The sequence below is a fragment of the Chitinispirillales bacterium genome (genome assembly GCA_031254455.1).
Classification (GTDB): Bacteria; Fibrobacterota; Chitinivibrionia; order Chitinivibrionales; family Chitinivibrionaceae; genus WRFX01.
In genome coordinates, this window is record JAIRUI010000129.1 from 1 (window position 1) to 45,277 (window position 45,277).

Here is a 45,277-nt window from a genome sequence, read left to right on the forward strand (position 1 = left end):
TACCTAAAAAACAAACGAAAAAGAACCCTTTAACGTCTGCGGAAAAAGAACATAAAACGAACACGCTATCGGTTTTATCAAAAGATTTAAGATTATATCTGAAAAATACAGAAACAGAATAAAAAGATTTAAACTAAGGTTTAATTTAATAGCGGGGATATGCAATTATGAAAATAACTATTGATTTCGCAAGAGGTCTATAGTTATGATAAATATGAGGGAAAGTTTGAAAGAGTAAAAAATAAGAACAAAAAAACAGATATCGTAAATTTCACTTTACCCATTTTGAGAATAATTCCCAGAAATCCCATCTGTCGTTGGGTTTAAGAACGCTTGTAGCGATAATCGGGGTTTCATCGGAAATTTGGTAAATTTGTTTTATTGATTTTAAGTTTTTTGTTCTCTCGTTTTTTGTCAATTTATCGCTTTTTGTTAGGACGACAAATATAGGAATTTGTAAATCAGATAAAAAAAACGCCGCTTCTTTATCGGCGTCCGTCCCGCTTTCTCGTCTATAATCTAAAAGCCAAATTACGCCCGATAAATTTTCACGTTTTTTGCAGTAATTTTTTATGATTTCGGACAAACACGCTTGTTTAGTTTTGGAGACTTTTGCATAACCGTACCCCGGTAAATCCACAAAACACAGACTTTCGTTTAGTGAAAAAAAATTCATAAGCCGCGTTTTTCCGGGAGTTTGTGAAACCTTTGCAAGCGTTTTTTCGCCGAGAATCAAATTAATAAAAGACGATTTTCCAACATTTGAGCGCCCAAAAAGCGCAAATTCCGAAGCGTCGTTTTGCGGACATTGCGATAAAAATTCAGCGGATTTCACAAATTTAACGTCAGCGTTTTCAAAATAATCCGATAACTTTTTTTCACTCATTTCTGCCTTGTAATTATAGCGGTAATTGAATTTATATCGCTTTCAAGTTTTTTGTTTGTTTTCAGATTTTCAGTGATGTTTTTACATGTAATACATACGGTTGAATGGTCGCGTCCCAAAATATTTCCTATAGCCTGTTCAGAATTTTCGGTGATTGTCCGCACTAAATACATCGCTATTGAGCGCGGATAAGAAATTTCTTTTTTTCGTGACGAAGAACGAATTTCCTGCGCCGTGATTCCGAAATATTCGCAAACTCGGTCGATAATAATATCGGCCGTAATTCTTCGTGAATCTTTTATATAATTACTCAAAATCACTTTTACCGAGTTTATATCCAAATCCGCATTACAAAATACCGAAGCGGCGATAAGGCGATTGTATAATCCTTCCAATTCACGGACGCTTGTTGTAGAAATTTCTGCGAGATAAGACAAAACATCGTCGGATAGCGCTATTTCACCGTGTAATTTTTTACTTATAATTTTAACCTTTTCGCTTTTGGTCGGAACAAGAATTTCGGCCGTAACACAGTTGTTCAAGCGCATTTTCAGCGACTCATAAATACCTGAGATACCGCTTGGCGGACAATCCGATGTTATTACGATCTGGCGGCTGTTATCGTATAAATAGTTCAGAATATCAAAAAACGCCTTTTGCGACCCGTCTCCTCTAAACAGATGTACATCGTCTATCAGAAGTAAATCTACGTCGTTGAAAGATTGGTAAAATTCTGTTAAACCACCTTTTTCTTTTGTAGCGTTTACGTATTGTGAAACGAAATCTAACGCACTAAAATAAAATATTTTTTTTGCGGTTTTTTCTTGAGAAGCGTAATGACCTATCGCCTGCAGTAAGTGAGTTTTTCCCAAACCGCTTTTCCCATATATCGCTAAAATTCTGTAAGACGATTCTTTACCGGGCATTTCGGCGACAGTCAAAGACAAATCGAACGCTTTTTTGTTCGTATTGCACACAACGAACGAATCAAATACATAATTTTTGTAAAAAGCGCCTTTTATAATCGACTCTTCCGGTATAGGTGCAATATATGTTTGATAAATATTTTCTTTTGTCGCTTTTTCTAACTGCTCCCGTTCGATTTTCGCTTCTTCTTCAATAACGACTTCAAAGGAAATCTTTGTTATTTCGGGATATTTTTTTCGCAGGATTTCAATTATCGTCGGCGCGTCTTTTTCTATAAATTCGCCGTGAAATTCGCTTGGAACAGACAAAACCGCTTCATTCCCGCTGATTCTTAAAAGATTTGTACGTCCGATCGTCGCAGAAAACCAATCTTTATTTTCCACGTCTTTTATAGCGGATGAAAGTGTCTCAGTCCATATACGAGATAAAAAACTTTCTTCGTTTTCAAAAAAATTCAATATTGTAGCCGTCGAAGCCATTCGGACTGCCCTTTCCGATGTCGTAAATTTGCCGTAGAACAATAAAATAAAAATACGTTTACAAAATAATTAAATTGACGGGATAAAAGAGAAAAAATTTTGTTATTATTTAAAATTCAGCAATTACTTTTTATCATTGTGTATATATTTATGATTTTGGATAACAGAAAAACATTTTCACTTTTTTTAGTTTGATTAAATCGGGCTTTTGGTCAAACAATGTATATAATTCCCTTGCTAAAACTTAACGAAATATACTATTTTTAAACAAAAAAGGGAGGAATGATTTTGAAAAAAGAAAAAAAGCGTAATGCCGTAATAATCGCAATAATTATAATTATATTATTATTGCTTGTTTTGGTGAAATTATACTTTGAATTTAGGACGGAAAGAGCGAATTTTGAAACGATTAAAAAAGAAAACGTTGAGCGTATTGAAAAATTGAATATGCGTTCGCTGATCGATTCTTTGTGTAATTTGTATTCGGACGCCTGCAGTGAGTTTGAAAAATTCGCCAACATCGGTTCTCTTATGATTTATGCGGATTCTTTGCACAACAGACAAGAATTTATTTCTTTGATTGATTCTTTATGTCAAATTGATAGTGTAAATTGTGAAAAATATAAACGATTTTCAAACTTTAATGAATTAAAAAGTTTTATGATGCAAAATGATCCCTCTAAAGAAAATGTCATTGACGATCCTGTTGAAAGAGAGAATCTGGAAAAACGACGTAAAAAAGAATCTATCGACAGCATAAGCGGAATCGCATTAAAAAAAAAATTCTTGACACGCTTGAAAACAATGGTTTTACAGACCGGCGCGAAAAAGAATTTGCAGACAATGCGAGCGGCGAAAAACTATATGTCGATTCTCTTAACATAACAAAAGAAAGAATTTGTAAAGATACGATAGCGCCCTGGGTTTATCCCGAACCGACGGGCGGAGTCTATTTTGAGCCGATAAAAATTTCGTTTGTTGTTTCAAAACAATGCAGTATTTTTTATAAACGTTCAAAAGACGCCGAATATAAACTCTACGCCGACGAAATGATTTATTTTTCTCAAAACGGCGATTTGTATTATTATGCGATAGACAGTTGCGGAAATTTATTTGAAGAACAAAAAAAAGTTTATGACTTTAGACAAAAACAAACGGAAAACGTTTGTTCGGAGGCAATGGTTCTAATAGAATCTTCGCGCGGGAATTTTTGCATAGATCAATATGCTTGGGAAAATAAAAAAGGAGTGCGGCCGCGTAACAATATTTCTTGGCAAGACGCCCGCGATTCGTGTCTGTCGCTTGGAAAGCGGCTTTGCTCTTCGGAAGAATGGACCGTCGCATGTAAAGGTCCATATAACTGGAAATATCCGTACGGCGAAAAATATATACGTCAAGCATGCGTAACTCAAGACTCGACTTACCAAAAAAACGGTTCGGCGGGTGAATGCCGCGGCTGGTATGCGATTTATGATATGGTCGGGAATTTATCGGAATGGACAAACACCCGTTCTAAAGAGAACAATCGGTTTTTTATCGTTAAAGGCGGTTTTTACAACAGCGGGAATGTCGCTGACTGCGACATGTCTCGATATAGTTACTATCCGCAAAACCGGCACAATCAAGTCGGTTTCCGTTGTTGCAAAGATGTGGAAGATGTGACGCTGCAACAGTAAAACAGAACAGATTGTTAAGCAGCCGAGAAAAATTTATATAATTCCGTAAAACATAAAACAAGGAACATGTTTTGAGAATATTGTCGCTGATTTATTTAATCTTTATAGAAATAAGAAATTTATATTACGAACTTCTACCGCCGAAAAATCTTGATTTTCCCGTAATAAGCGTTGGCGGAATACGAGCGGGCGGAAGCGGAAAAACGCCGCTTGCGGACTGGGTTATAGGCAGAATTGAAGAGATCGGGAAAACCCCTGTCCTTTTTTCAAGAGGTTACGGACGAAAATCGTCGCAAACGGAAATCATTGCGCCGGACGACGAATGTTCTTGGGAGCAAGTCGGAGACGAGCCGTTGCTTCTGAAAAGGCATCATCCGAATCTTTGGCTTGTAATTGACGGCAAGCGAAAACGCGGTGAAAAAAAATTGCGAAGTTTTAATCTGAAAAACATTGTCGGCGTTATGGACGACGGGTTTCAGCACAGGAAATTTCCGCGAAATTTAGACATTGTTATAATCTCTGACGACGATTTGAAAGACAAAATGTTACCGTCGGGACGTTTGCGTGAACCCCAGAAGTCGCTAAATCGCGCAGATGTTATAGTTGCGCCGGAAAAACTTGACGGCAAAAAAAACGTAAAAGCCGAGTTTTGCGTTTATAAATTTGTAAATGCCGTTTCAGGAGAAAAAGAAGTAATTTTTGACTCCGAAATATTGTGCTTTTGCGGAATCGCCCGCCCTGAAAGGTTTTTGAACAGTGTGAATAATTTAACGAAAAAATCGAATGATTTTATATTTTTTGCCGATCATCATAAATATTCAGAAGACGATTATAAAATGTTAAATGCCGCTTCCCAAGCGGTATTTATAACGACAGAAAAAGATTTTGTTAGGTTAGACACAAAAAAAATGGAAAAAGCGGATAAATTGTGGTATCTTTCTTATGGAGTAGAGGTTAATGGCTATGATTGTGAATTTTTAAAAAATAAAATATTTGAAGTTTGTGGAGAGGAAAATGAGTAAAGCGTTTATCAAAGTTGTAGTTGTAATGGTTTTTGCGGTAATTTTTGCTTTCGGTCAAAGTGAAAAAAAACGTTATGCGGCAATAAAACAGGCTGGCGGAGTTGTTGTTCGAGCCGACGTTGAGCCTGGAGCAAACATGGTAATGATGGCTCGCGAAGGACAAAAATTTGAAGTTTTGGGTGAGCCGGGTAAATTGTGGCTTAAGATAAAGACCGAAAACGGAGATGGGTACATTCCGATTTCAAGCTGCGATATAAAGGACGGTTTGAAATCAAATTATGCAGGAAGCATAATTCTTCTTATAGTTTTGCTTGGTGCGATTGGCGGCGGTGCGTATTATTATGTATTTTACTTCAAAAAAGGTATTATCCGCAAAGAAGACAGCAATATTTTGTAGATGAAATTTCTTTGCATTGATTACGGTAAACGCAGGGTTGGGATTGCTCTCAGCGATCCGTCCGCTGTGCTTGCAAGAGCGAAAACGACGATTGACAGAAAAACAACCGATAATTATTTATCAGAAATAGTTTTATTAATAAAGGAAGAAAACCCCGATGAATTGGTCGTTGGATTGCCGCTTGACGTTGATGATAACGAAACCGAATTTTGTAAAGAAATCAGGGATTTTTGCAGTAAATTAAAAAGCTCTCTTTTGAAAGAAATCCCGATAAATTTTCAAGACGAAAGTTTTAGTTCCCACAAATCAAATCTTATTTTACGTAAAACGAGTTCAAGAAAAAAACGCGCGCGAAAAGAAAAAGTAGATAGTGTCGCCGCGTGTATTATTTTGCAGGAATTTCTTGACAATCGTTCCAATTCGCATAGCCGGTTTATTTTGGAGGACTAATGTTGTATATCGTTCCTACTCCTATCGGAAATCTTGAAGATATTACCGTGAGAGCAAAAAAAATTTTGTGTGAAGTTGATTTAATTATCGCCGAAGATACGCGAAACAGCGGAATTTTATTAAAACGTATCGGCAGTGAAGTAAAAATGAAATCTTATCACGACCACAATGAAACCAAAGTCAGTGAAAGTTTTATAGAAATTATGAAAAGCGGTAAATCGGTAGCGCTGATTACGGACGCCGGCACCCCCGGTATTGCAGATCCGGCGTTTTATATAGTCCGTGAAGCGATAAAAAACGATATAAAAACCGTTTCGCTTCCGGGGCCTACGGCTTTTACGACAGCGCTTGTTGCAAGCGGGCTTCCAAGCGAAAGATTTATTTTTGAGAACTTTTTACCGCCCAAATCGGCAAAAAGAATTAAAATTTTTCAAAATTTTATAGGTGAAAAAAGAACGGTAATTTTTTATGAATCTCCACATCGAATACTTAAGGTTTTGGATGAAATGGCAGATGTTTTCGGTGAAATCCCCGTTGTTGTCGCAAGAGAACTTACAAAAATTTTTGAAGAATTTATTCGCGGAACGCCTAAGGAAGTATTGCAATCATTCAAAAATCGCTCTCCAAAAGGAGAGTTTGTCGTACTATTCAATGCCGGAGGGATTGCTGCGGACGAATTAGGATTTAACAAAACGGACAAAAAATGATATTATGGCTTATCGTTGCGATTTTGGCGTTGTTGTTTTCGGCTTTTTTTTCAGCATCGGAAACCGCGGTTTTTTCGATTCCTAGAGAGAAGATAAACCTGCTTAAAAACGAAGGGAAAAGCGGCTTAAAAATTTATCAGGTTCTTGTTCAAAGCGATTTGTTTTTAGTACTTATACTGCTTGGCAATAATTTTGTAAATATTGTTGCCATTTCAAGTTTGGGAAAGGTTTTTGGAATTTTTTTTAATAACAGTTTGACGATAATCTTTGTTCTGACGACTGTATTGCTTTTGGTTTTCGGCGAAATAATGCCGAAAACAATTGCCGTAAAAAATTCCATGCTTATTTCAAGAACAGTTGCCGGAATATATGTTTTGGCGTTAGAAAAATTAGGCGGCTTCCTAAAAAAAATAAACTCGTTAAACCTCAAACTTTTGCGAATGAATTATCGTTATCTTTTGCAAACCCCCGACCCTTTTGTAACGAATGAGGAATATGCGGTTGCTATCAAAGAAGCGGTAAGCAATAAAAAATTTTCCGAAAGTACGGGCAAAATGATAACCGGTTTTATAGATTTGACGGGGCACGGCATTTCAAATATCGCGCGAAATAGAAATTCTTTAAAAGTTCTAAAAAGTACGGATGAAAAAGCATTGCTTTCAGAAGACGAAATCGGAATTCTTTATATTAACAATGAAGTAAAGAAGGTTTTTTATCGTTCTTTTGACGGCGCGGCTATAGAAATTGAGCCGGCATGGTTTCCATGTACGAAAACGGTAGGCGATTTGCATGACTATTTTTTGAAAAACGATACCGTCTGCGTTCTTTTGGTTGACGAATACGGTGGATTTGACGGCGCCGCCAGCAGATATGACATATATAAATATTGGAAAGTTTACTGCAGTGCAAGTAAAAATGTTTTTGGAGAAATTATTGTGCGCGGAGAAGAATCGGCTATAAAGTATCGAGATTGGATTGCGCAAGACATGCTTGAAAAACATTCGGAAATAAAAACTGTTAACGGGGTTTTGTGCGCTGAATTCGGGGGAATTCCGCAAACCGGTCAAACGTTTAGCGAAAACGGCTTTGTTTATCACATAATAAATGCCGATAAAACTAAAATTAACAAAATAAAAATCCAAAAAACGTATTTTTGTAAATAGATTTGACAAATTGCGGTGACAATAAGTATTTTGACGAGAACTATGGTTATTGATGTTGGAAAAATACCGGAAGGCGAGCGGATTTGGGATTTTGTTTTATCTCTTGACAGTCGCCTTGTGAAAAATTTTATGTTGAACGAAAATATTCCCGTAACGCTCAAAACGGAAAGACGCCGTTCAAAAATTTCTTGTTTTGCAAAGTACAAAACAGAAGTTACTTGTGAATGTTCAAGGTGTTTGGAAGAGTTTAAATACGAAATAGAAAACGAAGTTCGTTTTTTTGTAATTCACGAAAGCGAAACTTGTAATTATGACGATGAGTTTGATTTTTATTATTACAAAAGCGGTAACGAAAAAATTTATTTTGCACATACGATTTATGACGATATTGTTACAAAGATTCCAATGAAGCCGTTGTGTAAAGATAACTGCGAAGGGATTACGCGATTTGTTCGAAAAAATGAAAACGAAAAAAACGAGCAATGGAATGTTCTTAAAAAATTGATAAAATAAAATTTTACAAAATAGGAGTTAAAAAATGGCAGTTCCAAAGAGAAGAGTTTCAAGTTCACGTAGAGACATGCGTCGTTCCCACCATGCACTTAACGCTGTTGCTCCGGGTGTTTGTTCTCATTGTAAGCAGCCGAAGTTATCTCACCGTATTTGTCCGAGTTGCGGATATTACAACGGAAAAGAAGCGCTTTCTATAAAAGAAGACTAAAATATGTCAAAAGTTCGTATTGCCGTTGATATGTACGGCGGCGATAACGGAATTTCCGCCGTCGTTTGCGCCGTTTTGTCCGCAAGCGAAAAACTTGGCAATGAAGTAGGTTTTGTATTGTGCGGAGAACAGGACCGAATAATTGCGGAATTTTTGAAAATTCGTCCTGATTTTTCATTCGAGTCCGGCCGTTTTTCAATATGTAATTCACAGCCCGTTTCCGATATAAAAACAAACATTAGCAGAATTTGGCGGACACAGCCCGATTCTTCGATAGTTAAGTGTGTTTTATTGCAAAAAAACAAAGAGGCGTCAATATCCCTTTCCGCGGGAGACACCGGCGTACTTTATTCCGCAGCGTTGTTTTTGCTTGGGCGGGATCCGGGAATTGACAGGGCGGCTTTGGCGGTTGCAATCCCGACTGTTCGCGATAAATCGACGGTTTTGCTTGATGTAGGCGCAAACGCGGAATGTTCGGCGAAACATTTGTTTCAATTTGCTGTTTTGGGAGAAAAGTATTACAAGAAAATAGCCGAAGAAAACAAAAAACCGAAAATTGGACTTTTGAACATAGGCAACGAAACGTACAAAGGGACAATTACGGTAAAATATTCGGCGAAAATGATAAAAAAAAAATACGGGAAACAATTTATCGGTTTCGTTGAAGGCGGCGAAATATTTGAAGGTAAAGCCGACGTTATCGTTTGCGACGGATTTTGCGGAAACGCAATACTCAAAACGAGCGAGAGCTTGTATTACTTTATTCATAAGAAAATCGGCAATTTACTTCAGCCTGAAGCGATAGAAGAAATGCAGCTGTTCAACAAATCTACTTATGGCTGCGCGCCTATCTTAGGACTTAGAGGGAACGTTTTTAAGGCGCACGGAAATTCTTCCGCAGACGCGCTGTCTTGCGCAATTATAAAAGCAGTGGAATCGTCGGTAAACTATGAAACCGATAATTTATGATTACAATCTTGATGAAATAATGCAAAAAGTCGTTAATTTCGGCGAGAAAAAATATCGTGCGAAACAGATTTTTGACGCACTTTTTCCTTGCGGCTTAAGTTCAATTTATGATGTTAAAAACATTCCGAGAAATTTGCAGGAAAAATTTGAAAAAGAGTTTGAATACGTACCTGCCGAAACCATAGAAACAAAAGTTTCGTCAGTTGATAATTCAGTGAAATTCGTTCTTAAATTACTCGACGACTCAGTAATAGAATGCGTAATTCTGTCGGCGAAAGACAGAAAAACACTTTGTCTGTCAAGTCAAGCAGGGTGCGCTTTGGGCTGTGTTTTTTGCGAAACGGGGAAAATGGGTTTCAAACGAAATTTGTCGTCCGGCGAGATATTGTATCAAGCGATTGTTGCGAACAATTATTTGCGGAAATTCGGTAAAAAAATCACAAATATTGTGTTCATGGGGATGGGTGAGGCGCTTAGTAATTTTGAGAATTTTGAGAAAGCGTACAACGTGATTGTCGATAAAAAAACGTTTGGAATCGGTACGAGAAAAATAACGGTCTCGACGGCGGGAGTAATCCCTAACATAAAAAAACTTATTGAAAAAAAGATCTCGATAGATTTGGCGATTTCACTCAATGCGTCGAACGATTCGGAGCGAAACGAAATCATGCCGATAAACAAAAAATATCCTGTAACGTCTCTTATTGAGATTGCAAAAGAATACGCAAAAGACGGTAGTAGAGTCGTTATGTTTGAATATATTATGATTTCAAAGAAAAATGACGGCGATGAAAACGCGAAACAACTTGCGGCATTGCTGAAAAATGTTCCATGCAAAGTAAATGTAATTCCGCTTAACGATTGTACTAATGATTTTGTTTGTTCTTCTGACGAGCGTATCGAGGAGTTTACAAAAATTCTTCATGAAGCCGGAATAAGAGTAACGGTTCGCCGAAGCGGCGGACGAGATATCGACGGAGCGTGCGGACAATTGGCGGGAAAACACTAAACCTTTTATTTTGGATGTTGGTTTTCCACAATTTTTTACCCTTAATGAAATATCATTTCTCCCTTTGGTTTTTTTGGAAAATCACCTCGTATTTTTTTGAAACGGAGAATTTTAACTACAAGTTTTTAAAACGATGTCAATAAATTATTTGACCGCAATATGTAGTGGTTCTAATAATTAGAACTCTTGCCGGAATTTTAAAGGAAAAACAAATTCTTTAAAATTTTATTAACAAGTTTTGAACATTTTTGTTGATAATTTCCGTGTTTTAAATTTACAAAACAAGATACAGCATATTGTGTTTATGTTTTTATGCTATCCTATATTTTGTATTTTAATGTATAACTTTAAGGAATAAATCCTATCTCCGCTTAGGAAGCAAGATTTGAAAAAAAATGATAAAATTAGACAAGAAATTTTGGTTTTTTATCTAATTTTATAGTATATTTGCTAATGTGGTTGTAACTAAATATTGTGTTTATAGGGAGGAAAAATGATTCGAACAGTTCGCAGAAGAGACGGGACTTTTGTCGCGTACGACAGACAGAAGATAGCGAACGCAATTTGGGGGGCGCTTCAAGCGACCGGCGGCGCAGACTTGCAATTGGCGCAGATTCTTGCAGAAAAAGCAGAAAAGGAAATCGGCGAAAAATTCAGCGAGAATTTAATTCCCGCAGTTGAGGACATTCAGGATATTGTAGAAGATGTTTTAATGAATAACGGCTACAATCACGTCGCCAGAGCTTATATTTCATACAGAAACCAACACATGAAGCGGCGTAACGCGAAAAAACTAACCCTTGATATAAAAGAAACGTTTGACGGTTATCTAAAGAATACGAATTGGCGCGTAAAAGAAAATTCAAACGTCAATTATTCTATCGGCGGATTGATTCTTCATATTTCAGGAGAAATGACGACAAACTATTGGCTTGACGAAATTTACACGGATAAAATTGCAAAATATCACAGAGAAGGCAGGTTTCATATTCACGATTTGCAAATGTTTTCCGGTTATTGCGCGGGATGGTCTCTTCGTGATTTGATTCGTGAAGGCTTAGGCGGAGTCGAAGGAAAAATTGCGTCTGCGCCGGCGAAACACCTCTATACTATCGTTCAGCAAATGGTTAATTTTTTGGGATGCCTGCAAAACGAATGGGCGGGGGCGCAGGCGTTTTCCAGCGTCGATACGTTTTTGGCTCCATTCGTTTGGGTCGATAATTTGTCATACGAGCAAGTGAAGCAGGCGATACAATCGTTTGTATTTGACGTTAATATTCCGTCACGCTGGGGCTCGCAAGCGCCTTTCACAAACGTTACGTTCGATTGGGTCTGTCCAAACGACCTGAAAGACAGGGCGGCTGAAGTGGGAGGAAAAGCGCTTGAAAAGAAATACGGAGATTTCCAAAAAGAGATGGATATGATAAATCGTGCGTTTTTGGAAGTATTTCTTGAAGGCGATGCCAATAAACGCGGGTTTATGTATCCTATTCCTACTTATAACATAACAAAAGAGTTTAACTGGAACAGCGATAACGCAAAACTTCTTTGGGAAATGACGGGAAAATATGGAACGCCGTACTTTCAGAATTTCATTAATTCGTCGCTTAAACCGGAAGACGTCCGTTCTATGTGCTGTAGATTACAACTGAGTTTGAAAGAACTTAACAAACGCGGCGGCGGACAGTTTGGAAGCGCTGAAATGACCGGTTCCGTAGGCGTAGTAACAATTAATCTGCCAAAAATAGGTTATTTGACCCAAGGAAATAAAAAAGCGTTTTTCAATTCGTTAGACGAGTGTATGGACGTTGCTAAGGAATCTTTGGAAATTAAGCGCGGTACGGTTTTGCAACTTATCAACGAAGGTTTTTTCCCATATACAAAAAGATATTTGAGAGACCTGAAAGGCAGAGAAATAACGAACAAAGAAACCGGTAAGAAAATAAAGTTAAACGAACTGAGCAATCACTTTTCTACCATCGGAATTGTTGGAATGAACGAGGCGTGCACAAACTTTATGGGTAAAAATATTCTTAATGAAGAAGCGCGCGAGTTTGCAAAAGAAGTTCTTAATCATATGAGAGATCGTTTGGTAATTTATCAGGAAGAGACAGGGAATTTTTATAATTTGGAAGCGACTCCGTGTGAAGGAACTTCTCATCGTCTTGCGGGAATCGACAGAGAATTATATCTTGAAATGGAGATCCCGGGCGGCGAAAATCCCTATTACACAAATTCTACGCAATTGCCTGTTGAGGCGACCGATGATATTTTTGAGGCTCTGAATATGCAGGATGAATTGCAAACGCTCTATACCGGAGGAACAGTGATTCACGGATTTATCGGAGAAGCGATTGAAGATACTTCGGCGGTAAGCGGTTTGGTGAAAAAAATTGCAAGCCGTTACAAACTTCCGTATTTTACAATTTCACCTACTTACTCGGTTTGCAGCACTCACGGGTATTTAACGGGCGAACAGACGAAATGTCATTGCGGAAAAGATACGGAGGTCTATTCGCGAATCGTAGGTTATTATCGTCCCGTTAAAAATTGGAATAAAGGCAAAAGAGCGGAATACGACAACCGCAAGTTGTACAAATCGAAAACGGCGAATTTTTCATTGCCGGAGTGTAAAGAAGCGGTTCAAATGGAGACGGTTTTGGCGTGAGTTCGGTTTTCAACGGAATTTGCGGCTTAAACAAATTTTCAGGCAACGATTTTCCGGGGGCGGTTTCGGCTGTCCTTTTTTATTCGGATTGCAATTTACGATGTCCGTATTGCCAAAATCCCGATATAGTTTTGGGGAATATAAAGCCGATTGATTATGACGAATTAGACGATTTTTTGAGAAAACGCCGTCATGATATTGACGGAATTGTGATAACCGGCGGCGAGCCGACTATAAACAAGAATCTTCCGCCGCTTATAGATTACATAAGAACGTTCGGTTACAAGATTAAACTTGACACTAACGGCTTGAATCCGGCGATTCTAAAAAACTGCGCCCCGGATTATTTGGCTTTGGACATAAAAACGACAGCAAAAAAATATGAGTATATTTTGGGTTCGGATTTGAGTGAAAGCCAAATTAAAGAAAACTTGCAAAGAACCGTTTCGTTCATCAAAAAACACAACGGTGAACTGCGAATTACCGTCGCGCCCAAAGTCATAGAAATAAACGATTTTGAAGAAATTGCCGAATATTGTTCGGGAATGAATGTTTTTTTGCAAAAATTTCGGACAAAATTTGAGATATTGAATAAGAATTTTTTTGAAGGTAAAACTTGCGACGACAGTTTTTTACACGAATTAAAAAATTATTTGGAAAAATCGGCAAAAAGCGTTAAAATAAGAAATTACGGCGAAAATTCAAAAGTCAGCGATAAAAAGCACGGTTAAAATGTAAACAGGCTTTTTGGCTTGCGGTCTGTTATACTATTGAAACACGCGGAAGATGTACTTTAACGATAAAATGATACCTTAAAGCTGAAAAAACTTTTATAATATTATTTTTGCTTCAAGATAAGTTAAGCATTTATTATTTTTATGCTGAAAATCTAAAAAAACGGAGTAAATTATGCCGAAAATTATCGAAGGAATGTTAGGCGGAAGCGGAAAAAAATTTGCAATAGCGGTAAGCAGATTCAACGAATTAATTACGAAGAAACTGCTTGACGGAACGCTTGACGGGCTTGTCCGGCATGGAGTAAATTCCGACGATATAACGGTTGTCTGGACGCCGGGAGCGTTTGAAATTCCGTTTGTTGCAAAAAAATTGGCGCTTTCTAAAAAATATGACGCCGTTATCGCCGTCGCCGCGGTTATCCGCGGAAGTACGCCGCATTTTGATTTTGTATCTGCGGAAATTTCCAAAGGAATCGCCGCAGTTTCGCTTGAATCGCAGATTCCTGTAATTTTTGGAGTTCTTACTACGGACTCTATAGAGCAGGCGATTGAAAGAGCGGGAACGAAAGCGGGCAACAAAGGTTTTGACGCCGCAATGACCGCGATTGAAATGGCTGATTTGTCGACGAAATTGTAAAAAAGGAATTTTATGCGCCCCTCTATGAGCAAAACCGAAAGAAGACAATCGAGAATTTTGGCTTTGCAAGTGTTTTTTTGTTATGAACAGCAGGGCTTTGAAAGCTCTATAGAAGATGTTTTTGAACGAGTCGTTTCGCTTTCGGACGTGGAAAAAACTACAGAAGAATACATACAAGAACAAGAAAACGGAGAAATTAAAAAAATTCTTCAAACTGCGGCGGACAGTCCGTCAACGCTTAATGAAAACGTTAAAAATTATGCTCTTGAGATTGTAAAATTTGCGGCTCAAAATCTAAGAGCGACAGACGTAATACTTTCAAAATACGCACATAGCTGGTCGTTTGAACGTATGAGTGCGATGGATAGAAACTTGCTTAGAATCGCCGTTGCCGAATTAGACGAAAAATTTGCCGTTCCGCCGCCGGTTGTAATAAACGAGGCGATAGAAATAGCAAAAATTTTTGGAACGGACGATTCCGCAAAATTTGTAAATGCGATTTTAGACAAAATTAAATATGAAATTTTAACCAAAAATAAATAGGAGTTTTTATGGTAAAGCAGGCAAAACTTATTGAAAATCTTGTTGGAGCGCTGGTTTTTCTTATAGCGTTGGCGACGTTTTTTTTCACGATTGCGCCGACGGTTTCGTTTTGGGACTGTGGAGAATACATAGCGGCGAGTTATACTTTGGGTATTCCGCATCCGCCCGGCAATCCGCTTTACATTTTGGTCGCACGTATTTTCACGATAATATTTTTCTGGACGCAGCAGGTCGCGTTTAGAATAAATTTACTTTCGGTCGTAACGGCGGCGGTTACGGCGTTTTTTCTCTATAAAATTATTGTATTTTCTATGAAAGACTGGTTCGGCGAACTTGACGAGCGATGGAAAATCGCGACTGTCAGTATTTCCGGATTTGTCGGCGCGCTTTTTGGGGTTTTCAATTACACTTTTTGGTTTTCGGCTGTGGAAAGTTCGGTTTATATTCCAGCGATTTTGACGATAGTTCTTAACGTTTATATAGTTCTTATTTGGTCAAAATCCAAAGAAGAAAACCGTGACAGATATTTGATTCTATTCGCGTATTTGGCGTTTTTGGGTATCGGACTTCACATGATGGCGATGTTTGCGCTGATGCCGATATTTTTGTATATTTTGCTTGTCGATAAAACAAAACTTACCGATTGGCGTTTGTGGGGCGTCGCGTTACTGCTCGGTTCAATAGTTTATAGTATGGCGGCGTTTTTCTTTGTAGTTCCGGTACTTTTGGTTATGTCGGCGATTTACGGTTTCGTTCCGCAAAAAGAGGCGAAAATCATTTCTCCGTTCGTGGGCGCGATAACGCTTTTTGTGATGTTTAAACTTCTTGTCACCCCCGAAAATTCCGACGATATCGGGATGATAACGCTTGTTTCGATTACGCTTATAATATTTTCGGTCGTAAACGCCGCGTCTAACGACAGGGATTGCGAAAAAAAATGGAAATTTGCGTTTTTAATCGTGCTGTTTTCTCTTCTTGGATTTTCCGTTCACGCATATATCCCTATTCGCTCGTCTCTTGAACCGATTATCGATGAAAATCATCCTGTCGTTGAGATGAAAAACGGTAAATTGGAATGGGACGCTTTCAGAGGATTTTTGGAAAGAAAACAATACGGCAGCGAGTCTATGATAACCAGAATGTTTCATCGAAGAGGCGCGCTTGGAACGCAGTTCGGCGTTGATTCTCATATGGGTTACGGCGGATTTCACATAACGCAGTTTTTCCATTTTGGCGAAAGTATCGTAAGCGATAGAACCGCCGACGACAGAAATTCGATTTTGGGTGAAAATAATTTTTTTAAAAGGTCGTGGATTTTGCTTATATATTTAATCCCGACATTTTTTATGCTTTGGGGTTGGAAATACTGGTTTGAAAAAGATCGTAATAAGGCGATTTTGTTTGTGTCTTTGTTTTTGATTACAACGGTTGCGATGGTGCTTTATATGAATTTTTCCGACGGGAAACACTCGGAAAAAGCCGAATATGAACATTGGGTCAATGCGGGCAAACCCGGTCCGATGCCGACGGTTCATCGGGAAGTACGCGAGCGGGATTACTTTTTTACGCCCGGATTTATGTTTTTTGGGCTTTGGATAGGGCTTGCGGCAGGTGCGCTTTTGCATAGAAGTTTTACTTCAAAGAACAAAATAGATAGAAAATTTGCGCAGGTTTTAGCGGTTTTGTTTTGTGCGTCGCCGGCGTTGCCTTTTGTGCAAAATTACAAGGAAAACAATCGCGCAAACGACTGGATTCCATACGATTACGCCTATAATCTGTTAATGTCTTGTGAAAAAGACGGCATAATTTTCACCAACGGCGACAACGACACTTTCCCGCTTTGGTTTTTGCAAGAGGCGGAAGGAATTCGCAAAGACGTCAGAGTCGTAAATTTGAGCTTAGCGAACACATCCTGGTATATTAAACAGCTTAAACGGCTTGAACCGAAAGCGCCGATAAGTTATTCTGAAAGCGACATAGAAACCGGAAGAGTGGCGCATCAAAGAAATCCGCTCAAAAATCCGACAAAATATTCGCTTCCAGAGGCAAAAATCGACATCATTCTTCCATCGCCGGACGAACTTCCTATTTGGCGTATTCAGGATTTGCTGGTCGTAAATATTATTGACGCGAATGCGTGGAAAAAACCGATTTATTTTTCATCGACCGTCAGCGACGATAACATGATGGGATTTTCACCGTATCTCAAATTTGAAGGAATGGTAAGCCGTGTGATGAATACCCCAGTAGAGTCAAGCGATTACATAAATTTTGACAGGACGAAACTTCTTTTGGACGAAATTTACCAGTTTAGAAGTTTGGGCGACAATTCGACGCCTATGAGTGAAACTGCGCGCAGAATGATGTATAATTATTCGGCGGTATTTATTCAGTATTCGCACGGGCTTCGCTCAAAACTTGCTAGGATAAAGCGCCAAATTAATAATATTGACAATCAAATTACTTCGGCTGATATTGCAAAAGCGGACTTTACGGGAATAAAACAAACGTTTGAGACGCAAAAGGATTCGCTTGTTTCTGCTCATAAAGAGGTTTTAGAAGAAATAATAAACAAATTGGACAAATGTGTCGCGTTGATGCCGTGGGACGAACGTCCAAGAGGTTTTCGTCACGAATTTTTGATGGAACAAGAATTATACGATTTGGCGGGAAAACGCCTTGACGAGGCGCTGAAAATAGAGCCGAACAACCGCTATTATCTTCGCTGGAAAGAGGATTTGGATAGGAGAGGATAATATTAATTTAAAGTGTCCAATTCCGAGAATAACAAAAGAATAGTGAAAAATACGTCGGCATTATTTTTTTTCAAAAACAATAGTAATAAAAATGTCGTTTTTTATTTTTGAATATATTATTTTGAGTAGAAATTACAAGCATATTGAGTAGAAATTACAAGCATATTGAGTAAAAGTTACAAGAGAAGGATGTGATGAGCGAAAATTCAAGGTATTTGCTTAAACAGATTTTGAGCAGGATAGAAGAAAAGAGACACTTAATTCAAGTGATAACAGGTCCCAGACAAGTTGGAAAAACTACCTTGTGCAAGCAAATTTTATCTCAAATCAAAATGATTTCGCAGTATCATACGGCAGATTCTATAGTAAGCGTGAATGGAGAATGGATAGACAATATTTGGGAATCGCTACGTAAAATAATGAAACTGAATCAAGCAAATGAGGCGTTATTGATTATAGACGAAATCCAAAAGATAGATAATTGGAGCGAATTTGTCAAAAAAAACTGGGACAGCGATACTTTCAACGACATTAATATAAAGGTAATAATTCTCGGCTCTTCAAGGGTTCTTATTAAACAAGGGTTGTCGGAATCGCTTTTGGGGCGTTTTGAGATGAACGTTCTCGGACATTGGTCATATTGTGAAATGCGCGATACTTTCGGTTTTACTCCCGAACAATACGCTTATTTCGGCGCATATCCCGGAGCGGTTAAACTTATAGGAAACGAAAAAAGGTTTAAGGAATATATACGCGATTCGATAATTGAGGCGGTTGTCAGTAAAGATATTTTGCAACTCACTAGAGTAAATAAACCCGCATTGCTTCGACAGTTGGCGAATGTCGGAATTTCTTACAGTTCGCAAATTGTTTCTTACAACAAACTTTTGAGCGGTTTTAGCGATTCTGGAAATACGACGACGCTCGCACATTATATTCAGCTTCTTGACGAAGCCGGTATAGTTTGCGGATTACAAAAATATTCACAAAAAAACATTATTCAGAAACAATCAATCCCAAAATTTCAAGTACACAATCAATCGTTGTTTTGTACGCTTCAACCGTTTTTATACCCAAAAATTACAACGGATTACGCCTTGTGGGGAAGATTTGTGGAAAGCGCGGTAGGGACGCATTTGATTGCGGAAAAATCGCGGCTGAACGGCGGAAAAATTTGGTATTGGAGAGAGACGCAAGGGCGAAACGCCTATGAGGTGGATTTTGTTTTTGAATACAACGGAAAAATACTAGGAATAGAAGTGAAAAGCGGAAGCGGGCAAGTTAAGAGTTTCGGCAAGTTTAAGGAATGTTTTCCTGACGCTATGACTTTAATTGTCGGCAGAGACGGTATTTTGTGGCGGGAGTTTATTGCCGGAAAAATTGAACATTTATTTTAATCAAGATTTATATTCTTTTGACTAGGCAAATCATATTTTCTATTTGAAATAATCAAATCCTAAAGGAATTGCAAAAAATATGTACGTTATTGATGTCGATTCAAAAATCATTGAAATCAATGGAACAAAAGTTTTAGTGGACAGCGATGTCGCTTCATTGTATGGAGTTGAAACAAAACGAATAAATGAGTCGGTAAAAAATAATCCCGATAAGTTTCCCGAAGGATATATAATTGCTATCGGTAAAGATGAAAAAAGCGAACTGGTCGAAAATTTCGACCGGTTCAATTCGCTAAAGCATTCATCCGTTCCGATTAAAGCGTTTACCGAAAAAGGTCTTTATATGCTTGCCACGATACTCAAAAGTCCGCAAGCGACACAGACGACTTTGGCGATAATTGAGACATTTACAAAAATTTGAGAATTGACGAGAACGGTTGGTGAATTGGCTAATAAAACGACAAAAGAAGAGAAAGAACCTCTTATGCAAAAAAGCGGAGAAATTATTTCGGATATTTTAGGCGACGCTTTAAATGTTTCCGAAACAGAAACGACGTTTGAGATAAATTTGGCTGTGATGAATTTGAAACACACTGTTCGACGTAAATAAAAAACGAACTGTTGCCAACTGAATATTATTTAATATTCGCCGGAAAGAAGATTTAAACAAAAGAGGGGATAATATTTATTTAGGATGTCAAATTCCGAAAATAACAAAAGAATAATAAAAAATACTCTGGCATTGTATTTTCGTCAGATAATAACGATGGGTGTGTCGTTATTTACTTCAAGAATCGTTTTGCAGACGCTTGGCATTACCGATTACGGAATAAATAACGTTGTCGGCGGCGTGGTGGCGATGTTTGGGTTTCTGAGCAATTCCATTTCTGCCGGAATGGGACGTTTTTTTGCATTTGAAATCGGTAAAAACAACTATGATAAATTAAATAAAATATTTAGCCTGATGATAATTTTATTTTTATTCACAGCGATAATATCGGTTATTGCTGCGGAAAAACTGGGATTGTGGTGGGTAATTCATAAACTGGTAATTCCACCGCAGCGCATAGAGGCTGCGATATGGGTATTTCATTGTTCTGTGTTCTGTTTTTTTATTTCGCTGATGTTATCTCCTTATATTTCATTAATAATTGCACGTGAAAAGATGTCTTTTTTTGCTAAAATGAGCATTGTAGATGTAGCTTTGAAACTTTTAGCAGTATTTTTGTTAGCATTTTTACCGCACGATAAGCTTAAAACGCTTGCAACATTTTTTTGTTTTACAAGCGTTATTAATTTTTCTATTTATTATTGCTATTGCAGGAAAAACTTTCCTGAAAGTAAATTTAAATATTGTTTGGAGAAATCGCTTTTTTATGACATTGCAAAGTATGTTGGGCTTATGATGACCAGCTCTATTGCAATTATTTTAAGAGATCAGGGCGTAAATATTTTAATGAACATGTTTTATGGGCCGGCAATAAACGCCGCACGAGGAATTGCATATCAGATAAATACGGCTGTATCATCTTTTATGGGTAATACTCAAACAGCAATTAAACCGCAAATCATCAAATCTTATTCTTCCGGGAATTACGAGTATATGCAAAATTTGGTAATTAGATTTACCAGAATCTTTTATTTTATTATGTTGTTTTTATGTGTTCCCATAATATTCAATATTGACTTTATATTAAAAATGTGGCTTGGAATTGTGCCGCAATATTCATCCGAATTTACTGTAATAGTTTTATTAACAGCTGCATCTTTGTGCTTTACGACACCGTTAACGGAAATAATAAACGCTACCGGAAAAATAAAAAGAAAGCAGATCGGGTACACATTTTTTATACTGTCTGTATTTCCAATTTCATATATTTTATGCTGGAACGGGTTCTCGCCCGTAATTGTTTTATGCCCCATATTTTTCATTGAAATTTTTATTTACATTTGGGGAATTTTTTGTTTAAAAAGACTATTGTCTTTTCCGTTCAGGAAATACGCTTTTGAAATCTTCCCAAAAATATTTATAACAACTATAATAACATTGACCCTCCCAATTCTTTTAAATTTAATTTTTGAAAAAACTGTCATTTGCTCAATAATACTGCTTCTTATCTGTTTTTTATGGACGGCGTTTATTATTTTTATTGTCGGATTGACAAAAAATGAAAGAAATATTGCAATTAAGCAGATTAAAAGCAAGTTACATTCATGGAGCAAAAATGGGAAATCTGGTCAGCATAATAACTCCGTCATATAATTGTGGGCAGTATATTAACAAATTATTAGACTCTGTTTTAAGTCAAACATATAAAAATATAGAAATGTTTGTTATTGATGACGGCTCGAAAGACGATACGAAAGAAGTCGTTGAGCAGTATATAGAAAAATTTAAAAAAAACGATAAAAAATTACAATATATATATCAAGAAAACACCGGGCTGCGAAATATTAACGGCAAGTATCTTGTGTGGCCTGATGCGGATGATTGGTATGAGACAGATACTGCGATAGCTGATTTAGTTGATGTTTTTGAGAACTCACCGGACAATGTAGGTATAGTGAGAGGGATGCAATATATCAGGGACGAGAAAACATTTGAGATAGTTGGCAAAAATGGAGATGAAACAAGAAATTATCCGAAGAATTTGTCAGAACAGTGTTTATTTGGCGGTTGGGATTGGTGGTTTTCTCCGGGAAGCAATATGATAAAAACCGAACACTTATTTTATTACTACCCAAATAAAGAAATTTATTGGAAAAATTTTTTCGGACAGAACATACAATTACAGTTCCCTATTTTGTTCAACTATGATTGTATTACAATGAACAAATATATTTACAATGTAAGGCAGAATTTGAATAGTGATTCGCGGAAAAAAATACCTTATGAAAAACAGATTTTAAGATTTACCGAACTTAAAAATATGCAAATAACACTTTTCGATGTTGTAAAAAATATTCCAATAGCGGAAAAAAATAATCTTTTGAATAAAATTAACTTGAATTTTGATATTAATTGTATAAATGCCGCTTTTAATAATAAAAATAAAAAAGATGTTAAATATTTTTATTATGACTTATTAATTAATAATCCAAAAAATGCAAATATTTATAAATGGGAATATTGGGTTTCCCAATTACCTTTCGGTTTTTTCATTTATAAAATTATTGTTTTCATAATTAATCAACCGAAACGAATAATCCGTAAAATTCTTGGTCAAAAATTGACCGCAAAAATCAAAAGTGTCTTGAATAAATAGTATTTTGGGTTATGGAAATTCTTAAATCAAAAAATCTTTGCAACGGCTGTCATGCGTGTTTCAATGTTTGCCCAAAAAATTGTATTATTATGCAGGCGGACGACGAGGGCTTTTTGCAGCCGAAAATAGACGAAGAAAAATGCGTTGGTTGCGGAGTTTGCAAAAAAACCTGTCCGATGAATAAAACGCAGGCGCAGCGAACCGGAGAAGCAAAAGAAGTCATAGCGTTTGCCGTTATAAATAAAAACGAAGAAATCCGCATGAACAGTTCGAGCGGCGGTGTTTTTACACTTCTTGCAGAAAAAATCATTTCAGAAAACGGTGTCGTATTCGGCGCAAAATTCAACGACGATTTTTCTGTAAGTCATAACTTTTGCGAAACAATCGACAAAATTACGGATTTTCGCGGAAGCAAATATGTTCAAAGCGAAATAGGGGATTCATATAAAAAATGTAAGGAGTTTTTGAACGCTGATCGACTTGTGTTGTTTAGCGGAACTCCCTGCCAAATCGGCGGATTAAAATCATATCTGCAAAGGGACTACGAAAATTTAATTTGTGTAGATATTATTTGCCACGGCGTTCCTTCGCCTAAAATCTGGAAAAAATATGTTGAATTTCGCGAAAAATTCGGCAAAGCCGAAAGCCGGAAAATTGCATTCAGGCGCAAGAATTGCGGCTGGATGCAATATTCCGTCTCATTCGCTTTCGCAAATGAGACGGAATATTTGGAAACGCTTGGAAACGACTTATTTATGCGAGCGTTTCTCAGCGATTTGTGTCTGCGAAAATCATGCCATAATTGCGGGTTTAAGGCAATAAACAGAATTTCAGATATAACGATTGCAGATTTTTGGGGCGTTCAAAATGTTTTGCCGGAAATGTTTGACGACAAAGGAACTTCGTTGGTTTTATTGCAATCTGCAAAAGGACAAAAAATTTTTGACGAAGTAAAATCCGCTACAGATTTCGTACAAGTTAATTGTGAAAAATCGGCGCAGTTTAATCCGGCTGCATTTCGTTCGTGCGTTGAGCCGAAAAACCGGAACAATTTCATGAAAAACATTGATAAAATTGCCTTTGACAAACTTGTGATAAAATATACGAAAACTTCCTTTTACAAAAAAATATTTTCTTTAATTCGTAGAATTTTAGGAAAAATTAAAAGATTTGCCGTGATAATTGCTGGGGGGGGGGGGGTAAAATCATTGTATTATAATTTTTTCAACCCAAATATTGAAATAGTCGGAAAATCTTGGCTGGTTTTGCAGAATAGAGTTTGTTTGGCAATTGAAAAAAAAGGAAAGATAAAAATTAATGGAAAACTTACTTTCGGCAAACTGCGAAAGAAATTCCCTAACAATTTAACCAGAGTATATGTGCACAACGGTGGGAAATTGGATGTTGACGGCAGTTTTCAATTTTTGGGGAACAATACTATTTTAGTTTATGAAAACGCCGAACTTTCTTTTTCGGACGGATATATGAACGAGGAGGCGACCGTTAGCTGTTCAAAAAAGATTTCGATCGGAAAAGGAACTATTATAGGAAGATACGTAATTATTAGAGATTGGGATTCGCACGAAATAATTTACGAAAACGGAGAGACGTCAAAACCTTCTCCTGTCAAAATTGGAAATAACGTTTGGATCGGCGAGCGGGCGACGATTCTAAAAGGCGTGAATATCGGCGACGGGGCGATAATTGCGGCGGGAGCGGTAGTTGTAAAAGATATTCCTGCACGTTGTATTGCGGCGGGCGTTCCTGCGAGAGTAATTAAAGAAAATGTGAGATGGAAATGAAAATCGGGATAATGACATTTTGGTGGTCAAAAGACAATTATGGACAACTTTTACAATGCTATGCTTTGCAAAAATATTTGCAGGATATGGGGCACGATGCATATTTGATACGATATCTTACCGATTATGACAATATTATGAAAAAAACGCCTTTTGCACCTGTACCGTACATAAAAAAAATGTTAAAGGCACTTAATCCCATCAAGCTATATAATTATTTATGTTATAAAATAAAATCAATGGCTGTAGTGCGAGAAAACAGAATAAACGATAAACGGAAATTTGAAGATTTTCGAAAAAAATACATTAAACAATCGGAAAAAATATACTATTCTTATGATGAATTAAAAAGAAATCCGCCACAAGCAGATGTATATATTGTTGGCTCCGACCAAATATGGAATCCTGATGCTTTCCTTTCAAAAGAAAAACCGATGAGAGCGTATTTTCTTGATTTTGGCAGTCCTCTGACAAAGCGAATTTCGTATGCGCCAAGTTTTTGTCAAGAAAAATTGAGTGATGAAATAATAAATATGATAACACCGTTATTACAGAAATTTAGCTATGTGTCGGTAAGAGAAAAACCAGGTATAAATATATGCAAATCATGCGGTATTGACAATGTCGAATGGGTTCCTGACCCGACCATGCTGTTAAATGCGGATGCGTACCGCGCATTATATAGAAACGAAGTATTGGAAAAAACAAATAAACGTTATTGCTTTTTTTATTATTTAAACAATTGTTGTGATTTTTCATTTAAAACCATATATGATTGGGCAAAAAAGAAAAATCTTGAAATTGTATATGTTTCTGCAAATTTAAAAATTGACAAGTATAAAAAAACTTATGCAACAATTCCGGAATGGATTTATTTGTTGGAACATGCAGAATATGTTATAACAAACTCTTATCATTGTGCGGTTTTTTCTTTGCTGTTTGAAAAAAAATTTGGAATTATTTCTCTTTCGGGAGAACTTGTACGTCTGAACGACAGATTAAATTCATTGTTTGAGCAATTTCAATTGGAAAAAAGGTTTTTAGATTCTAATTTTTCCGTTTTGGACAAAGAAATAAATTGGCAGTTTATTTCTGAAAAATTTCAAATTTTACGAGACAGCTGCAGGCTAGCCGATTTTATTTGAATAATATAATTTAGGGGAAATAAAATGAAAATACTCATAATTAACACATTAGACATTTACGGCGGAGCTGCAATAGCGGCGTTTCGTCTTCATGAAGCATTATTACAAAACGGCGTTGATTCGACAATGTTAGTCCGTGAAAAAAAAAGCGATGTAAATACGATTATTACTTTGCAGAACAAAAATTTGCGGGAAAAAATTATCGGTAAGTTAAGCAAAATTATAGGAATAACTTTAGAAGGATTGTTTCTTATTAAATACAGAAAAACTATTACGAAAAATTTTGGTTCGTTTTCGCAACAAATTGTCTCAAACAGAAATCTAGTTAAAACAATAAATGCTATAAACCCCGACATTGTTCATTTACATTGGATTTGCTACGGATTTTTATCAATAGAAGATATTGCGAAGATTAAATCGCCAATAGTTTGGTCTCTTCACGATATGTGGGCTTTTACCGGGGGATGTCACGTTGTTGCAGAACAAGTTCCGCAACATAGTGACAAAGGGATGTCACGTTGTTGCTACGACATAGACAAAATGTGCAATAAGTATGTTGAAAATTGCGGTAATTGCGGCGTGTTAAGAAGCGTTAAGAAAAAGGATTTAAGTTTCAGAATCTTGCAGAGAAAAAAGAGAGTTTTTGCAAGAATAAAATCAATGACAATAGTAGGAGTCAGCAAATGGATGACAGATTGTGCAAAAAAAAGTGCGGTGTTTTCAAATAGAAGAGTTGTTTGTTTGCCAAATCCTATAAACACAAACGTTTTTAAGCAGATGGATAAAATTCAAGCGCGAAAATTGTGGAATTTGCCGATAGGCAAAAAATTGATATTATTCGGAGCGGTTTCGGCAACTTCTACGCCGTATAAAGGTTATGATTTGTTGATAGAGGCGTTGAATAAAATTTCTTCACCCGATATTGAATTTGTTGTTTTCGGTTCAAGTGAGCCGAAAGATTCGCCAAAATTACCTCACAAAATTTATTATTTGGGACATCTTAACGATGCGGAAAGTTTAGTCGCTTTATATAGCGCTTGCGATGTAATGGTACATCCGAGTATGCGTGAAGCGTTTGGGCAGACAGCGTCGGAATCTTTGTCTTGCGGGACGCCTGTTGTCGCTTTTGGACATAGTGGGTTGTTAGATGTTATTGAGCATAAGGAAAACGGCTATTTGGCGCAGCCGTTTGACACATCCGATCTCGCAAAAGGTATTGATTGGGCGTTGAATGCTGAAAATTATGACGACCTTTGCAAAAACGCCCGCGAAAAAGTATTGCGTGAGTTTAACTACGGAGTTGTTGCAAAAAAATATATTGAGTTGTATAAAGAGGTGTTGAAAGAATAGGTTTTTATGGTTTTACCGTTAGATAAATAGTATTTTCTCCTTTGTATATATTAGGGAGATAATATTGTTTGAAAATTCTCAGAATCTTTTGAATCAAATAAAACTCGGAGAAGACGCTACTCTTGAATTTAAGTGTTTGGAATTTTCGGGCGCTTCGGTTTGTGCCCCGCATCGCAATTCAATGTCAGACGAATTAGCGGCGATGGCAAACACAAAAGGCGGCGTATTTATTATTCTTATAGACGATAAAACGCGCAGAATAATCGGCATCCCCACAGAAAAATTAGATATTGCCGAAGAGTGGCTGCGAAATATCGCAAACGATTTGATAAATCCTCCGCTTGCCCGTTTGCCTGTGAATGTCGAACTCGTTGACGGTAAAAGAGGTTTCATTATGGATAAACGAGGAGACGGCGTGCCGATAATATATTCCGAAAGCGTTCGTGTTTCCGGCAGAAAGCCGATATATGAATTGATTGACGATACCGAATTAAAACTTACTGTTTTTGCCGGAAAACCGAATGTATAGACTACGTGATAATAATGGAGTCTTTAAACGATATTGACAAACCTTGTTAGGATAGCGAAAACAGTTTTTGAGCAGCCATATAAAAATATTGAATATATCATAATCAATAAGGGGAGTTCTGATGGAACGATTGGATTTATTAAAGATAATTAGAAATCGCTTGCAAAAAATGTTGAATTTGATTTTGCCGCGTACAATTGATAGTCATATTACTTTTTTCAAAAAAGAGAACTTATGCGAAAATAAAAAGAACATGACTATATCCATAGTCACACCTTGCTATAATTCAGGGAAATATTTGGAAGAGACTATATTATCGGTTTTACAGCAGAATTATCCAAATTTAGAATACATTATCATAGATGGCGGAAGTACAGACAATTCTTTGGATATAATAAAAAAATACCAAGACAAGTTGACGTATTGGGTATCGGAAAAAGATAACGGAATGTATGATGCTATCCAAAAAGGATTTGAAAAATCAACAGGTGAAATAATGGCTTGGATAAATGCCGATGATATGTACCATAAAAATTCGTTCTATATCGTTTCAGAGATTTTTTCCAAATATCAAAATGTCGATTGGTTAGTTGGGGCTATGGTAACTTTTGACGAATGTAGTAGAGGGGTGGGCGTAACCCGTTCTAAAAAATTTACAAAATATGATTTTTTGTCGGGTGATTTTAAGTGGATTCAACAAGAATCATGCTTCTTTCGTAGATGTCTGTGGAAAAAAGCGGGAGGGTATGTCGACTGTTCATTGCGCTATGCCGGGGATTTTGAACTGTGGTTACGGTTTTTTAGACATGGACGCTTATATGTTGTTGATGCGTTGCTTGGCGGTTTTAGAATGAGGACTTCAAACCAACTTTCATTAGAGGGTATGCTAAAATATTTGGAGGAAGCGACAAATGCCATTAAAAAAGAGCGAGGCCGGAGGATTGTGATTTTTAAAATAGCAAGGTACAAAATTATATTTGGAATTTTAAGCACGTTGTCTAAATTATTTATGAAAATTGCAGAAAAATATAGACAACTAGAATTCAACACATCCGAAAACATAGTGTTTAATAGAAATACGCAGACATTTGAAATAAAGTGAAACCTTGAAAAAAAATTAAAAAAAGAGATTTAAAATGAAAAAAGAAGAAACACGGTTTTTAATATATACGACGCCGAAAGAAAATGTAAAAGTTGACGTGATCGTAAAAGACGAAACGATTTGGCTGACGCAAGCGCAAATTGCGCAGTTATTTGATGTGGAAATACCGGCGATAAGTAAACATCTAAAAAATATTCTTGATGAAGGTGAATTAGAAGAAAAAGCAGTTATTTCCAAAATGGAAACAACTGCTTCCGACGGTAAAAACTATCTCGTTAAGTATTACAACCTTGACGCTATCATATCTGTCGGTTATCGTGTAAATTCTTCAAAAGCGACGCAATTTAGAATTTGGGCGACTAAAACGCTGAAAGAATTTGTTGTTAAAGGTTTTGTATTAGACGATGAGCGTTTGAAGCAAGGCGAGACCGCTTTCGGGAAAGATTATTTTAGAGAACTTTTGGAGCGGGTTCGTTCCATTCGGGTAAGCGAACGCCGTATTTGGCAGAAAATCACAGATATTTTTGCGGAATGCAGCGTTGATTATAACAAAAATTCGCAGATAACTCACGATTTTTATGTAATGGTACAAAATAAATTCCATTATGCTATTACAGGACATACGGCGGCCGAAATTATACACTCAAAAGCGAATAGAAATGAAAAGAATATGGGACTTCAAACGTGGAAAAACGCTCCTGACGGTCGTATTTTGAACCTTGATGTGAAAATTGCAAAAAATTATTTGTTTGAAAACGATATAAAGCGGTTGGAGAGAACGATCAGCGGTTATTTTGATTACGTAGAAGACCTTATTGAGCAAAGAAAAACTTTTACGATGGAAGAATTTGCAGAAAGCATAGACAAGTTTTTGTTATTCAGAGAATACAAAATTTTATCGGGTAAAGGCAAGATTTCAAAAGTGCAAGCTGAACAAAAAGCAAACGAAGAATACGACGAGTTTAATAAAACACAAAAAATAATTTCAGATTTTGATAAAAGAGTAAAAAAATTAAAAAGGGATAATTAAAATGATTCCTAAACTTTCAATAATAACGGTAAATCTAAACAACAAGAACGGGCTTATCGACACAGCCAAAAGCGTAGTCGCTCAAACTTGGACCGATTACGAATGGATAATAATTGACGGCGGCTCGACGGACGGAAGCGTCGAAGTAATAAAAGAATACGCCGATAAAACCGATAAATTGGTCTATTGGTGCAGTGAACCTGACGGAGGAATTTATCAAGGAATGAACAAGGGAATTGAAAAAGCGAGCGGAGAATATTGCTGGTTTTTAAATTCCGGCGATTATGCTTACAAAAATACTACTCTTGCAGAAATTTTCGCTAATGAGTTTGATGAGGATATTGTGTATGGGGATGTTGAAATAAAAAGAATGGATGGCAGTTTTTTACTTCACAGACAAAAAGGAAAATTAACTTTGCCTCTTTTTGTATATGCAGGACCAGCACATCAGGGAATCTTGACAAAGCGAAAATTGTTAAACAGAATGGGACGATATAGCGAAAACTATAAAATAAGTGCTGATTGGGGATTTTATTTAAAATCAATACATAAAAATAACGCTTTGTGCAAAAAAATCCCGATTGTTTATTCGGTTGTTGTCAGCGGTGGTATAAGTAATTCGGAAAATTTTGAAAAAGAACATAAAAATGAAAGAAAACAGTTATTCAAAGAAATATTTCCGAATAATTATTTTTTCATTTATTTTTTTTGTTTTTTTAGCGAATTTTCATTTAGAAATAAATCATATTTGTTTAGAAAATTTTTTGCAAAGAAATTTTTTCATCGGAGCATTGATTAGTTATGCCTAAAATATCGGCTGTTATTCCTGTGTACAAAGTGGAAAGTTATCTTGCTCGCTGTATAGACAGTGTTCTTTCACAATCATTTGTTGATTTTGAGTGCATTTTGGTTGATGATGGGTCACCCGATAATTGTGGAAAAATCTGTGACGAATATGCCAAAAAAGACAAAAGAATAAAAGTAATTCATAAAGAAAACGGCGGAGTTTCTTTAGCTAGGAATATAGGTATAGACGTTTCGGAAGGTGAATGGGTTTGTTTTATAGACAGCGATGATTGGATTGAAAAAAACACATTAGAGATTATAGAGAAATATACAAATAACGACATATACGATGTTATTTGTTATGGGCTCAAACAATTTTTCGAAAAAACAAATAAAATTAAGAATATAAAATTAAAAAAGACAAATACATTTAAACAGTTTGCTGATTGTCCGTTGTATATGAATAGTCCGTCTAATAAACTTTTTAGAAAAAGTTTATTAGACGGACTTCAATTTAATCCATCTAAGCCTTATAGTGAAGATTTGGAATTTATTGTAAATATTATTGTAAAAACAAAAAAAATATGTTATTTGGAATATAATTTTTACACATATTATATAAATTCACAAAGTGCAACAAACAACGGATTGAAAGAAGAAAAAAAAGTTCAATGTTTAATTGATACCGTTAATAATATTTCTCGTTATGAGAACTTTGAGAAAGGGTTTCGAGAACTAATAAATTATCAAAAATGGTGTGTAAAATTTCGTTATTTAACACGTCCGTCAATCAGAGATATAAAAAAGTGTAAAGAAACTTATCCGGAAGTAAATAATAAAAATTTTTCATCAATGTTGGATTTTAGAAAAACAATGATTTCATTGTTATTGTTTTTTAGATTGGATTTTTTGGTAATGTTTTTTTCTAAAATTTGGTATAGGTAAAAGCTAAACATGATAACTTCTTTAATATTTTATTTTGGAATATTCATTACATCTGTTGGGAGTGCTTATGTATATGCCAAATCTAAAAATGCTAATAAGTACATAATATTCTTAATAATATCGTTTATATCAGCGTATATACCTGCCGCATTGCGATATGATGTAGGAGTTGACAATTTGGAGTATTTAAGATTATTCTACATGCTTAATGAAATTCCTGCCCCTGAAATTAAATTCCCAGATATTTTATTTAGCGAATATTTATACGTTTCTTTAAATAAAGTGATTTATTTTTTTGGGTTAGATGCTCAATGGTTTATTATAATAATGGCGTTCTTAACATATTTTATAATTTTTATTTCTTTTCCAAAAAGGTATTTACATATATTAGTCTTAATTCTTATGACGAATTTGTATTTTTTCTCGTTTAACGCTGTTAGGCAGGCACTGTCAATTGCTATTGTATTATATGCCGTTGCTTTATTTTTAGAAAAAAAATATATTAAAACCTATATTTTGCTCTTAATTGCGATTGGCTTCCACAAATCCTTTTTATTTTTTTTGCCGATATTTTTTTCTTTTCATTTTATAAAATTAAATAAACCAATTATGATTTTCATTACAATTGTTGGTTGCTTTTTAGCAAATTTTGTATTTAGGTTTAACTATATATTCAGTTTTCTGACAAATAGTGCTTGGGATACTAGTGCAAATGCTCTTTTTCTTGAAGAATATGGTATGACATTAGGAGTATTATTAAGAATTAGTTTAATAGTAATGCCTTTAATATATTGTGTTTTATTTAGCAGCAATAAAAGTGACAAACAGGATAAAACTCAAAATATACTGTTCTTATTGTTTCCGTTAATTTTAATCATGGAAATCTATGCTAAACAAATTTATCTTTTTGTACGTTTCTTGTCATCATTTGTTGCATTTTATCCGCTTTTTCTTATATATATTGTTGAAAACAAATGCAAATACAAAAAGTTATTTATATCATATATAGTAATTGGATATATATCCGTTTTCGGGATAAACATAGTTAAGAATCATAATGGAATAATTCCTTATCAGACTGTCTTAAGTAAATAAAAGGATAAATTTATGGCAGAATTAATATTTCTATATTTTGGAACAAAAGGAGCTTTCCCTGTTTATTCTTTTCAAATGGTTTCGGCTTTGGCTGAAAAAAAATGTAAAACGACTTGTTATATTTCCGAATATTGTGAAAATTTGCAAAATTGGCTGAGTTTGCAGGACAAATTTCCCGATTTTATAAAAGTGATAACAGTTAAAACATACAAGAATAAAATAGAATATTTAATAAACTCTCTGAATGTTTTTAATTTTATTAAGATCGCAAAAAAAATAGAAAAAGAAGAAGCGGAAAATATATACATTCCAGGAATTTCGTTGTGGACTCCGATAATTGTATTGTTTGTAAAAAACAAAAAAATTATAACAACAATTCACGATCCTGCAATGCACAAAGGTGAAAAAAATCTTGCGATACAGTTTTTATATGATTGTTTAATAAAAAAATCTGATAAGATAATAGTGTTGAGCAAAAAATTTATTGATGAAATTTCCGAAAACTACGGTATTGATAAAAAAAATATTTACCATATTCCACACGCAAATTTTAATTATTATAAAAAAAATACCGAATTGCAAGAAAAAATATATTATAAAATATTATTTTTTGGACGGATTATCGCATATAAAGGGTTGATTGTTCTATTAAAAGCAATGGAGATTGTGGTTGCAAGAAAACCTCAAATTAAATTAAGGATAGCGGGAAACGGTGAAATTACAAACGAGGAAAAAATACTGATAGAAAAGTTAAAAAATAATATTGAGTATCTGAATAAATGGATAAAAGACGAGGAATTTTCTGAATATTTTCAAGATATTGATGCCTCCGTTTTACCTTATGTTGAAGCAACACAGTCAGGTATTATTCCGCTATCTTATAGTTTTGGCAAACCTGTGATTGCTACAAATGTGGGCGCATTATCGGAACAAATATTTCCCGATACGGGAATTATCGTTGAGCCGAATGATGAAAAGTCTCTATCGGAAGCAATATTATCTATTTATTATGACGAAAAACATTTATTAAGAATGGGTAAAAAATCTTTTGAAACAGCAAACGAAATTTTATCTTGGGAACATTCTGCAGAATTATTGTTAAATATTTTATTGAATAACAAACAAGGAGCGATAAATTGAGCAAAAAAATAATTTTTTCTGCGAATAGTTTATGGTTTTTGTATAACTTTTATGGTGGATTGATAAAAGAATTTCAAAAACTCAACTACGAAATCATAGTAGTCGGCAAAAAAGATAAAACCGTTCCGTTTTTTAAAGATATGGGGGTTTTGGTAATAGAAATTCCATTTGCAAGCAAAAGTGGAAACCCGTTAAAAAATTTGAGTATTTTGTTTAGTTATATAAAGATCTTCAAAAAGACAAAACCGGTTTCCGTGTTGAATTTTACAATAAAAGCAAATGTTTATGGTGCAATTGCTGCAAGATTGTTTTCCATTCCATGTATAAATACACAGCCTGGTTTAGGGACTGTTTTTATGTATAATAATTTTGTTTCGTTTGTAGCAAAAATGATGTATAAATTTACACAAAATTACCCCAGAAAAATATTTGTCTTAAACAATGAAGATTATGATTTACTGGTAAATAGCAAATTAGTGCCAAAGGAAAAGACTGAAATTATTCGTGGTTCCGGAATTGACATAGAGAAATTTTCCCCTGTACAATGCAGGGATAAAACGGAAAAAGAGTTTCGGCTTTTGTATATAGGAAGAATATTGAAAGACAAAGGTATTTACGAGTTGATAGAGGCATTGCGAATGTTAAAAAAAGAAGAATTTAAAATTTCTTGTAAGTTCGTAGGTTTTGTTGATGCCGATAACGTTTCTGCGGTTTCTATTGGTGAAATAAGAAATTGGGAAAAAGAAGAGCTGATTAAATACGAAGGTTCTACAAACGATGTTCGTCCGTTTATATCTGATAGCGATGTTGTTGTTTTACCATCATTTTATCGTGAAGGTTTGCCGCAAAGTTTAATGGAAGCGTCGGCAATGGAAAAAATAATTATTGCGACAAATGTTCAAGGTTGTAAAGATGTTGTTTCTGACGGATATAATGGGTATCTCTGCGAAGCTAAAAACTCAAAGAGTTTGTGTGAAGCAATAAAAAAAGTGCTTATAATGCCACAAGAGAAGCGTATTGAAATGGGCAAAAACGGGCGAAAATATGTAAGTCAAAGATTTGAAAAATCAATAATCTACAAAAACTATTTAGATTTGGTGAAAACATTCTGAAAATGGATGGAGATGACTATATACATCTTTACACAAAACATCCTCTAATTGAACTATATGATAATGGCATATAATAGTTTGTGAAAAAAACAAGAGGAAGCATACATTGATAAAACAACTATTTAAAGAATATAATAAAAAACTATCTGTATTTTTTGCGATTTTGAAATATTCAAAACTACGTAAAATCGGGGATTTAACAATAATTTCCAACAATTGCATTGCTGGATTTTTATACCAAAAATATGGGTTAAAATATTGTTCCCCAACAATAGGATTACAATTTCCACAAAACGACTTTGTAAAATTTTGTTCAAACTTTAAACACTATCTTAATTGTGAACTTGAAGAAAGCATAGATCAAAAACAAGATATTTTTAAAGAGGACTTAGGAGGAGGAAAGGTTGATTTCCCGGTTGGAAAAATTGATGACATAATTATATACTTTCAACATTTTAAGGATTTTTCCGAAGCAAAGAATAAATGGGAAGCAAGAAAAAATAGAATTAATTACAATAAATTGTTTTTTGTATTTGTCGCATATGATAATACATCGGCAGATATTTTAAAAGAATTTGAACGGTTGCCCATTAAAAATAAAATAATAATAACAAATAAAGAACGCTCCACCCCCCCCCCCCCGCTAATTCTTCAGTATATTTTGCTTTAAACAACGGATCAAATCCCTGGTATAGCAAAATCGGCAATAAAGTTTTCAATAAAAAATACTACGAAAAATATAATTTTTATAAATGGTTTATAAAAAATGACGCTTAAATTTAGAGTTCTCCGTATTCTATTTCATAACTTCCTCATATTTTGTGTAAAATTGTATATAATTGTCTGGATGGAATTATTGAGAATAAATAAAGGATTCAAGATAAGTTAAGCGTTGTGCATATAATTCCTATTGTTTTCTTTCTTGCAAAACTTTATTTGTTAACAAAAATAAGTAGAAATAACAAAGAGATATTGTGGAGTTTGACTAATGGTGTTGCCATAAATGTTGCAAATGGAACATGTCTGATAATTGTTGAAGTGAGAGGATTTAGCGGAAAGATATACAAATGCTTGGCGAAGTTGAGAGTGTAAAAATGATAAAAATGGCTTACGATTCAAAATTAAGAAAAAATCTTTTGAACAAATAGTATTTTCTCTTCAAAACCGCAAACAAAAGGAAAGCCGATGGACGAAAAAAATAACTTCATTTACGATAAAGAACGCCATGGCAAAAATAATCCAAGACCATTAAAGAATTCTTAGCAACCGATATTTTCCACAAAGGCGTTGTCCAAAAATACATTGTAGAAAGATGAAAAGCAGCGAACTTCCGGAGGTTACAAAAAATATTTAACCATTTATGATAGAGGAGGACTTGTGATAAAAAAAACAAATAATCGTGAAATAATCATCTATAATACCGATGACGGCAAGACCTCGGTTAGTTTGATGACAAGAGACGGTAATGTATGGCTCAATCAAAATAATTTAGCTGAACTTTTTGACACCTCAAAGCAAAATATCAGTCTGCATATAATTAATATACTTAAAGAGAAAGAATTGGACATAAATTCAGTTGTCAAGGATTACTTGACAACTGCCGCCGACGGCAAAAATTATAACGTTACTTTTTACAGTCTAGATATGATACTTGCTATTGGGTTTAGAGTGCGAAGTAAACGCGGAACGCAATTTAGACAATGGGCAAATCGCAACCTGAAAGAGTATATGATAAAAGGTTTTGTGATGGATGATGAACGCTTTAAAAATCCTGATGGACGTCCTGACTATTACGATGAACTTTTAGAGCGAATTCGTGATATAAGGGCTTCTGAAAAGCGGTTTTATCAAAAAATAAGAGATTTGTTCGCCTTATCAAGCGACTACGATACGACAGATAAAGCAACGCAAATGTTTTTTGCCGAAACACAGAATAAATTATTGTACGCCGTTACTCAAAAAACAGCCGCCGAAATTGTGATTTCACGCGCCGATGCTTTGCAGCCCAATATGGCGCTTACAAGTTGGAAAGGCAAAATTGTACGCAAACAGGATATTTACATTGCCAAAAACTACTTGACCGAAGATGAATTGGACAGTTTGAATCGTTTGGCGATAATCTTTTTGGAAGTCGCCGAATTGCAAGCAAAAGACAGAAAAGATATTACCATGAATTTTTGGCGTGAAAATGTGGACAGCATTATTACCTTCAATAAAAAAAATTTGCTTCATGGAAAGGGAAGCGTAAGTAACGAACAAATGGGAAATATTGTTGATGATGTATATGATAATTTTAATAAAAAAAGAAAACATATTGAGCTTCAACAAGCCGATGTCGCAGATATGGAAGAATTAAAACACTGGGAAGTAAAAATTAAAACATCAAAATCAAAATGATAGAAAACTATGTTAATTTCTTGATTTCTTAAATGAAGGGCTGCGATGGTTCACGGTTTACGTAGGCTTTATAAAGAGTGAAGCGAAAAATGAGTATGAGAGTGAAAAAACGATATAAAAACGTTTACTTGAAAAACTACGTTTATTCGTTTTCCAAATAGTATTTTCTCTTCAAAACCGCAAACAAAAGGAAAGCCGATGGACGAAAAAAATAACTTCATTTACGAAATAATCCGTGAGGATCTGGCAAACGGGAAACACTCCGAAATTATTACAAGATTTCCTCCCGAACCCAACGGTTATTTGCACATCGGACACGCAAAAGCGCTTTGCGTTGATTTTGGCGCGGCGCAATATTTCGGCGGAAAATGTAATTTGCGTATGGACGATACCAATCCCGACAAAGAAGATACGGAATTTGTCGACGCTATTCAGGAAGACATAAAATGGCTTGGGTTTAACTGGAGCGGTTTCTTTTATGCGTCGGATTATTATCAGAAAATGTTTGAAGCGGCGATAGAATTGATTGAAAAAGGACTTGCGTTTGTCTGCGATTTGTCTGTCGAGCAAATAAGGCAATATCGCGGAACGCTCACACAAGCGGGTAAAGAAAGTCCGAATCGCTGTCGCGGCGTCGAAGAAAACAAAAAGTTATTTTTGGCTATGAAAAACGGTGAGTTTGAAGAAGGACGAAAGGTTCTTCGAGCCAAAATCGATATGTCGTCGCCCAACATAAATATGCGCGATCCGGTAATTTACAGAATCTTAAAAACCAAACATCACCGCACGGGCGGCGAATGGTGCGTTTATCCTATGTATGATTTTGCTCATCCGATTGAAGACGCTATGGAAAAAGTAACGCATTCGCTTTGTTCATTAGAATTTGAAGACCATCGTCCGCTGTATAACTGGGTTATTGAGAATACGACGCTTCCTGCAAAACCGCGTCAGATTGAGTTTGCGCGCTTGAATTTGACATATACGGTTATGAGCAAGCGCAAATTGCGCAAATTAGTCGAAGAAAAATTTGTCTCGGGATGGGACGACCCGCGTATGCCGACTTTGTGCGGAATGCGTAAAAGAGGCTATCCTGCGGCGGCGATTCGCGATTTTACCGACAGAATCGGACTTGCAAAGCGCGACAGCGTCGTGGATTTTGCGTTGCTTGAATACTGCGTTCGCGAAAATCTCAACAAATCGGCGATTCGGCTTATGGGCGTTTTAGACCCGATTAAAGTAATTATCGAAAATTATCCCGAAGGAAAAATCGAATATTTGGACGCTATAAACAATCCTGAAGACGAAAATGCGGGTGTTCGCAAAGTTGCGTTTTCACGTGAAATTTATATTGAGCGCGAGGATTTTATGGAAGACGCGCCCAAAAAATTTTATCGACTGACACTGAATTCGGAAGTACGGCTGCGTTATGCGTATTTTATTAAATGTACGAAAGTTGTAAAAAATGAAAACGGCGATATTGTTGAATTGCGGGCGGCTTACGATCCTGCGACTAAAGGCGGAGACGCGCCGGACGGACGAAAAGTAAAATCTACTATTCATTGGGTAAACGTTGAGACGTCAAAAACTGCGACGATAAACCTTTACGACCAGTTATTTATCAAAGAAAATCCCGAAGACGGACAGGACGGACAGGATTTTACGGCAAATATAAATCCGGATTCTCTTAAAGTAATCACAAACGCGAAAGTCGAGTCGGCGGCGCAAGATTTGAGCGGAAACGCGGCGTTTCAGTTTGAACGAAAGGGCTATTTTGTGCGCGATGTTTCGGCGAAAAACGACGAATTGGTATTTAACAGAACGGCTACGTTGAAAGACGCCTGGGTGAAAACGCTCAAAAGCGAAGGGGAAAATCTCGGTACCAGCCGTTGATATTTTCGGCGCAAAATTGGAAGTGAAACGGAGTTTCTTTTTGAACGCGGATTTCTATTTCGACGATATCGCCTTGTGAAACTCCCGACAAAAGAGAAAAATTCGTCCATTTTTCCGATTTGAAATCTAAATATTTCGCTTGACTTGTAATTTCTTTTGTCGCAGGTGAAACATAATTCCATTTATTTTTATTTTCTGCGGTTTTTATATGGCTTCGTATCGAAAAATTTCCAAATCCGCGAACAGCCATCTCAAGATTCTTGTAGTCTTTATCGGCAATCGCAATAATTTTTGCAACCGTCGCCGTAGAAGTAATTTTCTTTCCGTTCAATTCGTAAATCGCAAAGTTCTCGGGAGTATTTTGTACGAATTTTAATTCGGCAATCGCGTGTGTCGTTATCCAGCCGTTTAAGCCGATTTCGTTAGTGAATTTCGGATTTTGCAAAACTTTTTCGTTTGTAATTTTTGCGGCTACGGGCAAATGATCGGAATATCCGCTGTTGTAATGAATTCCCGATTCTCGATTGTATTGCCAATTGTAAGGCTTCCCGCCTTTGATAATTTCGGGAATCAAAAAATGCGAAAAACTTCCCCAGACATAACGCCAGCCAATCGTGTCGGTCATGTTTTGCGGGAACAAAATGTGATCAAGCGAATTTTTGTTTCCCTTGAAAATATAACTCCATCTTTCGTCTGAAGCGACTTCTATCCAAGGGTCAAAATGTTCGTTTGCGTTGAGCGGCGCAAGAGAAATTTCCGGTTTTTCGCCGATATTGTTACGAAACGTTTTAAGGATATGATTTATGCCGGTTTTCCCGTTTGAATCGTCTAGTTCCTGCGATAAAGTTTTTGCAAATTCGTCAAAATCGCTGTTAAAATCGCCGGCAATGTAATATTCATATTTTTCGGCGAGCGAATCAATGGCTGTTTTGCATACGTTTGTCGCTTTAATCCGTTCTGATTCGCAGTGCCCTTTGGACGGGAAATGTACTGAAAAAACCGAAATCGTATCTTTATCGACGGCGATGTCGCAGCGCATGACCGGACGCAAGTTTACAACGGAATACCGATATGTGTTTACAATCGGATATTTGGACAAAAGCCCGATTCCTACAGCCTGGTTCGGATTTTTTACAAAAGCGCCGTGCAAATATTTAACGCCGTCTTTTTTCAACTGTGTTTTCAGTTCGTTAATAACCGTTTGGCTTTCAACTTCTTGCAGCGAAATAATATCGGCGTTTATTTTTGATATAACGAAAGAAATATTTCTTAATTTGGTTTTATAAGACGTTAAATTCCATTTGCCTGGAACGTAAGCGTCGTATTCGGCGCCGTCATTGTTCAAATCGAAAAAATTCTCGACGTTGTAAGAGGCTATAGTCAGCGTTTTTGAGAGAATCGTCTTACAAATCAGCAAAGAAATTATAAATAATTTGGCGTATCTCATAGATTTCGGCTTGCCCCGTCTGTTAAAAATTTCTTTTTAAAATAATATTTGGGGAAATAATACGGAGTTTATAAAGGAAAAGGTATTTTCGTTTTTATTTTGTTTGACGACAATAAAAATAGTATATTTGTTTGCAAAATGAAAAAAGTATCTCATGAGAATTTTATGAAGAATGAATTAAAACCGAACAAAACTATTAGCGGATTTGAACGGCTTAACATAGATAAACGGGTATTGACCGCAATATTTTCTACCGGATATGCGACTCCGACAACCGTACAGCAAGAGGTTATTCCGCCTGCCGTGCAAGGACGTGACATTATCGCTTGTGCGCCTACTGGAACGGGCAAAACAGCCGCTTTTTTGATTCCTATTATTGATTTTATCGTAAAAAACCCGCAAAAAACGACTAACGGTAAAATTCGCGCTTTAATTCTTTCCCCGACAAGCGAGCTTGCGTTTCAAACGCGTGATTTTGCTTTGAAATTGTCGGATTTATTAAACATAAAGATAACCGTAATAGTTGGAAAATCGGGAATTTCTATGCAGATGCAGGAACTTAGATCGGGGACGGATATTGTAATAGCGACGCCGGGAAGAGCGTTGGAACTCGTTTTGCGAAACGAATTGCTTGCCGGTTCCGCCGAAATTTGCGTAATCGACGAAACCGATAGAATGACCGATATGGGTTTTATCGGCGACGTTTCAAAGTTGGTAGAAAAATTATCGTTTGAGTGTCAAATTATGTTTTTTTCGGCGACAGTTAATAAAATAAGCGCAAAGATAGCCGGGAAAGCGTCTCGTGAGCCGATTGTAATCGACATCACAAAAACTATAGGCAAATCGTTTGTTAAAATTCCGGAAAATATTGCGTTGAATATCGTTTATGTAGAAAAAGACAAGAAAAGGAAAACGCTTTTGTATTTGATCGACGAATTGAAGAAACAAAAAATAATTGTGTTTGTCGACTCAAAATCAATCGCCGCCGCGGTTTCAAAAGAAATAACGCAAAAGGGTTTTGAATGCGTCTGCGTCCATTCGGATAAGGCGATTGTCGAACGGAATTATTTGATTGAAAAATTTACAAAAGGAAATGTAAAAATTTTAGTCGCGACCGATATTGCCGCACGCGGATTAGATTTTCCTGACGCAAACGTTGTAATTTCTTTAAATATTGCGTCTTCTGCGACGCTTTTAGTTCACAGAATCGGAAGAACGGGACGAATGGGAAAAAGCGGAAAAGCGTTTTGCTTCTGCTGTGCGCAAGAACGTTTTAAATGGTACGAATTTATGCGGGAAATCGAATGCGAATGCGAAGTGTTTCCGTATCATCCGTTTCACAGCGAAAAAATTGAAAATATGACTATCGACGAAGCGAAAGAATTCGCCCCGAAAACTAAAAAAAGAGAAGTCGAAAATCCTGACGAAATTTTTGCAGAGAAATTTAACAAAAAGCAAAAAGAAATTGAAAACAAAGAAGCGGCGGCGATTGCTAAAAAAATCGTTAAAAGAAAAGCGCATAAAAGGTATATTGAACAAAAATACGGGAAGAAAGAAACGGGAAAAGGGAAACATAAAGGTTTGGCTAACAGAAAACGAAAAGGATAAAAATGAAAAAAAAAATATATTTTATGATAGTTATAATATGTTGCCTCTCTTATATTTCTTGCGCTAAGCGAATTTTGCCTTCGGGAGGCGAAGGCGATAAAATTTCACCGAAAATAGTTAGTGTTTTTCCCGCCGACCGATCCGTATCGGTTGCCAAAAGTCAAGAAATTACGGTACATTTTTCTGAATGGATAGACGCCAAAAGCGTACAAAAGGGGATTATAATTTCACCTTATACTGATTTTTCGACAAAAATAAAAGGAAAAACGTTGCAAATGATTCCTAAAACGCCGTTAAAAGAAAACACTTCGTATCATTTGTCTTTTTTGAGTGAAATATCCGATTATTCAAACAATACGCTTGATGAAACTCAAACGATAATTTTTTCGACCGGAAATTTTATCGATACGGCATATGTGGAAGGGCGAATATTTTTTGAGAAACACGATGCAATTCTTCCTAAAGTCGCGCTTTTTTTTGAAAACAGGGCGATCGCGGGCGACTCGGTTTTGCTTTCGTCTTCCGATTACATTGTTCAAGCGGATTCTTCCGGATATTTTAAGTTTAACTGCATTTCGGAAGAAAAATACAGGATTATCGCTTTTATAGATAAAAATCGCGATAATAAAATAACGCCTCTTGAGCCGATTTTTATTTCCGAAACCCAGACGATTAATACGCAAAATTTTGTAGAATTATTACCGGCGGTTTGCGATACTGCGCAAAATGGAATATCTGATTTGTCAGCGATTTCTCCAGCCATTTTATTGATTAAGTTCAAACGCTTTTCTGAAGAAATTATGTTTGATTCTTTGAAAATATTTAGTTTGCGGGATACAAAAGATATACGTATAGAAAAAATAGAGAAAATTCACGATATGCCCGTTGTCGCCGTTTTTTTGATTGACAGCTTGCAAAACAGTTCGTACTTATTTGAGATGAAATCGAAAAAAAATTATGTAAACGACGGGGATTCAATATTTTGCGATACCGTTAAATTTAACGGGACAACCTTTTGCGACACTATAAAATTAGCATATCTTGACAGTTTGTTTTCAATAAAAACGAAAAACGAAGTTGAAAGCGACAGCGTTGCGTTTTGTCCGAAATTATCGTGGAATTTTTTTGGGGAATTTCCGCAAAATCCGCTTTGGGAGATAAAAAGCGCAAAGTCCAAACTTTATTATACAAATGAAAATTTTATAGAAAACATTCCTGAAGGGAAATACACGATTTCACTTATAGACGATAAAAATCAAAACGGGAAGCATGATTTGGGAACTCTTTTTCCGTTTGCATGCGGTGAGAAAAAAATTTCGTTCTTTGATACTCTTGTCGTCCGTGAAAGATGGGAAGCCGAGTACGACATAAGAATAGAAAATCAATAAGAGTTTTTATATCTCATAATAATCGTATCCGTCGCCGTATTTGAGAACGGATTTATAAACCGTGTTTTCGGCTTTACGATAAACTTGAGAGTACGGTTCTACCGATTTTGTTATCAACGCGTTTCCGCCGATTACCGACCCGCGTCCGATAATCGTTTCTCCGCCAAGAATTACCGCTCCCGAATAAATGATTACGTTATCTTCAACGTCGGGATGGCGTTTTTTGCCTTGAAATCTGTTGTTTTCACGGTCGTAAGGCGAAAACGCACCCAAAGTTACGCCGTGATAAATAGTTACGTTATCGCCGATTCGACACGTTTCGCCGATTATTACTCCTGTGCCGTGATCAATAAAAAATCCTTTGCCGATTTGTGCGCCTGGGTGAATATCAATTCCGGTTTTGCTATGGGCGCGTTCCGTCATCACCCTTGGAATTACCGGTATGTCAAGCTGGTATAATTTGTGCGCGACGCGGTAAGTCGCGACCGCTTCGACGTAAGGATAAGATAAAATTATTTCGTGATAGGACTTGCTTGCAGGGTCGCCGTCGTGCCCTGACTTAATGTCTTCAATGAGCGTTTCGCGAATCTCGGGAAGCGACTTTATCAGTTCAATACCCGCATTTTGCGCTTTTTCTTCGCAAGAGCAATTTTCTTTGCAGTTTTTCGAGCGGTGAAATTTTAGAACTTCGTAAATTTGCTGAGATAAATCTCTGCAAATCGTTTCGAGAATATTTGTGATATATTCGTTAAGATTGGTTTGAGATATAGGTATTTGACTATAAATTCCCGGAAACAGCGCCGCAAGAATATCGTTAAGCGTTTTATATAAATTGTCGCGTCCGGTGACGGTAATTTTTTCATCGCTTTCGGTTTTGTAGGCAAAACGAACTTTTTTTTCTAATTTTTTTGCAATTTCAGGCAGCGCCGAGCAAATCCAATCGTCTAAATTTTGCGGCATTTTTTACTCAAAATCCACGGTTATCAATTTTCTATCCGGCTTCAACAGCGCGTATTTTACATTAGATGCGTCAAACATTCTTTTCGACGCTCTTATACTGTCGGTTTCGCCGTATTTGTCGTTCAAATAGATAACTTCGTTTATTCCCGACTGAATAATGATTTTTGCACATTCGTTGCACGGAAAAAGGGTGGCGAAAATTTTGCAGCCGGTAAGTTTTTCAGTAGAATTTAACACGGCGTTCAGTTCCGCATGAGCGACAAACACATATTTTGTGTCGAGCGTATTCCCGTCTCTTCCCCAGGGAAATTCATCGTCGCTACAACCGCGGGGAAATCCGTTGTATCCTACTCCTACGATACGGTTTTGCGGATTTACTATGCACGCCCCCACCTGCGTATTCGGGTCTTTGCTTCGTTGCGCCGAAAGCAGCGCTATCCCCATAAAATATTCGTTCCAAGAAATGTAATCGTTACGTTTTGTCATAATTTTTCCTTTTAGATTTACTTAATTTCATCAAGCATTTTTATACGTTTTTCGTGACGTCCGCCCTCATATTCGGTATCAAGCCAAGCAATGATTATTTTTTTAGCCTCGTCAAAATTCGTAAATCTTCCTCCCAAAGCCAAAATGTTGGCATTGTTGTGCATACGAGATATTTTTGCGTAATCGACACTGTGACAAAGCGCCGCCCGTACTCCTTTTATTCGGTTTGCGGCAATCGAAATTCCAATTCCCGAACCGCAAATAATTATTGCGCCGTCACAAACTTTGTCTGCAACCGCCCGCGCCGCTTTTTCTCCGTAAATCGGATAATCGACGCTTTCCTCGCTGTCGCATCCGCCGTCGGTTATTTCAATATTTCGGCTCTTTAAAAAATTGATAAGTTCTTGCTTAAGTTTGTATCCGCCGTGGTCGCTTGCGACCATTATTTTCTTGAACGTCATAAAAATTCCATTTCAAAGTTTCTCTGTAAAAATACTTTTCGGCAAAAAAGAAAAGCGAGACTATGCGCCGTGTTTATTCCCCGAAAACTATTTTGTTTTTAATCATTTCCTCGCGCGATTTTATTTTCAGTCTAAGGTATTCCATGGGTCTGTCGCCTTTTATTCTGTTGCAAGAGCCGCACAATAACTGATAG

General features: G+C 36.3%; 42 protein-coding genes and 3 pseudogenes. 39 read left to right on the plus strand and 6 right to left on the minus strand.

The annotated features are described in order from the left end of the window. A pseudogene (locus LBH98_10240) lies at positions 1–184 on the plus strand (IS5/IS1182 family transposase). A gap of 87 nt (positions 185–271) precedes the next feature. Here the strand turns inward: LBH98_10240 and yihA are convergent. Both yihA and dnaA read right to left on the minus strand, forming a co-directional pair. Next, complete coding sequence (yihA, locus tag LBH98_10245) at positions 272–886, minus strand: ribosome biogenesis GTP-binding protein YihA/YsxC (GenBank protein ID MDR0305126.1); 615 nt, start codon at positions 884–886, stop codon at positions 272–274. Then, positions 883–2,292: a chromosomal replication initiator protein DnaA gene (gene dnaA, locus LBH98_10250; GenBank protein MDR0305127.1), complete on the minus strand. Its 1,410-nt coding sequence runs from the start codon at positions 2,290–2,292 to the stop codon at positions 883–885. The genes yihA and dnaA overlap by 4 nt, the downstream gene beginning before the upstream one ends. Before the next feature lie 288 nt (positions 2,293–2,580). Between dnaA and LBH98_10255 the strand changes: the two genes are divergently transcribed. From LBH98_10255 to LBH98_10430, 36 genes and pseudogenes are all read left to right on the plus strand, one after another. Beyond that, complete coding sequence (locus LBH98_10255) at positions 2,581–3,177, plus strand: hypothetical protein (protein ID MDR0305128.1); 597 nt, start codon at positions 2,581–2,583, stop codon at positions 3,175–3,177. 164 nt (positions 3,178–3,341) lie between these two features. After that, entirely contained in the window at positions 3,342–3,968 is a 627-nt protein-coding gene (locus tag LBH98_10260; GenBank protein ID MDR0305129.1) for an SUMF1/EgtB/PvdO family nonheme iron enzyme, read from the plus strand. Positions 3,969–4,048: 80 nt separating this feature from the next. Next, on the plus strand, positions 4,049–4,990 hold the full coding sequence (lpxK, locus tag LBH98_10265) for a tetraacyldisaccharide 4'-kinase (protein MDR0305130.1): 942 nt from the start codon (positions 4,049–4,051) through the stop codon (positions 4,988–4,990). Further along, positions 4,983–5,387: a hypothetical protein gene (locus tag LBH98_10270; protein MDR0305131.1), complete on the plus strand. Its 405-nt coding sequence runs from the start codon at positions 4,983–4,985 to the stop codon at positions 5,385–5,387. The genes lpxK and LBH98_10270 overlap by 8 nt, the downstream gene beginning before the upstream one ends. Further along, a complete protein-coding gene (gene ruvX, locus LBH98_10275) occupies positions 5,388–5,837 on the plus strand; it encodes a Holliday junction resolvase RuvX (GenBank protein ID MDR0305132.1) in 450 nt (149 codons plus the stop codon). It abuts the gene before it with no gap. Continuing rightward, entirely contained in the window at positions 5,837–6,544 is a 708-nt protein-coding gene (gene rsmI, locus LBH98_10280; GenBank protein MDR0305133.1) for a 16S rRNA (cytidine(1402)-2'-O)-methyltransferase, read from the plus strand. The genes ruvX and rsmI overlap by 1 nt, the downstream gene beginning before the upstream one ends. Then, the gene (locus tag LBH98_10285; protein ID MDR0305134.1) at positions 6,541–7,707 is read left to right on the plus strand and encodes a CNNM domain-containing protein; all 1,167 of its coding nucleotides are present in this window, start codon (positions 6,541–6,543) and stop codon (positions 7,705–7,707) included. Before rsmI ends, LBH98_10285 begins: the two co-directional genes overlap by 4 nt. Positions 7,708–7,749: 42 nt before the next feature. After that, entirely contained in the window at positions 7,750–8,220 is a 471-nt protein-coding gene (locus tag LBH98_10290; GenBank protein ID MDR0305135.1) for a DUF177 domain-containing protein, read from the plus strand. A 25-nt stretch (positions 8,221–8,245) separates the two neighbouring features. Continuing rightward, positions 8,246–8,428 (plus strand): 50S ribosomal protein L32, encoded by a 183-nt coding sequence (gene rpmF / locus LBH98_10295; GenBank protein ID MDR0305136.1) that lies wholly within the window; start codon positions 8,246–8,248, stop codon positions 8,426–8,428. Between the two features lie 3 nt (positions 8,429–8,431). Beyond that, entirely contained in the window at positions 8,432–9,397 is a 966-nt protein-coding gene (locus LBH98_10300) for a phosphate acyltransferase (GenBank protein ID MDR0305137.1), read from the plus strand. Then, positions 9,378–10,406: a 23S rRNA (adenine(2503)-C(2))-methyltransferase RlmN gene (gene rlmN / locus LBH98_10305; GenBank protein MDR0305138.1), complete on the plus strand. Its 1,029-nt coding sequence runs from the start codon at positions 9,378–9,380 to the stop codon at positions 10,404–10,406. Before LBH98_10300 ends, rlmN begins: the two co-directional genes overlap by 20 nt. A 493-nt stretch (positions 10,407–10,899) precedes the next feature. Next, positions 10,900–13,074, plus strand: coding sequence for a ribonucleoside triphosphate reductase (locus LBH98_10310; protein MDR0305139.1), 2,175 nt, complete (start codon positions 10,900–10,902; stop codon positions 13,072–13,074). Then, positions 13,071–13,805, plus strand: a complete 735-nt coding sequence (locus tag LBH98_10315) for an anaerobic ribonucleoside-triphosphate reductase activating protein (GenBank protein MDR0305140.1) — start codon at positions 13,071–13,073, stop codon at positions 13,803–13,805. The genes LBH98_10310 and LBH98_10315 overlap by 4 nt, the downstream gene beginning before the upstream one ends. Before the next feature lie 178 nt (positions 13,806–13,983). Then, entirely contained in the window at positions 13,984–14,448 is a 465-nt protein-coding gene (gene ribE, locus LBH98_10320; protein ID MDR0305141.1) for a 6,7-dimethyl-8-ribityllumazine synthase, read from the plus strand. Positions 14,449–14,472: 24 nt separating this feature from the next. After that, positions 14,473–14,991 carry a transcription antitermination factor NusB gene (gene nusB / locus LBH98_10325; protein MDR0305142.1) on the plus strand — a complete coding sequence of 173 codons (519 nt, stop codon included), beginning with the start codon at positions 14,473–14,475 and terminating at the stop codon, positions 14,989–14,991. Positions 14,992–14,999: 8 nt separating this feature from the next. Continuing rightward, positions 15,000–17,747 (plus strand): DUF2723 domain-containing protein, encoded by a 2,748-nt coding sequence (locus tag LBH98_10330; protein ID MDR0305143.1) that lies wholly within the window; start codon positions 15,000–15,002, stop codon positions 17,745–17,747. 194 nt (positions 17,748–17,941) lie between these two features. Continuing rightward, positions 17,942–19,144: an ATP-binding protein gene (locus LBH98_10335; protein MDR0305144.1), complete on the plus strand. Its 1,203-nt coding sequence runs from the start codon at positions 17,942–17,944 to the stop codon at positions 19,142–19,144. Positions 19,145–19,223: 79 nt separating this feature from the next. Continuing rightward, complete coding sequence (locus LBH98_10340) at positions 19,224–19,565, plus strand: ORF6N domain-containing protein (GenBank protein MDR0305145.1); 342 nt, start codon at positions 19,224–19,226, stop codon at positions 19,563–19,565. A gap of 3 nt (positions 19,566–19,568) precedes the next feature. Beyond that, entirely contained in the window at positions 19,569–19,754 is a 186-nt protein-coding gene (locus LBH98_10345; GenBank protein ID MDR0305146.1) for a hypothetical protein, read from the plus strand. A gap of 156 nt (positions 19,755–19,910) precedes the next feature. Continuing rightward, the gene (locus LBH98_10350) at positions 19,911–21,407 is read left to right on the plus strand and encodes a hypothetical protein (protein ID MDR0305147.1); all 1,497 of its coding nucleotides are present in this window, start codon (positions 19,911–19,913) and stop codon (positions 21,405–21,407) included. Continuing rightward, positions 21,370–22,410 (plus strand): glycosyltransferase family 2 protein, encoded by a 1,041-nt coding sequence (locus tag LBH98_10355; protein MDR0305148.1) that lies wholly within the window; start codon positions 21,370–21,372, stop codon positions 22,408–22,410. The genes LBH98_10350 and LBH98_10355 overlap by 38 nt, the downstream gene beginning before the upstream one ends. Positions 22,411–22,421: 11 nt before the next feature. Continuing rightward, positions 22,422–23,378 (plus strand): annotated as a pseudogene (locus LBH98_10360) (Coenzyme F420 hydrogenase/dehydrogenase, beta subunit C-terminal domain). A 654-nt stretch (positions 23,379–24,032) separates the two neighbouring features. After that, positions 24,033–24,212 (plus strand): annotated as a pseudogene (locus LBH98_10365) (maltose O-acetyltransferase). Next, positions 24,203–25,357, plus strand: a complete 1,155-nt coding sequence (locus LBH98_10370) for a polysaccharide pyruvyl transferase family protein (protein ID MDR0305149.1) — start codon at positions 24,203–24,205, stop codon at positions 25,355–25,357. Before LBH98_10365 ends, LBH98_10370 begins: the two are co-directional and overlap by 10 nt. A gap of 24 nt (positions 25,358–25,381) precedes the next feature. After that, positions 25,382–26,707 (plus strand): glycosyltransferase family 4 protein, encoded by a 1,326-nt coding sequence (locus LBH98_10375; GenBank protein ID MDR0305150.1) that lies wholly within the window; start codon positions 25,382–25,384, stop codon positions 26,705–26,707. Between the two features lie 64 nt (positions 26,708–26,771). Beyond that, complete coding sequence (locus LBH98_10380; GenBank protein MDR0305151.1) at positions 26,772–27,236, plus strand: ATP-binding protein; 465 nt, start codon at positions 26,772–26,774, stop codon at positions 27,234–27,236. A 121-nt stretch (positions 27,237–27,357) separates the two neighbouring features. Further along, on the plus strand, positions 27,358–28,338 hold the full coding sequence (locus LBH98_10385) for a glycosyltransferase (protein ID MDR0305152.1): 981 nt from the start codon (positions 27,358–27,360) through the stop codon (positions 28,336–28,338). 34 nt (positions 28,339–28,372) lie between these two features. Further along, positions 28,373–29,368, plus strand: a complete 996-nt coding sequence (locus LBH98_10390; protein ID MDR0305153.1) for a virulence RhuM family protein — start codon at positions 28,373–28,375, stop codon at positions 29,366–29,368. A 1-nt stretch (position 29,369) separates the two neighbouring features. Beyond that, positions 29,370–30,167 (plus strand): glycosyltransferase, encoded by a 798-nt coding sequence (locus LBH98_10395; protein ID MDR0305154.1) that lies wholly within the window; start codon positions 29,370–29,372, stop codon positions 30,165–30,167. A 2-nt stretch (positions 30,168–30,169) separates the two neighbouring features. Beyond that, positions 30,170–31,099: a glycosyltransferase gene (locus LBH98_10400; GenBank protein MDR0305155.1), complete on the plus strand. Its 930-nt coding sequence runs from the start codon at positions 30,170–30,172 to the stop codon at positions 31,097–31,099. A 9-nt stretch (positions 31,100–31,108) separates the two neighbouring features. Further along, positions 31,109–32,194: an EpsG family protein gene (locus tag LBH98_10405; GenBank protein ID MDR0305156.1), complete on the plus strand. Its 1,086-nt coding sequence runs from the start codon at positions 31,109–31,111 to the stop codon at positions 32,192–32,194. Between the two features lie 12 nt (positions 32,195–32,206). Next, the gene (locus LBH98_10410) at positions 32,207–33,334 is read left to right on the plus strand and encodes a glycosyltransferase (protein MDR0305157.1); all 1,128 of its coding nucleotides are present in this window, start codon (positions 32,207–32,209) and stop codon (positions 33,332–33,334) included. Then, entirely contained in the window at positions 33,331–34,446 is a 1,116-nt protein-coding gene (locus LBH98_10415; protein ID MDR0305158.1) for a glycosyltransferase family 4 protein, read from the plus strand. Before LBH98_10410 ends, LBH98_10415 begins: the two co-directional genes overlap by 4 nt. Before the next feature lie 106 nt (positions 34,447–34,552). After that, positions 34,553–35,116 (plus strand): DUF1919 domain-containing protein, encoded by a 564-nt coding sequence (locus LBH98_10420; GenBank protein ID MDR0305159.1) that lies wholly within the window; start codon positions 34,553–34,555, stop codon positions 35,114–35,116. A 707-nt stretch (positions 35,117–35,823) separates the two neighbouring features. Next, on the plus strand, positions 35,824–36,843 hold the full coding sequence (locus LBH98_10425; GenBank protein ID MDR0305160.1) for a virulence RhuM family protein: 1,020 nt from the start codon (positions 35,824–35,826) through the stop codon (positions 36,841–36,843). A gap of 198 nt (positions 36,844–37,041) precedes the next feature. Beyond that, positions 37,042–38,733 (plus strand): glutamine--tRNA ligase/YqeY domain fusion protein, encoded by a 1,692-nt coding sequence (locus LBH98_10430; GenBank protein MDR0305161.1) that lies wholly within the window; start codon positions 37,042–37,044, stop codon positions 38,731–38,733. Here the strand turns inward: LBH98_10430 and LBH98_10435 are convergent. Next, complete coding sequence (locus LBH98_10435) at positions 38,696–40,180, minus strand: hypothetical protein (protein ID MDR0305162.1); 1,485 nt, start codon at positions 40,178–40,180, stop codon at positions 38,696–38,698. The genes LBH98_10430 and LBH98_10435 overlap by 38 nt on opposite strands. A 165-nt stretch (positions 40,181–40,345) precedes the next feature. Here LBH98_10435 and LBH98_10440 point away from each other — a divergent pair, with 165 nt between their 5' ends. Continuing rightward, positions 40,346–41,788 (plus strand): DEAD/DEAH box helicase, encoded by a 1,443-nt coding sequence (locus LBH98_10440; GenBank protein MDR0305163.1) that lies wholly within the window; start codon positions 40,346–40,348, stop codon positions 41,786–41,788. A gap of 2 nt (positions 41,789–41,790) precedes the next feature. Continuing rightward, entirely contained in the window at positions 41,791–43,176 is a 1,386-nt protein-coding gene (locus LBH98_10445; protein MDR0305164.1) for an Ig-like domain-containing protein, read from the plus strand. A 6-nt stretch (positions 43,177–43,182) separates the two neighbouring features. On the opposite strand, the gene LBH98_10450 is transcribed toward LBH98_10445, so the two are convergent. Genes LBH98_10450 through rpiB form a run of 3 tightly spaced genes read right to left on the minus strand, consistent with a single transcriptional unit; the run spans position 43,183 to position 45,083 of the window. Further along, positions 43,183–44,136, minus strand: a complete 954-nt coding sequence (locus LBH98_10450; protein MDR0305165.1) for a hypothetical protein — start codon at positions 44,134–44,136, stop codon at positions 43,183–43,185. Positions 44,137–44,139: 3 nt separating this feature from the next. Further along, on the minus strand, positions 44,140–44,622 hold the full coding sequence (locus tag LBH98_10455; GenBank protein ID MDR0305166.1) for a dCMP deaminase family protein: 483 nt from the start codon (positions 44,620–44,622) through the stop codon (positions 44,140–44,142). A gap of 17 nt (positions 44,623–44,639) precedes the next feature. Then, positions 44,640–45,083 carry a ribose 5-phosphate isomerase B gene (gene rpiB, locus LBH98_10460; protein MDR0305167.1) on the minus strand — a complete coding sequence of 148 codons (444 nt, stop codon included), beginning with the start codon at positions 45,081–45,083 and terminating at the stop codon, positions 44,640–44,642. Positions 45,084–45,277 lie beyond the last annotated feature (194 nt).

Excerpts from the sequence above, each read along its gene's own strand:
- LBH98_10340 (MDR0305145.1), top strand. The coding sequence starts at position 19,224 with ATGTACGTTATTGATGTCGATTCAAAAATCATTGAAATCAATGGAACA.
- rlmN (MDR0305138.1), top strand. The coding sequence starts at position 9,378 with ATGAAACCGATAATTTATGATTACAATCTTGATGAAATAATGCAAAAA.
- LBH98_10270 (MDR0305131.1), top strand. The coding sequence starts at position 4,983 with ATGAGTAAAGCGTTTATCAAAGTTGTAGTTGTAATGGTTTTTGCGGTA.
- rsmI (MDR0305133.1), top strand. The coding sequence starts at position 5,837 with ATGTTGTATATCGTTCCTACTCCTATCGGAAATCTTGAAGATATTACC.
- LBH98_10290 (MDR0305135.1), top strand. The coding sequence starts at position 7,750 with ATGGTTATTGATGTTGGAAAAATACCGGAAGGCGAGCGGATTTGGGAT.
- LBH98_10385 (MDR0305152.1), top strand. The coding sequence starts at position 27,358 with ATGGAACGATTGGATTTATTAAAGATAATTAGAAATCGCTTGCAAAAA.
- LBH98_10330 (MDR0305143.1), top strand. The coding sequence starts at position 15,000 with ATGGTAAAGCAGGCAAAACTTATTGAAAATCTTGTTGGAGCGCTGGTT.
- nusB (MDR0305142.1), top strand. The coding sequence starts at position 14,473 with ATGAGCAAAACCGAAAGAAGACAATCGAGAATTTTGGCTTTGCAAGTG.
- LBH98_10400 (MDR0305155.1), top strand. The coding sequence starts at position 30,170 with ATGCCTAAAATATCGGCTGTTATTCCTGTGTACAAAGTGGAAAGTTAT.
- yihA (MDR0305126.1), bottom strand. The coding sequence starts at position 886 with ATGAGTGAAAAAAAGTTATCGGATTATTTTGAAAACGCTGACGTTAAA.
- LBH98_10370 (MDR0305149.1), top strand. The coding sequence starts at position 24,203 with ATGGAAATGAAAATCGGGATAATGACATTTTGGTGGTCAAAAGACAAT.
- LBH98_10435 (MDR0305162.1), bottom strand. The coding sequence starts at position 40,180 with ATGAGATACGCCAAATTATTTATAATTTCTTTGCTGATTTGTAAGACG.
- ruvX (MDR0305132.1), top strand. The coding sequence starts at position 5,388 with ATGAAATTTCTTTGCATTGATTACGGTAAACGCAGGGTTGGGATTGCT.
- ribE (MDR0305141.1), top strand. The coding sequence starts at position 13,984 with ATGCCGAAAATTATCGAAGGAATGTTAGGCGGAAGCGGAAAAAAATTT.
- rpiB (MDR0305167.1), bottom strand. The coding sequence starts at position 45,083 with ATGACGTTCAAGAAAATAATGGTCGCAAGCGACCACGGCGGATACAAA.
- LBH98_10395 (MDR0305154.1), top strand. The coding sequence starts at position 29,370 with ATGATTCCTAAACTTTCAATAATAACGGTAAATCTAAACAACAAGAAC.
- LBH98_10390 (MDR0305153.1), top strand. The coding sequence starts at position 28,373 with ATGAAAAAAGAAGAAACACGGTTTTTAATATATACGACGCCGAAAGAA.
- LBH98_10410 (MDR0305157.1), top strand. The coding sequence starts at position 32,207 with ATGGCAGAATTAATATTTCTATATTTTGGAACAAAAGGAGCTTTCCCT.
- LBH98_10285 (MDR0305134.1), top strand. The coding sequence starts at position 6,541 with ATGATATTATGGCTTATCGTTGCGATTTTGGCGTTGTTGTTTTCGGCT.
- LBH98_10405 (MDR0305156.1), top strand. The coding sequence starts at position 31,109 with ATGATAACTTCTTTAATATTTTATTTTGGAATATTCATTACATCTGTT.
- LBH98_10355 (MDR0305148.1), top strand. The coding sequence starts at position 21,370 with ATGGGAAATCTGGTCAGCATAATAACTCCGTCATATAATTGTGGGCAG.
- dnaA (MDR0305127.1), bottom strand. The coding sequence starts at position 2,292 with ATGGCTTCGACGGCTACAATATTGAATTTTTTTGAAAACGAAGAAAGT.
- LBH98_10350 (MDR0305147.1), top strand. The coding sequence starts at position 19,911 with ATGGGTGTGTCGTTATTTACTTCAAGAATCGTTTTGCAGACGCTTGGC.
- LBH98_10430 (MDR0305161.1), top strand. The coding sequence starts at position 37,042 with ATGGACGAAAAAAATAACTTCATTTACGAAATAATCCGTGAGGATCTG.
- LBH98_10335 (MDR0305144.1), top strand. The coding sequence starts at position 17,942 with ATGAGCGAAAATTCAAGGTATTTGCTTAAACAGATTTTGAGCAGGATA.
- rpmF (MDR0305136.1), top strand. The coding sequence starts at position 8,246 with ATGGCAGTTCCAAAGAGAAGAGTTTCAAGTTCACGTAGAGACATGCGT.
- LBH98_10445 (MDR0305164.1), top strand. The coding sequence starts at position 41,791 with ATGAAAAAAAAAATATATTTTATGATAGTTATAATATGTTGCCTCTCT.
- LBH98_10260 (MDR0305129.1), top strand. The coding sequence starts at position 3,342 with ATGATTTATTTTTCTCAAAACGGCGATTTGTATTATTATGCGATAGAC.
- LBH98_10450 (MDR0305165.1), bottom strand. The coding sequence starts at position 44,136 with ATGCCGCAAAATTTAGACGATTGGATTTGCTCGGCGCTGCCTGAAATT.
- LBH98_10375 (MDR0305150.1), top strand. The coding sequence starts at position 25,382 with ATGAAAATACTCATAATTAACACATTAGACATTTACGGCGGAGCTGCA.
- LBH98_10440 (MDR0305163.1), top strand. The coding sequence starts at position 40,346 with ATGAAGAATGAATTAAAACCGAACAAAACTATTAGCGGATTTGAACGG.
- LBH98_10455 (MDR0305166.1), bottom strand. The coding sequence starts at position 44,622 with ATGACAAAACGTAACGATTACATTTCTTGGAACGAATATTTTATGGGG.
- LBH98_10300 (MDR0305137.1), top strand. The coding sequence starts at position 8,432 with ATGTCAAAAGTTCGTATTGCCGTTGATATGTACGGCGGCGATAACGGA.
- LBH98_10310 (MDR0305139.1), top strand. The coding sequence starts at position 10,900 with ATGATTCGAACAGTTCGCAGAAGAGACGGGACTTTTGTCGCGTACGAC.